This is a genomic window from Bacteroides sp. AM54-2NS, assembly GCF_003602935.1.
GTDB lineage: Bacteria > Bacteroidota > Bacteroidia > Bacteroidales > Bacteroidaceae > Bacteroides > Bacteroides xylanisolvens.
Genome location: NZ_QTMZ01000036.1, coordinates 1 through 57473 on the forward strand (window position 1 = coordinate 1; position 57473 = coordinate 57473).

The 57473-nt window shown below is 41.6% G+C and carries 35 protein-coding genes, 1 tRNA gene and 13 pseudogenes; 21 read left to right on the top strand and 28 right to left on the bottom strand.

Annotated elements, in window-relative coordinates; genetic code table 11:
• Positions 1-997: 997 nt before the first annotated feature.
• On the bottom strand, positions 998-2017 hold the full coding sequence (gene holA / locus DXA05_RS18890; protein WP_117685091.1) for a DNA polymerase III subunit delta: 1020 nt from the start codon (positions 2015-2017) through the stop codon (positions 998-1000).
• Between the two features lie 24 nt (positions 2018-2041).
• Positions 2042-2818 carry an AMP nucleosidase gene (locus tag DXA05_RS18895; protein ID WP_004312914.1) on the bottom strand — a complete coding sequence of 259 codons (777 nt, stop codon included), beginning with the start codon at positions 2816-2818 and terminating at the stop codon, positions 2042-2044.
• A gap of 63 nt (positions 2819-2881) precedes the next feature.
• Here DXA05_RS18895 and DXA05_RS18900 point away from each other — a divergent pair, with 63 nt between their 5' ends.
• Positions 2882-3331: a type I restriction enzyme HsdR N-terminal domain-containing protein gene (locus tag DXA05_RS18900; protein ID WP_009041042.1), complete on the top strand. Its 450-nt coding sequence runs from the start codon at positions 2882-2884 to the stop codon at positions 3329-3331.
• 166 nt (positions 3332-3497) lie between these two features.
• Here DXA05_RS18900 and DXA05_RS18905 read toward each other — a convergent pair.
• The 5 genes and pseudogenes from DXA05_RS18905 to DXA05_RS18925 form a co-directional block, all read right to left on the bottom strand.
• Positions 3498-6652 (bottom strand): annotated as a pseudogene (locus tag DXA05_RS18905) (efflux RND transporter permease subunit).
• Between the two features lie 141 nt (positions 6653-6793).
• A pseudogene (locus DXA05_RS18910) lies at positions 6794-7926 on the bottom strand (efflux RND transporter periplasmic adaptor subunit).
• A gap of 34 nt (positions 7927-7960) precedes the next feature.
• Positions 7961-9358, bottom strand: a complete 1398-nt coding sequence (locus tag DXA05_RS18915; protein WP_117685094.1) for a TolC family protein — start codon at positions 9356-9358, stop codon at positions 7961-7963.
• Between the two features lie 219 nt (positions 9359-9577).
• Complete coding sequence (locus tag DXA05_RS18920; protein WP_004312909.1) at positions 9578-10408, bottom strand: C4-type zinc ribbon domain-containing protein; 831 nt, start codon at positions 10406-10408, stop codon at positions 9578-9580.
• 5 nt (positions 10409-10413) lie between these two features.
• Positions 10414-11508, bottom strand: a complete 1095-nt coding sequence (locus DXA05_RS18925; protein WP_117685096.1) for a Nif3-like dinuclear metal center hexameric protein — start codon at positions 11506-11508, stop codon at positions 10414-10416.
• Positions 11509-11789: 281 nt separating this feature from the next.
• Between DXA05_RS18925 and DXA05_RS18930 the strand changes: the two genes are divergently transcribed.
• Together DXA05_RS18930 and DXA05_RS18935 are read left to right on the top strand one after the other, a co-directional pair.
• Entirely contained in the window at positions 11790-12293 is a 504-nt protein-coding gene (locus DXA05_RS18930; protein ID WP_117685098.1) for an RNA polymerase sigma factor, read from the top strand.
• Positions 12294-12525: 232 nt separating this feature from the next.
• Complete coding sequence (locus DXA05_RS18935) at positions 12526-12939, top strand: DUF4891 domain-containing protein (RefSeq protein ID WP_128859501.1); 414 nt, start codon at positions 12526-12528, stop codon at positions 12937-12939.
• A 53-nt stretch (positions 12940-12992) separates the two neighbouring features.
• Here the strand turns inward: DXA05_RS18935 and DXA05_RS18940 are convergent, their stop codons facing one another.
• The 3 genes and pseudogenes from DXA05_RS18940 to DXA05_RS18950 form a co-directional block, all read right to left on the bottom strand.
• Positions 12993-13271, bottom strand: coding sequence for a hypothetical protein (locus DXA05_RS18940; RefSeq protein WP_074704652.1), 279 nt, complete (start codon positions 13269-13271; stop codon positions 12993-12995).
• Positions 13268-14062: an ABC transporter permease gene (locus tag DXA05_RS18945; protein WP_004312875.1), complete on the bottom strand. Its 795-nt coding sequence runs from the start codon at positions 14060-14062 to the stop codon at positions 13268-13270. The genes DXA05_RS18940 and DXA05_RS18945 overlap by 4 nt, the downstream gene beginning before the upstream one ends.
• A 51-nt stretch (positions 14063-14113) precedes the next feature.
• Positions 14114-14733, bottom strand: a pseudogene (locus tag DXA05_RS18950) (ATP-binding cassette domain-containing protein).
• 86 nt (positions 14734-14819) lie between these two features.
• On the opposite strand from DXA05_RS18950, the gene DXA05_RS18955 reads away from it, so the two are divergent.
• The 3 genes and pseudogenes from DXA05_RS18955 (at position 14820) to DXA05_RS18965 (ending at position 17478) form a co-directional block, all read left to right on the top strand.
• A complete protein-coding gene (locus DXA05_RS18955) occupies positions 14820-15362 on the top strand; it encodes a DUF2148 domain-containing protein (RefSeq protein WP_118407558.1) in 543 nt (180 codons plus the stop codon).
• Between the two features lie 87 nt (positions 15363-15449).
• Positions 15450-16564, top strand: a pseudogene (locus DXA05_RS18960) (agmatine deiminase family protein).
• A gap of 29 nt (positions 16565-16593) precedes the next feature.
• Positions 16594-17478 carry a carbon-nitrogen hydrolase gene (locus tag DXA05_RS18965; RefSeq protein ID WP_015531126.1) on the top strand — a complete coding sequence of 295 codons (885 nt, stop codon included), beginning with the start codon at positions 16594-16596 and terminating at the stop codon, positions 17476-17478.
• A gap of 294 nt (positions 17479-17772) precedes the next feature.
• On the opposite strand, the gene DXA05_RS18970 is transcribed toward DXA05_RS18965, so the two are convergent.
• From DXA05_RS18970 to DXA05_RS18980, 3 genes are all read right to left on the bottom strand, one after another.
• The gene (locus DXA05_RS18970) at positions 17773-18162 is read right to left on the bottom strand and encodes a GtrA family protein (protein ID WP_009041050.1); all 390 of its coding nucleotides are present in this window, start codon (positions 18160-18162) and stop codon (positions 17773-17775) included.
• Positions 18159-19922, bottom strand: coding sequence for an aspartate--tRNA ligase (gene aspS / locus DXA05_RS18975; RefSeq protein WP_008022394.1), 1764 nt, complete (start codon positions 19920-19922; stop codon positions 18159-18161). The genes DXA05_RS18970 and aspS overlap by 4 nt, the downstream gene beginning before the upstream one ends.
• 108 nt (positions 19923-20030) lie before the next feature.
• Positions 20031-21056 (bottom strand): diacylglycerol kinase family protein, encoded by a 1026-nt coding sequence (locus DXA05_RS18980; RefSeq protein ID WP_165861535.1) that lies wholly within the window; start codon positions 21054-21056, stop codon positions 20031-20033.
• 219 nt (positions 21057-21275) lie between these two features.
• Here DXA05_RS18980 and DXA05_RS18985 point away from each other — a divergent pair.
• Positions 21276-22458: pseudogene (locus DXA05_RS18985) on the top strand (aminotransferase class I/II-fold pyridoxal phosphate-dependent enzyme).
• An 81-nt stretch (positions 22459-22539) separates the two neighbouring features.
• On the opposite strand, the pseudogene DXA05_RS18990 reads toward DXA05_RS18985, so the two are convergent.
• The 6 genes and pseudogenes from DXA05_RS18990 to DXA05_RS19015 all read right to left on the bottom strand — a co-directional run bounded on the left by DXA05_RS18990 (position 22540) and on the right by DXA05_RS19015 (position 33156).
• A pseudogene (locus tag DXA05_RS18990) lies at positions 22540-24860 on the bottom strand (FtsX-like permease family protein).
• Positions 24861-24875: 15 nt separating this feature from the next.
• Positions 24876-27220: pseudogene (locus tag DXA05_RS18995) on the bottom strand (FtsX-like permease family protein).
• A gap of 27 nt (positions 27221-27247) precedes the next feature.
• Positions 27248-27921, bottom strand: a pseudogene (locus DXA05_RS19000) (ABC transporter ATP-binding protein).
• 26 nt (positions 27922-27947) lie between these two features.
• On the bottom strand, positions 27948-30344 hold the full coding sequence (locus DXA05_RS19005; protein ID WP_117684188.1) for an ABC transporter permease: 2397 nt from the start codon (positions 30342-30344) through the stop codon (positions 27948-27950).
• A gap of 13 nt (positions 30345-30357) precedes the next feature.
• Positions 30358-31608: an HlyD family efflux transporter periplasmic adaptor subunit gene (locus DXA05_RS19010; protein ID WP_117684189.1), complete on the bottom strand. Its 1251-nt coding sequence runs from the start codon at positions 31606-31608 to the stop codon at positions 30358-30360.
• A 75-nt stretch (positions 31609-31683) separates the two neighbouring features.
• Positions 31684-33156, bottom strand: coding sequence for a TolC family protein (locus tag DXA05_RS19015; RefSeq protein ID WP_128859502.1), 1473 nt, complete (start codon positions 33154-33156; stop codon positions 31684-31686).
• A gap of 191 nt (positions 33157-33347) precedes the next feature.
• Between DXA05_RS19015 and DXA05_RS19020 the strand changes: the two genes are divergently transcribed.
• Together DXA05_RS19020 and DXA05_RS19025 are read left to right on the top strand one after the other, a co-directional pair.
• Complete coding sequence (locus tag DXA05_RS19020; RefSeq protein WP_049702807.1) at positions 33348-34724, top strand: sigma-54 dependent transcriptional regulator; 1377 nt, start codon at positions 33348-33350, stop codon at positions 34722-34724.
• Entirely contained in the window at positions 34721-36010 is a 1290-nt protein-coding gene (locus tag DXA05_RS19025; RefSeq protein WP_049702806.1) for an ATP-binding protein, read from the top strand. Before DXA05_RS19020 ends, DXA05_RS19025 begins: the two co-directional genes overlap by 4 nt.
• A 63-nt stretch (positions 36011-36073) precedes the next feature.
• Here DXA05_RS19025 and DXA05_RS19030 read toward each other — a convergent pair.
• A pseudogene (locus tag DXA05_RS19030) lies at positions 36074-36267 on the bottom strand (hypothetical protein).
• Between the two features lie 889 nt (positions 36268-37156).
• Between DXA05_RS19030 and DXA05_RS19035 the strand changes: the two are divergent.
• From DXA05_RS19035 to DXA05_RS19055, 4 genes and pseudogenes are all read left to right on the top strand, one after another.
• Positions 37157-37908: pseudogene (locus DXA05_RS19035) on the top strand (class I SAM-dependent methyltransferase).
• Positions 37909-38022: 114 nt separating this feature from the next.
• Positions 38023-38097, top strand: a tRNA-Pro gene (locus DXA05_RS19040).
• 130 nt (positions 38098-38227) lie between these two features.
• A complete protein-coding gene (locus DXA05_RS19045) occupies positions 38228-38590 on the top strand; it encodes a membrane lipoprotein lipid attachment site-containing protein (RefSeq protein WP_008022411.1) in 363 nt (120 codons plus the stop codon).
• A gap of 259 nt (positions 38591-38849) precedes the next feature.
• Complete coding sequence (locus tag DXA05_RS19055; protein ID WP_008997447.1) at positions 38850-39218, top strand: hypothetical protein; 369 nt, start codon at positions 38850-38852, stop codon at positions 39216-39218.
• A gap of 66 nt (positions 39219-39284) precedes the next feature.
• Here the strand turns inward: DXA05_RS19055 and DXA05_RS19060 are convergent, their stop codons facing one another.
• Positions 39285-39995, bottom strand: a complete 711-nt coding sequence (locus DXA05_RS19060) for a methyltransferase (protein WP_008640182.1) — start codon at positions 39993-39995, stop codon at positions 39285-39287.
• A 214-nt stretch (positions 39996-40209) separates the two neighbouring features.
• Here DXA05_RS19060 and lon point away from each other — a divergent pair.
• From lon to DXA05_RS19075, 3 genes and pseudogenes are all read left to right on the top strand, one after another.
• A pseudogene (lon, locus tag DXA05_RS19065) lies at positions 40210-42674 on the top strand (endopeptidase La).
• The gene (tgt, locus tag DXA05_RS19070) at positions 42671-43801 is read left to right on the top strand and encodes a tRNA guanosine(34) transglycosylase Tgt (protein ID WP_004315350.1); all 1131 of its coding nucleotides are present in this window, start codon (positions 42671-42673) and stop codon (positions 43799-43801) included. Before lon ends, tgt begins: the two are co-directional and overlap by 4 nt.
• A gap of 3 nt (positions 43802-43804) precedes the next feature.
• On the top strand, positions 43805-44902 hold the full coding sequence (locus DXA05_RS19075) for an LptF/LptG family permease (RefSeq protein ID WP_049702750.1): 1098 nt from the start codon (positions 43805-43807) through the stop codon (positions 44900-44902).
• A gap of 250 nt (positions 44903-45152) precedes the next feature.
• Here the strand turns inward: DXA05_RS19075 and DXA05_RS19080 are convergent, their stop codons facing one another.
• Positions 45153-45656: a thioredoxin family protein gene (locus DXA05_RS19080; protein ID WP_004315348.1), complete on the bottom strand. Its 504-nt coding sequence runs from the start codon at positions 45654-45656 to the stop codon at positions 45153-45155.
• Between the two features lie 266 nt (positions 45657-45922).
• Between DXA05_RS19080 and serB the strand changes: the two genes are divergently transcribed.
• A complete protein-coding gene (gene serB / locus DXA05_RS19090) occupies positions 45923-47152 on the top strand; it encodes a phosphoserine phosphatase SerB (RefSeq protein WP_008017556.1) in 1230 nt (409 codons plus the stop codon).
• A gap of 46 nt (positions 47153-47198) precedes the next feature.
• Positions 47199-48460 (top strand): annotated as a pseudogene (locus tag DXA05_RS19095) (DEAD/DEAH box helicase).
• Positions 48461-48542: 82 nt separating this feature from the next.
• Here DXA05_RS19095 and DXA05_RS19100 read toward each other — a convergent pair.
• The 3 genes from DXA05_RS19100 to rfbC are packed head-to-tail and all read right to left on the bottom strand — an operon-like array spanning position 48543 to position 51264.
• Positions 48543-49340, bottom strand: coding sequence for a DUF4738 domain-containing protein (locus DXA05_RS19100; RefSeq protein WP_004315345.1), 798 nt, complete (start codon positions 49338-49340; stop codon positions 48543-48545).
• A gap of 35 nt (positions 49341-49375) precedes the next feature.
• Positions 49376-50689, bottom strand: a complete 1314-nt coding sequence (locus DXA05_RS19105; protein WP_004315344.1) for a UDP-glucose/GDP-mannose dehydrogenase family protein — start codon at positions 50687-50689, stop codon at positions 49376-49378.
• Positions 50690-50715: 26 nt separating this feature from the next.
• Entirely contained in the window at positions 50716-51264 is a 549-nt protein-coding gene (rfbC, locus tag DXA05_RS19110; RefSeq protein ID WP_049702749.1) for a dTDP-4-dehydrorhamnose 3,5-epimerase, read from the bottom strand.
• A gap of 90 nt (positions 51265-51354) precedes the next feature.
• On the opposite strand from rfbC, the gene DXA05_RS19115 reads away from it, so the two are divergent.
• Both DXA05_RS19115 and DXA05_RS19120 read left to right on the top strand, forming a co-directional pair.
• Positions 51355-52443: an SPOR domain-containing protein gene (locus DXA05_RS19115; RefSeq protein WP_049702748.1), complete on the top strand. Its 1089-nt coding sequence runs from the start codon at positions 51355-51357 to the stop codon at positions 52441-52443.
• An 18-nt stretch (positions 52444-52461) separates the two neighbouring features.
• Positions 52462-52995, top strand: coding sequence for an FHA domain-containing protein (locus DXA05_RS19120; RefSeq protein WP_008640176.1), 534 nt, complete (start codon positions 52462-52464; stop codon positions 52993-52995).
• 69 nt (positions 52996-53064) lie between these two features.
• On the opposite strand, the gene DXA05_RS19125 is transcribed toward DXA05_RS19120, so the two are convergent.
• Positions 53065-54504 carry a tagaturonate reductase gene (locus DXA05_RS19125; protein WP_004316196.1) on the bottom strand — a complete coding sequence of 480 codons (1440 nt, stop codon included), beginning with the start codon at positions 54502-54504 and terminating at the stop codon, positions 53065-53067.
• 26 nt (positions 54505-54530) lie between these two features.
• Positions 54531-55598 (bottom strand): substrate-binding domain-containing protein, encoded by a 1068-nt coding sequence (locus DXA05_RS19130; protein ID WP_004316195.1) that lies wholly within the window; start codon positions 55596-55598, stop codon positions 54531-54533.
• Positions 55599-55796: 198 nt separating this feature from the next.
• Between DXA05_RS19130 and uxaC the strand changes: the two genes are divergently transcribed.
• Entirely contained in the window at positions 55797-57203 is a 1407-nt protein-coding gene (gene uxaC, locus DXA05_RS19135; protein ID WP_128859503.1) for a glucuronate isomerase, read from the top strand.
• Positions 57204-57336: 133 nt separating this feature from the next.
• Here the strand turns inward: uxaC and DXA05_RS19140 are convergent.
• Positions 57337-57473 (bottom strand): annotated as a pseudogene (locus DXA05_RS19140) (transposase); the annotation flags it as partial.

Here is a 57473-nt window from a genome sequence, read left to right on the forward strand (position 1 = left end):
TCACAAATATACACACCACCTAAAAGAAGCTTTTAACTAGTATAAATTGATGTAATAATACATATCATACTGAATTACAACACCACCTAAAAGAAGCTTTTAACTAGTATAAATTGATGTAATAATACATATCATACTGAATTACAACAAAATAAGCGGACATTTCTTATTTGTTAATTGTCATACAACTACATTTGTATATATAATATTAATATTGTAAACGCACAAATACACTATTGTGAATAATCCTTTTGGATTACATTTGTATTGAATTCACATTCCTGTATTACACATTGGTAACATGCTAAATGTACAAAAGTAAATATCGATAGTTGCAAAAGCAATAAAAGGAAGGAATCAACCCATACTTTACCAATGTATATTACTATTTTTGTCTAATCATCCTTTACAATTTTCTCTAAAAAGCAAATCCTTGCGATATTTCTGTACCAATCTCCAGATATTTATTTTTTTTCGATTCTAGAAGGCTTATTTTTCGCATAAATAAATGATATACAAGAATTTAATCCCAATAAAGTGAATCTATATTTCTATTAAACTAGAAAAAAATCATGCTGTAACAATCCAATATAGTCTGAACTATCAAAATGACATTAATGGGCAGCTTTAGAAAAAGAGAAAATCTCCATTCTCACTATAAAATGGTAGCATCAAAATCTAAAATGCTTTTTTGATAAAACTCAAGGATCAGTAAACTTTTCTCGTTAAAAAATTCAAGCTTTAGATTTAATGAAAATGTATTTTCTGAAAAGATAGGGCAATATAAAATTAAAAAAACTGTTTGTGTGATTAGCCAAACAGTAACTCTATAAAACGATGAAATAACTAATTTTATTTGTAAAAATAATCACAGAAAATAGTGAGAGGCCTTTTTGAGATAAGTATAATTGCGGGAATATAAAAAAAGACATATACTCCCCATTTCTATCTATGGTAAAAGTATATGTCTGATGATATATGTAATTCTTAATTCGAGTTAATGCAAAATTTTAAACACCAGCTCGCGAAGAATATCTCCATCTGTCATAGAACTGTTTTGGACTCCTTTAGATTTTGCATCAGCATATCGTATTTCTCCAATAATTTGCATCGTCTTTACTCCACTATATTTTCTCATTGCCGCCATATAATCCCGAGCCTGCCATGGAGTTCTTAATCCTAGCATGTTTGCAATTCCTTGCTCTGATTTATCCGGCGCATAATAAGTCAACATCAAGTTGGAGTAAAAGCTAAATAATAGAGACAGCGTCATTTGGATTGGATTTGTTTTCGGATTTTCCTCAAAATATTTTATTATTTTGTTCGCTTTCAATATATCCTTTTCCACTAAAGCACTGCGCAATTCAAAGTTATTATAGTCTTTGCTTATGCCGATATTCTTTTCTATCTGTTCAGGAGTAACACGTTTTTGTCCGGCAGGTAAAGTGATAATCAGCTTTTCAAGTTCTCCGGTCAGACGACTTAAATCCGAGCCTACAAAATCAGCAAGCATAGAAGTTGCCTTCGGTTCCATATCAACCCCTTTTCGTTTCATATATGAAGCGATAAAACCGGGAAGTTGCGCATCTTTGATTTTTTTAGACTCAAACAATACACCCGTTTTTTCCACCTCGGCAGCTAACTTCTTTCTACGATCCAAAGTTCCATGCTTATGGCATATCACTAAGATAGTGGAAAGTAAAGGCTTTTGAAGATAATATGACAACTCCTCCATATTACGCACGGCCTGTGCTTCCTTAACGACTACTACTTGATGTTCTGACATCATGGGATAACGCTTTGCGGCATTTATAATCGTTGCCACATCCACGTCAGCACCATACACAACAGTCAGGTTGAATTCTTTTTCCGTTTCACTCAACACATTATCCGTTATGTAATCTGCAATCAAGTCGATATAATACGACTCTTCTCCCATCAGGTAATAGACAGGGCGATACTGCTTTGCTCTCAATTCCTTGAGGATGTCATCACAGGTCAATTCTTGTTTTGCCATATATATTTTTTCAGAAAGACCGGATTACCAGTCGAATTTCAAGTGTTTAACAGTTTTCTTTTCATCAATAATCATACGCAGAGAAGCAATGCCAATTTCAACATGCTCTTCTACATAATTTCTGGTCACCAAATTATCGCTTTTATCCGTTTTCACTCCATCGGGAGTCATTGGCTGATCGGATACCAATAATAACGCACCGGTAGGAATATGATTGGCAAAGCCACAACTAAACAGAGTTGCAGTTTCCATATCGACTGCCATAGCCCGTGTCTTTGTCAGATATTCTTTGAACGCATCATCATGTTCCCAAATACGACGGTTAGTGGTATATACAGTACCGGTCCAATAGTCGCGGCCTTTGTCACGAATGGATGAAGAAACGGCACGCTGCAACATAAATGCAGGCAACGCAGGAACCTCGGGAGGAAAATAATCATTGGAAGTTCCCTCCCCACGGATAGCCGCAATAGGAAGAATCAAGTCACCAAGCTGGTTTTTCTTGTCGATACCACCACATTTTCCGAGGAATAAACATGCTTTGGGGCGAATAGCACCCAGCAAGTCCATGATGATAGCAGCGTTGGGACTTCCCATACCGAAGTTAATCATTGTGATACCTTCGGCAGAAGCAGAAATCATATTTGCGTCCCTTCCTAAAATAGGAACATTAAACTGATTTGCGAAAATCTCAACGTACTTGTTGAAGTTAGTCAACAGAATATACTCTCCAAAATCCTCCAGGTTACGTTTTGTGTAACGCGGCAGCCAATTAGCTACGATTTCTTCTTTTGTTTTCATAATTATCTATTAAATTTGTGCTCCCAATAATGGGAACCATTATTTAACTTACAAAAATAATAAATGTTATCGTTAAACCTACCAGTATTCGACACTAAAATAAACGTACGAAACGGAAAAAATGTAATTTTCGACGTTATTCGTAAACGATATGTCGCCCTTACCCCTGAAGAATGGGTACGGCAACACTTTGTTCACTTTCTTATTGCACACAAAGGATATCCGACTACCCTTCTTGCCAATGAAGTAATGGTGAAGTTGAACGGTACTACCAAACGATGCGATACAGTACTTTACCGGAGGGATTTATCAGCCCGGATGATTGTAGAATATAAAGCACCACACATTGAAATAACACAGGCCGTTTTCGACCAGATCACCCGGTATAATATGGTACTGAAAGTAGATTACCTGATTGTCAGCAACGGAATGCAACATTATTGCTGCTGCATGGATTATGAACATCAGAGTTATACGTTCCTTCAGGATATTCCTGATTACCATTCTTTATAAAATAATCTGCTGTATTCGCCTTTAAAAAACAGCCTTGCCGACAAGAATAAAATAGCGTCACTATCCTGAGGGGATAGTGACGCTATTTGCCTACTATGGTGACGCTATCCCGAACAGATAGCGTCACTATACCAACTACCCTTTCAGACAGTCTTCAAACAGCTTTTTACTTCTGCGTTACAGCATCTCTTCCGTCACCATCATCTGCTTTCTTTTTACTGAACCGCTCTTGCAATTTCTGCATCAATTCGTAAAAATTAGGAATATAAATGGTAGCCAATAAAGTATTCATAGCCATACCGAACACAACAGCGGCCCCCAATGCTATACGACTTTGTGCACCTGCACCGGTGGCGAACAACAACGGCATCACTCCTAGTACAAAAGCAAAAGATGTCATCAGGATCGGACGCAAGCGGACATGTCCCGCTTCAAAAGCAGCTTCCCGAATCGAATTACCTTCGGCACGGAAATCACGGGCAAATTCCACAATCAAAATACCATTCTTTGCCGAAAGCGCAATGAGCAGAATGATACCGATTTGCGTATAAATACTGACCGGAGTTCCCATAATCAGACAGCCAATCATAGCACCCAATAATGCGACCGGCAATCCGATAACGGCTGCCACCGGGCTGGTCCAACTCTCATACTGTGCAGCAAGTACCAGGAAAGCAACAATTAGAGCCATCACGAGTACAATGGTAGTTGTATTTCCTGCCTGTGTTTCCTGATAAGCCACAGAAGTCCATTCATATCCAAACTCATCTCCCAGCTGTTCCTTAAATAATGCTTCCACTTCCTGTATGGCCTGCCCGGTGCTACTTCCCGGAGCAACATTACAAGTCAGAGAAGCAGTCGAGTACATATTATAACGGTTTATTTGATCCTGTCCTAACTGTTCCTCCACTTTGGTGAAAGAAGAAAAAGGTACCATCTCTCCTGCCGCATTCGGCACACTTAGTTTCAAGACATCATCAATCACGCGCTGTGCCTGATCCCGTGCCTCAATCTTTACCTGATAGATACGGCCGAATTCAACAAAGTCATTCACATAAGCCGCTCCCATATAATAGCCCAATGTAGAGAAAACATCATTCAAGGCAATCCCCATAAACTGCACTTTATCACGATCAATATTCAAGAAATACTGCGGAACATTTGCCTGATACTGACTGGACACAGATCCTAAAGCTGGCTTAGAATGATAAGAAGCAAGCAACGCATTGATAGCTTGTTGCATTTCCGTCGGTCCCAGGTTACGCCGGTCTTCCAACTGAAGTTGCAAACCGCCGGAAGCACCCAGTCCCGGAATAGCCGGAGGAACCATCGCAAATACTTCCGCAGCCTGAATAGTCATATACGCTTCACCATTAAAACGGTTGACTACGGCAGCAGCCGTATGCTCCTTCCCTTTCCTTTCATCCCAGTTTTTCAGTACCACAAAATAAGTTGCCGAGTTGCTCTGCTCGCCGCCACCCATTATCGAGAAGCCGGAAATGCCAATATAATTCTTCACTTCAGGATAAGAATCCAGAATTGCATTAACCTTATCTCCCACTGCCTGCGTACGTTCAAGGCTGGCTGCAGGCGGAAGTTGAACAACAGCAATAAAATATCCGTCATCCTCGTCCGGAATGAAAGTAGACGGCCAATGCATAAAGAGCAATACAGCAATAACAGTCAAGGCACCGTAGGAAACAAGAGCCATTCCGGGACGTTGAAGTAACCATTTGACAATCTTGTCATACACTCCTTGTGTCTTGTCATAAGCCTTATTGAAACCTTTGTATATAAAGAAGTTAGAAGGTTTGCTCTTTTCAAGAAACAACGCACAGAGCGCAGGAGTCAATGTCAACGAATTAAAACCGCTCAACACAGTAGAAGCAGCAATAGTCAATGCAAACTGCTTATACAACTGCCCCGAAATTCCACTAATCATCATCGTTGGAATAAACACAGCCAGCAATACAAGCACTACCCCGACAATCGGACCTGTAATCTCTCCCATCGCTTTCGTCACCGCTTCGCGGGGGGAGTACTGCCCGGTTTCCAGTAACCTCGAAGCATTCTCCACCACCACTATCGCGTCATCCACCACAATGGCAACTGCCAGAATCAGCCCGAACAACGTCAGTGTGTTGATAGAGAAACCAAATGCCGCCATCACAGCAAATGTACCAATCAACGATACCGGATGGTAATACAAGGAATAATCACAGCCCTCCAATTCTGCAAGAACAGGAAAATAACGAGAATCACCAGCAAAGTCGTTTCAAAGAATGTGACCATCACTTCATCAATAGAAGCATGGATCACATCGGTCGTATCCAAAGTGACATTATACGAAACTCCTTTCGGAAAACTTGCCGCCAATTCCTCCATTTTAGCCTTCACTCCTTTGGAGACATCCAGCGAATTGGAACCCGGTTGCTGGTAAATAGCAATGGCAGCCGTAGGTTTTCCATTCAATCGTGACACTACGCTATATGACGCAGAACCCAAATCGATGCGTGCAATATCCTTCAGGCGAAGCATCGCTCCGTTCTGTTCGCGGCGGATAATAATATCGCCGAACTGTTCTGGAGATTTCAATCGTCCCTGGACATTCAATGTATACTGAAAAGCATTATTATTATCCTGCCCGATAGGTTGACCGATATATCCGGCAGATACTTCCACATTCTGCGACTGGATAGACTGATAAACCTGTTGCGGTGAAATATTCCGTATACGCATAGCCTCCGGATCGAGCCAGATGCGCATCGAATAGTCCCCCGCTCCCATAACATTCACAGCACCCACTCCGGGCACACGTGTCAGCTGGTCTACTAAATTCAGTTTGGCATAATTAGTCAGATACAGGCTATTGTATACAGAATCCTGCGAAGTCATTGTCAGGAACATCACAATGTTTGAAGACTGTTTCTGCACAGTGACTCCTTGCACAACTACCGGTTCCGGCAGTGATGACTGCGCGATACTTACCCTGTTTTGTACCTGCACAGTTGCCATATCGATGTCCGTACCGACAGCGAATGTAATGGTCAGAGAATACGCTCCCGAAGAGGAAGAATTGGAAGACATATAAAGCATACCATCTACACCATTCACCTGCTGTTCGATAGGAATACCCACTGTTTGGGCAACAGTTTCAGCATTTGCCCCGGGATAAACGGCAGAGACCTGCACTGTTGGCGGCGTGATCTCCGGAAATTGCGCCACAGGCAATATATTGAGTGTGACCAGACCGGCTACTACAATAAGCAGGGCAAGGACAGTAGCAAATATCGGTCGGTTGATAAAAAACTTAGAAAACATAATATATAGGTTTAAAAGCAGCCTCTCCACAGCCTTCTCCCAAAGAGAAGGAGCAAGAAAGTTACTTTTGTTAATTAATCGGTTTTAAGTACATCACCTTTATTGATTTCAGTTGTTAGTCAATCAGTTAGCAAAGAGACTTTACTTTTCTCTCTTAGGAAGAGAATCAGGAAGAGGCTTTATCTTCATTCCGTCTCTGACTTTCATCAAAGCCTCTGTGACATACTGTTCTTGCGGAGAAAGTCCTCCCACTATCTGCCGTAAAGTGCCGTCGACCAACTGCCCTATTTCAATATGCCGGTAATGAACTATATTCGAATCATTTACAACATATAAATATTTGCCCAACTGATCGGTCCCGATAGAACCTTCTTTCACCAGCACCGCATTTTTAGCTTCTCCATAAGGTAAAGTAATGCTTACATACAACCCACTCTTCAATATCCCTTTCGGATTATCAAAATTGGCACGAACCGTCAGCGTTCCTGTATTCAAATCTACATTGGGTGAAAGATAGTCGAGGGCAGCCGGATAAGTTTCAGTTCCCTCCTTTCCCAGTTGAACCATTATTTTCTGCGGAAGATTGGCAGGTAATTGCTGGTTATCCATAGCCATCGTCAACCATTGATTATCAGCTACATTGAAGTAAGCATACATCTGATTATCCTTATAAATAGTAGCCAATGTAACCGGCTGCAACGAGCCGCCGACATAACTTCCTACATCCACCGTCGCCTTACTGATAGTGCCATCAAACGGCGCACGAACATAACAATATCCCAAGTTTGTACGGGCGGTGCTCAAAGCAGCTTCCGCATTGCTGACAGCTGCAACCCCTTCTGCCACAGACGATTCAGCCTGAAGCACCTGTATCTGACTGACAGCATCACTCTTTACAGCCTCTTTCATACGGCTATAATTATTACGGGCATATTCCAGTTGAGCCTGGGCGGTTTTCAGTTCTGCTTCTGCCTGCTCCACCTTGTCTTTATACAAAGTAGGTCAATGACAAACAGCAGTTGTCCCTGTTTCACTCGTCCGCCAGGGACATACGAGGTAGACTGCAAGGTTCCGTTCACTCGGGCCACAAGATTCACCGTTTTTTCAGTTGTCAGATAACCCGGGTAATCTTTCGTCAAAGTAATATCCTCCACTATGGGTTTGGTCACGCTAATTTCCGGAGTGGGCATACCTCCCATCGCTCCTGTACTTTTCTTCTCCTTGCAACCTGTCAATATAGGCAGTGCAAGAAAGATATACATCAGTTTTTTCATATCTGTTAGGTTATATATTTTTTGATTGATTTTTTTATTCTCTCCAACCGCCTCCCAAAGCCTTGTAAAGGGCTATCAGTTGCAAAAGTGAACTCCCTTGTGCCTGTACCAGCTGATTCTCGTAAGATAACAGAGAACGTTGCGCATCGAGTACGTTTTGGAAAGGCGAGAGCCCCTGCTTGTACAGTTCCAGTGAAAGTTTCAATGTCTCAATCCCTTGATTACGCACTTCCCGCAGGGCGACAATCTGTTTGATTGAATTCCGGTAGCCATTCATAGCGTTGTCAGTCTCCTGTACGGCAGTCAAAACCGTCTGGTTAAACTGATTGATCGCTTCATCCAGTTGCGCTTTTGCCAGTTGGGTTGCGTTCACCAACTGTCCTCCGTTGAAAATAGTCCAGCTCAATGACGGAGCGATTTCATAAGTCATACTTTTACTTTTGGTGAGATCCTTCAAATCACGGGCGGCATACCCAAATGATCCTTTCAAGAAAACTTTCGGCAACCAATCCGCTTTTGAGGCTCCCAGCAATGCCGCTTGTGCATTCACGCTCAATTCCGCACCTCGTACATCAGGCCGTCTCAATAACAAATCGACAGGTAGCCCCACTCCGATCGGTTCCATGTAATCGGGCAGTGTTCCGCCGGATTCGAGAACCGGACGAATATCCTGCGGATACATTCCCAATAAAACGGCCAATGTCGTTATATACTGATTGATACCCGCTTCCAGTTGAGGAATGGAGGCTTTCGTATTATACAACACAGACTTAGCCTGTGCCACATCGAGCTTGGCAACAAGTCCGGTATTATAGCGTACTTCCGTGATTTTCAAAACTTCCTCCTGCGAAGCACTGTTTTTCTTCACCACCTCAAGTTCTTGTTGCAATTCCCTTAGATTGATATAGGCCGAGGCTACCTCCGCAGCCAACGAAACCATAACACCTGTGTACTCTTCCTTACTGGCGGCAAAATTCTCTTTCTGTGCTTTTACCCGCTTGCGGATACTGCCAAAGATATCCAGCTCCCAACTCATACTTAGCGAAGCATCATAATAATGATCCGTTGTTTGAGGCAGCGAACTGGTATTTCCACTTGTTTCCTGACGGGTCCACCCTGCATTCAGTCCGATGGAAGGAAAGAAATTACTACGTTCTATCCAAAGATTGGCACGGGCAGCGGCTATACGGTTGATTGCCATCGCAACGGAATAATTACGATCTACTGCCAGAGCTATCAAAGAGTCCAGTTTGGCGTCTTGGAATGACTTCCACCAATGGTCATCCACCGGAAGTATCTGTTGAAACACTTCCCCGCTCTCTTCCCAATCGTTAGGGAGCGGAGCTTTCAAATAACGGTTTGCAGTCTGTCCAACCGCAGTTACAGTTGAAAGAAACATAAGGAGCGATGTGCCCCACACTCGTATACTCATATCAGTTCAGGTTTTTATGAAATGAAAAGATAACAACTAAAGGGTAAGTTTGTTTACCGGAGTAAAATTGGAGTAAAACTCCCACGCGACGCAATATTATTTTGAAGTATTCGATTTCCCTTTATACGGGCACTCACTAAAACAAAAAAGCCCCGCATTGCTGCAGGGCTTACTTTATATCTCAAAATAGTAACTTTACTTACTACTTCACTGCTTTCTTTATTCAGCAGTTTTTCTTCTGATAGCTCTTTTGGTAGTAGTTGCCGGAGCTTCTTCCACCTTGTGTTCGATTTGTACACCAGCCAATTCCGGGTCAATCATAATACGTCCGCAGTATTCGCAAACGATTACTTTCTTACGAGAGCGGATATCCAGCTGTCTCTGGGGCGGAATCTTGTTAAAGCAACCACCACATGCGTCACGTTGTACATACACAATACCCAATCCGTTACGAGAGTTCTTTCGGATACGTTTGAAAGACTGCAACAGACGTGGTTCAATCTTAGTTTCCAAGTCTTTAGCTTTGTCTCTCAATTTCTCTTCTTCCTGTTTGGTTTCAGAGATAATTTCATCCAGTTCGCTCTTTTTCTGCTCCAGGTCTTTCATTCTTTCGTTAAGAATCTGATCGTTCTTGGTCACTTCAGCCTCTTTTTCTTCTTTATCAGCAGAATATTCTTTGATTCTCTTTTCGCAAAGTTCGATCTCCAATGTCTGGAATTCGATTTCCTTCGTCAAGAAGTCATATTCACGGTTGTTGCGAACATTGTCTTGTTGTGACTTATATTTTTCTACTGAAGCCTTTGCTGTTTCAATTTCTACTCTCTTGCCGGCAATAGCAGATTTCAGTTCATCCACTTCAGCTTTGATCTTGTCGATACGGGTACTCAAACCGGCAATTTCATCTTCAAGGTCTTGCACTTCCAACGGAAGTTCACCTCTCAATGTCTTGATTTCATCAATCTTAGACAACATCGTTTGCAGTTGGAACAGTGTCTTCAGTTTCTGTTCTACCGTCAACTCATTCGGATCTTTTTTTGCTTCTCTAGCCATTTTACTTATAAATATTTTATGGGATTCGTATTTATTTTACTCAATTGGAGTGCAAAATTAGGAAATAAATCCCGGATTATGGAATAAAAAATTTCTTTTGTATATTGTTCGCTTTCGTAATGACCAATCTCTGCCATCAGAATATCTTCTTCATGACCGAAATAATCATGATATTTAATTTCGCCGGTAATAAAAACATCCGCTCCCGACCGGATTGCCTGTGGAAGCAAAAATGCACCTGCACCGCCGCACAATGCCACTCTCTGTATCTCTCTTCCCTTCAGCTTGTTGTGACGCAAACATCCCACTTCGAATGTCTTTTTGATGCGTTTCAAAAATTCGAGCTCTGTCTCCGATTCATCCAATTCACCGACAATTCCCGATCCCGCCTGCAGCCAGTCGTTCAATAACGGATAAATGTCGAATGCCGGTTCCTCATATGGATGGGCAGCCAATAAAGCCTTGATGGTTTCCGCCTTTTTAAAGGAAGGAAGAATCGTTTCAATCCTCACCTCCTCTTCGTGGTGCAGTTCTCCAATTATTCCACAGAAAGGATGCGTTCCCTCTTTTGCCCGGAAAGTTCCCTCTCCTTTCAGATTATAACTGCATGAATCATAGTCGCCTATATTTCCGCATCCGGCAGCAAACAGTGCTTCGCGTACCGCGTCAGCTTGTGCGTAAGGGACAAACGTCACCAACTTAACCAAGTTATTCTCTTTCGGCTCAAGCACTTTCAAATTCTTCAATCCGATTTTTTCGGCTATCTTATAATTGACTCCACCTTGTGCATTATCCAGATTGGTATGCGCCGAATAGATCACAATATCATTCTTTATTGCTTTCAATATACAGCGTTCCACATAATCCTTGCCCGTAATGGATTTAGACCCTTTAAAAATCAGCGGATGATGAGATATAATGAGATTGTAACCCAACGCGATCGCTTCATCCAACACGGCTTCAGTAACGTCAAGACACAACAAAGCCCCTGTTGCTTCCGCTTCTGTCAATCCGATTTGCAGGCCGGCATTATCAAAGCCGTCTTGCAATGGCAGAGGCGCGAATCGTTCAAGGGCGCTTACTATTTGCTTAATTTTCATTATTTGGTAGAAAATTTGGTTGCAAATATAATAAATAAAAAAGGAATAATCATACTAAACGGTCGTTTTTTAGAGAATTTATCGTTATCCGTTTTCTTGAGACCACCGTAAAAAGATATCAAATACCACCCGAAAACTATCAAATAAGACCTAAAAACTATCCGATGATAGAAATTCCCCTAAATTCCGTCGGATTCTCCCCCAGCGGGATCGACAAAATACCTTAAACTTGCAACATCAAAATTTTAACAACGAATACTCACATTTTAAAAACAACACATATGAAAAGTTTAAGCTTCAGAAAAGACTTGGTAGGCGTTCAGGAAGAACTACTACGTTTCGCATACAAACTGACAACAGACCGCGAAGAAGCGAACGATTTGCTGCAGGAAACCTCATTAAAAGCATTAGATAACGAAGAAAAATATACACCTGATACAAATTTCAAAGGATGGATGTATACCATCATGCGCAATATCTTTATCAATAACTATCGCAAGGTAGTTCGTGACCAGACATTTATTGACCATACAGACAATCTCTACCATCTTAATTTACCGCAAGACGCAGGGTTTGAAAGTACGGAAAAGACATACGACCTGAAAGAGATGCACCGCGTAGTCAATGCTCTTCCGAAAGAATACAGAATTCCGTTCGCCATGCACGTTTCCGGATTCAAATACCGCGAAATTGCAGAAAAACTGAATCTTCCGTTGGGCACTGTAAAGAGCCGTATCTTCTTCACGCGCCAGAAATTACAGGAAGAACTGAAAGACTTCCGCTAAACCCTAACTATATCTACATCAGTTTCAGATTAAACAATTGATTTCATTTTTCAGTTTTATCAATAGGCAAAAGGCAAAGAGAGTGTATATTCTTTTTGCCTTTTGCCTGTTTTCATCGGACAAATATGGATAAAAATCAATGCCGGAATAAAAACTAATTATAAAATTCTGCGTAAAACTTCCGTTATTTATTGAAAATCTGTATTTTTACTTCCACTAAATAATAAATACGATGAAAACAATTCTGACTCTACTGTTGCTGATAGTTGTGACGACCTTCTGTCAACTCAAAAAGAGTGATAATACGGAAACGGCTGTAACCGAGTCTACAGAAATTGACAATGCCGAAGATTGCACGGCAGATACGGTCAAAGCTACTGCTATCTTCTGGATTGATAAAGCAGAAACCAAACACTGCAAAGAGTACGGCTTTCGTACCATCAAAGCCCATGTTCTCATTCGTGAAGATGGAAAGGTCGATTTGATGTCATTCGTCAAAAAACAATCCCCGGCTGTAGAGACGTACATACGCCATCATCTTTCCAAATTTAAAGTGTCGGAAAAGATGTTTGAAGGCGGGTATGTGCAACCCGGAGAACAATTCGTGCAGCTTCGCTGCTTATGGGGAATGTTGAAAGGCAAGTAATCAATGTGCTCACAACCGGAGCTAAAAGCAAAGATAACCCGTTGTCTTAGCGTCTATCTTTCGCTTTTCATCTGTACTTTGTTTTTCAGCGCATACCGCTCGTCTACCACCCTGTCGGTAGGAAAGAAAGTGAAAATAAGCCGCCACTCTCCTTCTTTATAGATAAATTTACGCCCGCTGGCTCCACGAAGAATTGCTTTGTGCTTTTCCCGCAGGAACGATTCGATATGTTCCGGCATTTCAGTGCCGGATGCCGAAAACTCCACTGTTATAAAAAAATGCGGAATAGAAGTTTCAGCCACTTTACGGAATATCTGATCGGTAATTGTCATTTTCGGGGTTCTTTGGTTACCTCTAATAATTTCCCATATGCGTCAAAAGATCGGCGTGAAGCCAATGAAATAGTAATCATCAGCGACAGCATAGATGCCGTAAAAGTAATCACCATAATCATCATCTGATACTTGATGGCAACATTCGGACTGCTTCCTCCCAGAATTTGTCCGATCATTGTGCCGGGAAGAGCAACCAATCCCATCACGGAAATGTTCGCAATCAGCGGACTGAAGGATTTAATAATGGCCTGTCGGATAAATGGAGCCTGCGCTTCCTGCCTTGTTGCTCCGTTCCCCAGTAAATAACGGTACAACTGTTGCTCACGTTTTAATCCGCTATAATACGTATTCAAAGCTATCACATTGCTCGAAAGCATATTACCCATCAGGATACCGAATATCGGAATAAAGTATTGGGCGCTAAATATATTGTCCAATTGAAGAACAATACCGATAAAGTACAAGCCTACCAGTACAACACTACAAAGAAATCCTACCGTAATAGGGATTAATAAGATACGATGTTTCAACTGGGTACGCACCAGTGCTGTCTGTCCGGCTACGAATATCATAATTATCACCCAAAGGAAGTTAATCCAGGGATTGTTCCATAAAAAGAGATATTTCAGATACATGCCGATAAAGAACAGTTGGATAATCATCCGTACTGTACCAATCAGGGCAGGTTTCAGTAGTCCCGTTTTAAACTTCCAAAGATAAAAGAACGGGATGGCAAGCAGAAGCAAGCCTATAAAAAGATTATAATATGATATATCAATCGTTCCCACAGTGTATTCTTAACAATTCTATCCGATTCGTGTTAGCGTTCTCTCCAATCGTTACAATTCTATTAAATAATGACAACCCGAAGCAAAATCCTTATCATGCGATACGGCCAGCACTGCTGTTCCCCTTTCCGCCTGTCGCCGGAAGAAAGACAAGACCCTACCGGTCGAATCGGCATCCAAAGCAGAAGTAGGTTCGTCTATAATAATCAGAGGTTTATTGAGCATAGCGGCTACAGCAAGCATGATGCGTTGACGCTGACCGCCCGACACTTCATTCACTCTCTTGGTATATAATTCATGTTCCAGTCCCAATTCATCAAAACAGGCAAAAAGCCTTTCTTCCGAAAAAGGGACAGAACGGTTCACTTTCAGTCCGAACGGGAGAGCTACCATCTCTTTCACCCATTCGAAAGGCAATGCCAATTCCTGGGGAATCCATGCAATCTGCCTACGGACACTATCGATGGTTGATCTATCAAGCAATGTTTCCCCTACCCGCACAGATCCTTCTTTCAAAGGTACAAACCCCATCACCGCATTCAGCAACGAAGTTTTCCACAACCGGATTGCCCTACGATACAGGCTGTCTCTCCCCTTTCCAGTTTCATATTAAAACCGGAGAAAAGCACTTCCGTACCAAAAGCAATACAGGCGTTATTAATATGTAGCATAGCGTTTTTAATTCTTTCTCTCCGGCAAAGGTACTATTTTCTTGAAAAACGTTATCTTTGCCTCACTAATTAATTCAAGAAAAGTTATGATACTGAACGAAAGAGATGCCCGTCATGAGCATGTATTACAAGTAGCCCGCCAGATGATGACGGCTGCGCGTACTGCTCCGAAAGGAAAAGGAATCGATATTATCGAAGTGGCCCTAATCACGGATGAAGAGATTAAACAACTATCGGACACTATGATAGCTATGGTAGAAGAACACGGAATGAAATTTTTCCTTCGTGATGCCGACAACATCTTAAGTGCCGAATGTGTTGTATTGATAGGAACACGCGAGCAGACACAAGGCTTAAACTGCGGTCATTGCGGCTTCACCACCTGCGACGGACGTACCGGAGGAGTTCCCTGCGCATTGAACAGCATAGACGTAGGTATCGCCATAGGTTCCGCCTGTGCTATGGCAGCCGATTTGCGTGTAGACACACGTGTGATGTTCTCCGCCGGGCTGGCAGCACAACGCCTGAACTGGCTGAAAGACTGCAAGATGGTAATGGCCATTCCTGTAAGTGCATCTTCTAAGAATCCGTTCTTTGACCGGAAGCCAAAGCAAGAAACGAATTCATAATAATACGTAATGATGCGTAACAGGCACACTGACGACTGACGCAGACAATAAACTGATTTTATAAATAACCAAATAGATAATAGTCTAATGGGAATCATGGTTGGACTTCCCAGCCCAAGTGGCTCGGAGAAAGATTTGCAATTGAATTTCGGCAAAAACATGACCGTGCAGGTAGAAATGAGAGCCCCTCATTTGCCCGCCGAATGGCATACGCAGAGTGGTATACAGTTGACATGGCCACACGCCGGTACAGACTGGGCATACATGCTGGCAGAAGTGCAAGAGTGTTTTATAAACATAGCCAGGGAAATAGCGAAGCGAGAGTTACTATTGATTGTCACCCCCGAACCGGAAGAAGTGAAAAAACAGATAGCCGCTACCGTCAACATGAACAACGTCCGCTTTCTGGAATGTGCCACCAATGACACATGGGCACGCGACCACGGAGCCATCACCATGATAGACACCGGCACCCCTTCCCTGCTCGACTTTACATTCAACGGCTGGGGACTGAAATTTGCTTCCGAACTGGATAATCAAATCACCAAACAAGCGGTAGAAGCCGGAGCCTTGAAAGGCCAGTATATAGACCGCCTCGATTTCGTTCTCGAAGGAGGCTCCATCGAAAGCGACGGAATGGGCACACTGCTCACTACCTCCGAATGTCTGCTGTCTCCCCAGCGGAACGGGCGACTGAACCAGGTAGAGATAGAAGAATACCTGAAATCAACCTTCCACCTGCAAAAGGTTCTTTGGTTAGACCACGGCTATCTTGCCGGCGACGACACTGACAGCCACATCGACACTTTGGTACGTTTCTGTTCTACCGACACCATTGCTTACGTAAAATGCGACGACAAAGAAGACGAACACTACGAAGCATTACTCGCAATGGAGGAACAACTGAAAACATTCTGCACCTTAGCAGGAGAACCCTATCGCCTGTTAGCCTTACCGATGGCGGACAAGATCGAAGAAGACGGCGAACGCCTGCCCGCAACTTACGCCAACTTCCTGATTATGAACGAAGTTATTCTCTACCCGACATACCATCAGCCGGCAAATGACCAAAAAGCAAGAGAAGTGTTACAACAAGCATTCCCAGACTATCAAATAATCGGAATAGACTGCCGTGCCTGATTAAGCAACACGGTTCCCTGCATTGTGTCACCATGCAATACCCATTGGGAGTTATAAAATAACGAATGAATCAACCAAGTAATTATTCATCATGAAAAAGATAAAAGTCGGAATCATCCAACAATCCAATACCGCAGATATTCGGGTCAACCTGATGAACCTCGCAAAGAGTATCGAGGCTTGCGCTGCTCACGGTGCGCAACTGATTGTGCTTCAAGAGTTACACAATTCACTTTATTTCTGCCAAACAGAAAACACCAACCTGTTTGATCTGGCTGAACCCATTCCCGGACCATCCACAGGCTTTTATTCCGAGTTGGCAGCCGCCAATAAAGTAGTCCTTGTCACCTCTCTTTTTGAGAAACGTGCCCCCGGACTATATCATAACACCGCTGTTGTGTTCGACCGCGACGGAAGCATTGCGGGTAAATACCGGAAAATGCATATTCCCGATGATCCGGCTTACTACGAAAAATTCTATTTCACTCCCGGAGACATCGGTTTTGAACCCATTCAAACCTCTTTAGGAAAGCTGGGCGTACTGGTATGCTGGGATCAATGGTATCCGGAAGCTGCCCGCCTGATGGCACTGAAAGGTGCGGAACTTTTAATTTATCCTACTGCCATTGGCTGGGAAAGCAGTGACACGGACGACGAAAAAGCCCGCCAACTCAACGCCTGGATTATTTCGCAGCGTGCCCATGCCGTTGCCAATGGTCTTCCTGTTATCTCCGTCAACCGTGTAGGACACGAGCCCGATCCTTCCGGACAGACAAACGGCATCCTATTTTGGGGAAACAGTTTCGTAGCAGGACCGCAAGGAGAATTCCTGGCACAAGCCGGAAACGATCATCCGGAAAACATGGTAGTGGAAATAGATATGGAACGCTCGGAAAACGTCCGCCGCTGGTGGCCTTTCCTCCGTGATCGCCGGATTGACGAATACGAAGGACTTACCAAACGCTTTCTCGATTAAAGTTCAATGCAGAAGTTCCCCAATAAAGTTCACTCCCAAAGACATAAGAGAGGATATTTATAAATATCACAACAAAAAAGGAGCTGTCTAACGAATTCTAAATATTGAAAATCACCCACGCTACAGATAGTTATAGCGTGGGTGAAATTATTAATAGGGACTTGTCAGACAGTCCCTATTATATTTATTATGTGGGAAATGTCTCTGCTACAATAAGGAAATAAGAAGGGCACAGAGTCAAAATCTAAATTTAAAACTCTGTGCCCTTTCTATATATTATATTTAATAACTATTTCATTGAAAAGTTATTTTCTTGTTGGCTAGGAAATTAGCTCCTCCATAAATAAACAATCCCAGAAATTGAGCCAGATATTCATTCATGTCCAGTCCTTCTACCAATAAGATAAGAAATAAAAACTGTGCGGTGTAAGCCACGGCAAAAGCAGAACAAAAGAGCAGTATCTGTTTCCAGATACTATTCTTTTTATTTTCTACAGGGAATATCCAGTATTTGCACCAGATAAAGTTATGGATTTGAGCTATCAGATACGCTGTTATATTAGCCACCATATAGTCGCCGTCAAATGACATTTCTTTCATCATTAACCATACAACCAACGCCATAATCAAAGCGTTCATTGTACCGATGACTATAAAACGGAATATGCGTACAGATTCTTTCACTCGCCCTCTTTCAAATCTACGATCAAATTCAGTTCATCAAGCTGGCTCTGGTCGATTGCAGAGGGTGCGTCCAGCATTACATCACGTCCGGAATTATTTTTCGGGAACGCAATACAGTCGCGTATAGAATCCAATCCTGCAAACAAAGACACCCAACGGTCGAGTCCGTATGCCAAACCACCGTGAGGAGGCGCACCATACTTAAAGGCATTCATCAGGAAGCCAAACTGTGCCTCTGCCTTCTCCGGAGTGAATCCAAGAATCTCGAACATCTTCGCCTGCAATTTCGCATCGTGGATACGGATAGATCCGCCGCCAACTTCCACACCGTTGATTACCATATCGTATGCATCTGCACGTACAGCTGCCGGGTCAGTGTCCAACATCGGAATATCTTCCTCTTTCGGATGAGTAAACGGATGATGCATAGCCATCAGGCGTCCTTCCTCTTCGCTCCATTCGAACATCGGGAAGTCAATCACCCAAAGGCAAACAAACTTATTCTTATCACGCAATCCCAGTTGAGCACCCATTTCCAGACGAAGCTCGCAAAGTTGTTTACGTGTTTTCATTACATCGTCGCCAGACAGAATCAGAATCAAATCACCCGGTTTAGCTCCGAATGCTTCTTTCATTTGCTGGAGCACCTCCTGCGCATAGAATTTATCTACACTCGATTTCACCGTTCCGTCGGCTTCCACACGGGCATAAACCATTCCTTTCGCACCAATCTGCGGTTTCTTTACAAATTCGGTCAATGCATCCAGCTGCTTGCGGGTATAAGTCGCAGCACCTTCGGCACAGATACCACCCACATAAGCCGCATTATCGAATACAGAGAATCCGTGACCTTTCATGATATCCATCAGTTCCACGAATTTCATGCCGAAACGCAAATCCGGTTTATCGCTACCATAATATTTCATGGCGTCCGCCCAAGACATACGTTGGAATGGTTCATTCAGTTCCACACCACGAAGAGTCTTAAACAAATGTTTAGCCATTCCTTCGAAAGTAGTGATAATATCTTCTTGCTCAACGAAGCTCATTTCACAGTCGATCTGTGTAAATTCCGGCTGACGATCGGCACGTAAGTCCTCGTCGCGGAAACATTTCGCAATCTGGAAATAACGGTCGAAACCGGAAACCATCAACAACTGTTTTAAGGTCTGCGGAGACTGCGGAAGTGCGTAGAACTGTCCCGGATTCATACGTGACGGCACCACGAAGTCGCGTGCGCCTTCAGGAGTAGAACCGATCAAAACGGGCGTTTCCACTTCGATGAAACCCAGACTATCCAGATATTTGCGAACTTCAATTGTCATTTTATGACGCAGTTCCAAATTGGAACGTACAGCGTTACGGCGTAAATCCAGATAACGGTATTTCATGCGGATATCATCCCCCCCATCCGTGTTATCTTCGATAGTGAACGGAGGAGTCATGGCAGTATTTAGTACGTTCAGTTCGGAAACAATGATTTCAATGTCTCCGGTAGGAATGTTTGCATTCTTGCTGAAACGTTCATTAACCGTTCCTGTCACTTGAATGACGAACTCACGTCCCAATTTATTAGCACGTTCACAGAGTTCAGCATTAATTTCTTCATTAAAAACCAATTGGGTAATTCCGTAACGGTCGCGAAGGTCAATGAAAGTCATCCCTCCCATCTTACGGCTGCGCTGTACCCATCCGGACAGCGTGACTTGCTTGTTTACATCAGAGATTCTAAGTTCTCCACATGTGTGCGTTCTAAACATATATTTTTTATTTAAACGATTATCACTCGCGTTTTTATTTTGATCGAACCAAAACTGCGCAAAAGTACGCAATAATTTGTAATTCGGTGTCAGTAATCCGTTATTTTATCAGACTTTCTTTGTCAGCTTTTTCAATATTTTCTTGTTTCTATCTGTTATATTGTCGACGATGGCTTCATTCATCAATTTGATACCATTCATATATTCCTGCGCTCTTTGGAGCACATTGGCTGCGTCCTTTTCCGATGCTCGTGGCACTACCACGCGCAATCCTCTTTGAATCAGTTGAATATTTACATTGGCATCCGTTTCCATGGGGTCACCATCAAAATGCACGACGCCCGGAGTAGTCCGGCGGATGCACAACTGTTTGCAGCGGAAAGTCTTGATACGGCTATTCTGATCGATTGTTTTATTGAATAATTGAAAGGCCAATGAAGGAACGTCCAATACGGTGAACGGTTCGAGAATGGTCACATCCAGCAAACCATCTGTCAGAGTGGCTTGTGGTGCGATATAAGCATTGTTTCCATATTGCGACGCGTTTCCGCAGGCAATCAGGAAGGCTTTATACTTGGAGACTCCGTTTTCCGTTTCCAGTTCGTACGTTTCCGGCTCATATTTAAGACTTTCCTGCAAGGTTTTCTCCAGATAAGTCAATAGCCCCCGTTTACCGGCATGCGCAAACTTCAGACTGACAAACGCGTCGAATCCCACTCCGCAAGTACAGAAAAAATCTGTACCGTTGATCTTACCATAATCTATCACGTCCATGCAACCTTCGTTCAGCACTTCCAATGCTCTCTTCGGTTCCATCGGTATATGCAGATGCCTCGCCAGTCCATTGCCCGATCCGCAGGGAATAATTCCCATTGCGGTATCAGTATGCACCAACGAACGAGCTATTTCATTGATCGTTCCATCCCCACCGATAGCCACTACTATATCTGTTTTCTCTTCGGCAGCTTTGGCAGCTATTTCTACTGCATGACCGGCTCTTTCCGTATACACTACTTCCCAAGAGTATCTCGCCTTGTCTATTTTTTCGTCCAGCAAGTTAAGAATCAATTCTTTACTTTGTGTTCCCGAAATAGGATTGACGACGAATTTTATTTTTTTCATTCTTTCGTTCATGCTATTCTTGTCGATTGTAGACGACAAAAGTAATATAAATATCTTAAATTTTAATCTATTAGAGGTTTCTAATCATACGAGAGCAACTTTTTTCTCTTAAAAAGAACAGATAAAAGCAAATTTTGTTATCTTTGCCCCCTGTTTTTAAACACTTGTTAAGATAAAAGGATGTAAGATCGTCAGCGAACGATCTGAGTATGAGTATAAAAATTATAATTCATGGGATTATTACAAGAGAAGTTAGCTAAGTACGACCTGCCACAAAAGTTTATGGCACAGGGCGTTTACCCATATTTCCGTGAGATAGAAGGAAAGCAGGGTACAGAGGTAGAAATGGGCGGACACGAAGTGTTGATGTTCGGTTCCAATGCATACACTGGCCTTACGGGAGATGAAAGAGTGATTGAGCTGGTATCAACGCCATGCATAAATATGGTTCCGGTTGCGCAGGCTCGCGCTTCTTGAATGGTACGCTTGACCTGCACGTTCAGTTGGAAAAAGAACTGGCTGCCTTTGTAGGCAAAGATGAAGCGCTCTGCTTCTCAACCGGTTTTACGGTGAATTCCGGAGTTATTCCTGCTTTGACAGACCGCAATGATTATATCATTTGCGATGACCGCGACCACGCATCTATCGTAGATGGCCGTCGTCTCTCCTTCTCTCAACAATTAAAATATAAACATAACGATATGGCGGATCTGGAAAAGCAACTTCAAAAGTGCAATCCGGATTCAGTGAAACTAATCATAGTGGACGGTGTGTTCTCTATGGAAGGTGACTTGGCAAACTTGCCCGAAATCGTACGCTTGAAACATAAATACAACGCTACTATCATGGTAGACGAAGCTCACGGCTTGGGCGTATTCGGAAAACAAGGACGTGGCGTCTGCGACCATTTCGGTCTGACTCACGAGGTTGATTTGATTATGGGTACTTTCAGCAAGTCACTGGCTTCTATCGGCGGATTTATCGCTGCTGATTCTTCTATCATCAACTGGTTACGTCACAACGCACGTACTTATATTTTCAGTGCATCCAACACTCCGGCTGCTACTGCATCTGCTCTCGAAGCTCTCCACATCATCCAAAATGAACCGGAAAGACTTGAAGCATTGTGGGAAGCTACCAACTATGCATTGAAACGTTTCCGTGAAGCTGGCTTTGAAATCGGTGCAACAGAATCACCTATCATCCTCTTTACGTACGTGACACGGAAAAAACGTTTATGGTTACCAAATTAGCTTTTGATGAAGGTGTATTCATCAATCCGGTTATTCCGCCGGCATGTGCACCGCAAGATACTTTGGTGCGCGTAGCATTAATGGCTACTCATACAAAAGATCAAATAGACCGTGCTGTAGAAAAGCTAGTTAAAGCATTTAAAGCATTGGATCTTTTATAATCTACGAAAAATATATCACTCATTATTGGGTGAATAAAATGAAGTCTGACACAAATCAATGTGCCAGACTTTTATTTTATCTTATTCACTCTTGAGTACTTCTGCTGGATTTTGCTGGGCGGCTTTCCACACGCGCCAGATGATGCTTAAGAAAATGACAAGGCCCATTCCTATAAATATAACTGCATATAACCACCATTCCATCGGTGTTTGCTTTATATAATTTTCAAGCCAATGCTTCATCATAGCATATCCTAGCGGAAAAGCAAAGAACGATGAAAGTACAAGTAAAAATAAATATTCTTTAAAGATAGATTCAAGATTATTCCTATATTTGCTCCATTTACCTTGCGTATAGCTATTTCTTTACGACGTTGCTGACAGGATAAAGTCACTAACGAGAATATACCAAATACCGCAATTAATATACAAATAGCAGAAACCACACTCAACAGTTTGCACAATGTTCTCTCTGATTTCATGTAAGCGTCGTAAACTTCTTCAATATTAGACAACATCAATTCTGCATTTGGATTAACTTTATTCACTTCCGCTTTTATCTTTTCAGAAACAATATTCCAAGTTCCCTCTTTCACTTTGAATATAATACCTCCTCTGTCTCTACTATCTGGTAAATGAAACATAGCAGGAGCTACCGGATGTATTGGAGCATTATATGAAATATTTTTAATAACACCTTTCACTATACATTGCTTTCCTAATTTTCCCATTTTCTTTCCAATCGGTTGTGTCCATCCGAAAGCTTTCATAGCAGCTTCATTTATAACAACCATATCTTTTCCATCCTTTTCATCCAGCATACTTCCATTCAACACCTCTACTCCAAAGAAATCGGCATAGTCCTGATTAATCGTTTCATCTTCCAATTCAATATATTGTTCACTATCAGCGACCTTTCCATCCCATTCCTTTACCCTATATATTGAATAAAACATCTTAGGAATAGGTGTATGAAAACCATTCAAACATTCTGATACCTCTGGTATCTGACTTACAATTTCTTTGAAAGGGATATTTTCAGAGCAATAAACAACTGCTCCTACATTATGCCGTTCTATTCCAAGTTCTCTAGTATTTAGTAAAAAATGAAGTTGCATCATCATTACCAGAGTACAAAAAACAAAGCCTATACCGATAAACAGCTGAAATAAAATGCTACTCTTATAAAACCAGCCGGAGAGATGAAGATTGGATTTCTTGTTTATATTACTAAGTAGAGTTCGCCTGCTGATGTATCGTATAAGCAGAGATGCAAAACCAACTGTCACGGCAATCAATGATAGTATATAAACAAATACTTCAATATAAAAAAATGAAGTACCCTCATCAATTTGTGACAAACGTTTAAAAGTGGGTAGGATAAGCTCTATCAATACCAACCCTATTCCTGAAGATAAAATTAGTAATAAGACAAGTTCTGTAAGAAGTAAAGTGAGTAACCCACCATTTGATGAACCATTGACTTTCCTCAACGCTAACTCACGTTTACGCATCCGGATACGAGTTATCAACATTGTTAAATAATTACATATTCCACAAATTATAACCAAACCGCTAATACATACAAAAAGACAAATATGATTCAACTTCACATTCACATCTTCCCTCGGATGACTACTCCGCAGTGTGGATAATGGAGCAATAAGCGTAGAATTTGGATATTTATGGCCATCTTGTTGTACTTCATATTCTGACAACCTCTGTTTCAATGCTTCTATATCACAGTTGGGATAAATACGAAAAAGCGTTTGGCATCGTTGGTTCCCCCAATTGGGGTTTGTATCATGAAATGGCAATAATATATCAAATGAAAACAAAGAGTGTCCTTCCCATGACTTTACAACTGCAACGATTATTTTTTCTTCGTTACTTTCCTCTAAAATCAAGTGTTTACCTATCGGAGATTCTTTCCCAAATATTCGCTTTGCCATATTTTCTGTTATAGCAATTTCATCCTTTTTTAGCTGTAGATGGTTATCTCCATCCAATACTTTAATATTGAACATTGAAATAAAGTTTGAATCTACCTCTATACGTCGTACCACAAACTCGGCATCCTCATTCTTAATTTTTTTTTCATCCCAATCATAATAAATGCGACATACTTTCTCTATCTCCGGACAATTCTTTGCCAAATAATCAGCTAAAAAACTAGATGAATTATAGGTAAATCCGTCTCCATAAAGATGAAAGCTACTGCCTGCCAAATAAATGCGATCAGCTCCTTCATGAAAATTATCATAAGTCATTTCATAATGAATCCATAATACCGATAGCGCAAAACAAGTAAAGCCAACTGCTAATCCGATAATACTAACAAAACTTTGTGGCTTATACTTCATCAGATTGCGAAAGGCTACTTTTAGATAGTGTTTTATCATGATATTGTTATTTTATTATTCGTTTTTGATTACTTCTGCCGGATTCTGTCGCGCCGCTTTCCACACTCGTCCAATGATACAAAGTAAAATGATGACTGCTACGACAACAAAAATACTTATATATATCCAACCATCCATTGTTGTCCGTCTTACATAACTCTCGATCCAATGACTCATCACCACATATCCTATCGGAAATGCAACAACGGCAGATATGGTCATCAACAACAAATACTCTTGGAAAAACATACGCAGGATATGACAGACCTGTGCTCCGTTCACTTTACGTATAGCAATTTCCTTTTGACGTTGTTCACACGATAAAGTAACCAATGAAAAGACTCCGAATATGGAGATGATAACACATGTCAATGATACGATACTCAATAATTTCATCAATGCATCTTCGGAGCGGAGATACTTATCATATTCCTTTTCTTCATTAAACAATCGCATATAAGCATTTGGAAATTCGTCTTTATACAGTTTCTCTATTGCTTCACGGCATTCATTCCAGGCACCTTCTCTAAATTTAAAAAGGATACTGGCTCGATTCAGCAGATACTCCTGTGCCTTGGGATGTTGAAATGCAATAAGCCCCGGTTTACTTGTAGGAGAGCGATAACTAAAGTTCTTTACCACTCCGACAACTTTATAGGCACTACGCTGACCGTTCCACTCATAATAGAAACTTTTTCCCAAGGCCTGTTTCCAACCAAATCTCCGGCATGTATTTTCATCTATCACGACATCATTCCCTTGATTCTTATCTGATATAAACTCACCTTCCAATAACTTCAAGCCGTAAAATTCAAAAAAATCTTCTTTGGCAGGCATCATACCGATAGTGAGAGATTCCTCCGATATTTTGAGAAGATCATCCAATTATTTATTTCGATATACATCATCGGACCTGTAGGAATAATCGGGAAATATGAGGGAGGCAACGTTTCTGTTACCATGGGTAAAGCTTTTATTTTCTCTTCCCATTGTTTGATGTCTCCATTCCATAAGGCAACGTTACCTATATTATGACGCTCCATACCTAAATCAGTATTCTTCAGGAAGTAAAGTTGCTTCATAATCATTACTGTGCAAAAGATAAAAACAAGGCTGACTATTAACTGTATCACAATGCCTGTCTTACGAAACAAGTAAGGTCTCGCAGATCCCCCCTTTCCTTTTATTGCTTCCTGCAATGTCCGGCGACGAAAGTAAGACAATGGTATTTGTGCAAACAGGAAAGACAGAATGATTACAATCAGAAGATATAGAATGATTTCCCCATAATACGAATCAGCTTCTATTTGAGTGAAATTCAAGAAATAAGGCATGCTTATCTCTATCATCAATAATCCACCCGCCAAAGCTATGCACAAAATCATCAACAGTTCAATGGCAAATTGAACGGACAAAGCGTTATTACTGGCACCATTCACTTTACGAAGTGCCATTTCATGACTGCGCATATAAAGCCGGCTGATATAAAGAGTCAGGTAATTGAATAGTGAACAGATGATAACTAATCCACCAGCTAAGGAAAAATAGAAAATATAGCTGAAGGAAATGACAACATCGATTTTGGAAACATAATCAGAATAACGCAAAGCTGAAATCCGGGTTATCAGAAGATCCGAAAGTTCACTCTCTTTTTGAATATCTGAAAGATCCATGGTACTTATTTTTTTCCAGAATGTATCCATATCCATCCCTGCACGAACACGAATAAATAATTGTTCAGGACCACTTTTCCATCGAGGACTGTGCCTGGCTGCGACTAATACACTATACGGAATATTGGAATGGCGGGACCATCCACTCACAATTGCCCCTATTTGACGGGAACGTCCGTTTACCTCCATTTCTTTTCCCAAAGCATCATCCTCACTACCAAAAAGCTTTTTAGCAAACTCTTCCGTTACTGCAATTTCAGGATTATTTTCTTTCAAGAAGTTGACAGTTCCTTTCAGTAACTGTATATGAAAGAAGTTCATAAAAGCAGAATCTGCCGCAGCCATTACTACTTCATACTCATCATTTTCCATGCGGATTTTCACATTCTGATGTATAGAAGTAGTAGCCTTTGCTTCTATTTCCGGCATTTTTTCCTGAAGATAGGCTGCCAAAGGGTAAGGAGTTGAATTGGATATATGTTCCGGAATATCAGTATAATGTGCACGTACCATATAAATACGTTCAGCCCCTTTATGGAAAGTATCATAAGTCATCTCATAACGAATCCATAATACCGATAGCGCAAAACAGGTGAAGCCGACTGCCAGTCCAATGATACTGACAAGGCTTTGTGTCTTGTATTTCATCAGATTGCGAAAGGCTACTTTCAGATAGTGTTTTATCATGATATATTCTTTATTGATAGCTTGTGTTTACATACTAACTTCAGTCACCACCTGTCCGTCAAACAGGTTTATGATACGGTCGGCATAACCGGCATCATGTTGTGAATGGGTCACCATGACGATGGTGGTTCCCTCATTATTCAGTTCGCTCAACAGTCCCATCACTTCTTTACCGTTTTTGGAGTCCAGATTACCGGTCGGTTCATCAGCCAGAATCAGTTTAGGGTTTGCCACGACGGCACGGGCAATAGCGACGCGTTGCTGCTGACCACCGGAGAGTTGTTGCGGAAAATGCTTGCTACGATGGGTGATAGCCATTCTCTCCATAGCTGCCTCTACCCTCCTTTTCCGTTCGGAAGCGGAAATACCCATATAGAGTAAAGGTAGTTCGATGTTTTCGTATACATTCAACTCGTCTATCAGATTAAAGCTCTGAAACACAAACCCTATCACACCTTTGCGAAGACTGGTACGTTGCGATTCGGTATACCGAGAGACTTCCGTTCCATTCAGGTAATACTCCCCTCCTGTCGGGTTATCGAGCAGCCCCAAAATGTTGAGCAATGTTGACTTACCACAGCCGGAGGGCCCCATGATGCTACAAATTCGCCTTGTTTCACTTCGATACTGACGTTATTCAACGCCCAAGTTTCTACTTCTTCCGTTTTGAAAATCTTCTGTAAGTTAATGGTCTTAATCATAACTGTATTGTTTTAGAATTATATTTTTATTCGTTTTTGATTACTTCTGCGGGATTGATACGTGCAATCTTCAGTATTTTAAAAATAATGGTGATTACTGTTAATAAGGTTACTCCCCCAAATATGCTTCCCCAGTATAATATTCCATCATTAAAGAATACGGTGTACATTTGTTTCCACAGTTGCAATACCACGTAAATGAGCGGAAAAGCGATGGCGGCAGTCGCTACCAGCAAAATCAGGTACAAACGTGCAAATAACCAGATGATAGAACATATTCCAGCTCCGTTCACTTTGCGAATGGCAACTTCTTTCTGGCGCCATTCTGTATCAAGCGTAATACTGGAATACACTCCCAACAGGGTAATGATAATACTTACAATTGCAAAAAATGAAATGATGTCTTTCAGGATATATTCCAGTGCCTGCACTTCGTACAAATCATCCTGAAATGTACGTACCTGGGAGGGAATATTCTCCGGCAGCACTTCACGACGGATAGTCTCAATCCATTTAATTACTTCTTTTTGCTGTTCGGGATAACATTTCACATAGCAGTGCCCTACGTATTCGGAAGAATCATAAAGCGTGAAAGCAAATCCGCCATTATGATTATGTACATCTGTCTGAAAGGGGGCGCATACTCCACAAACGGTAAAATCATTGGTCCAGTCGTAGAAGTTCATTCCGATGATATCTCTCTTTTGTCTTTTCTGCCAAACTTCATCCATTACGAGATCCTTTTTTGTCCGGATCGTCCTACCCTCCGTCATCGGAATGTTCATGAAGGTGAAGAAATTCAATGGTACACACATTACATTGATATCAATCCAAGAGTTATCATTTCCCTTCTCCGTCATTAATAAGTTTCCGGATACTCCGTGAGTATAGGATATGTCAGATAACAAAATATCTTTCACACCGGCATGCTGCCTGAAACGTTCCACCATTTCTAGTTTCTCTTTATTCTCTAGGAATGAATAGTCCAGCGATATACTAAGAATCGCTTCTTTATCTTCCTGACTTAACGTATGGAATAAGGTTTCAGTCATCTTTCCCGATTGTAGGAACAGGCTGGCGGTCAGCGCTACGAATACCCAACAAATTAAAAATTGGATGCCAAGCATAAAGTTACGTCCCCATTGTTTCCCACGACGCTTTTGGCCTCCATATATACCTGTTTGTATGGAAAATCTGCGAATACGGACAGAGACGAGCAAGCAGACTGCCACACAAAGTAACACAAGCAAAACAATGTATTGCAGAATATGCTTTAGAAGTGTTTCAGAAGGGAAATTCATTGTGAGACCTGGTAAAGAAAAATCCATTCTATCACCAATCAGCTCCACACCCCATACAACCAGAAACGAGGATGCAAATACGACAATCAAAGATTGTATTAATAACAGGCAGAACAGCCGTTTCCAGTCAGCGCCAAGCATTTTCATTATAGCGTATTCCTTAGTGCGATTCAGGAAAGAGCCGATGAGAAAATGAAAGAAATTAATCAATCCGACCAGCAATATCAATGTGCCGACGATTCCGGTGACCCATCCCAGAATATAAGCACCTTTCTCCTGCGATAGGTCTCCTATATAGCGGGCAACAACGGTATAAGTCTGGTTATATAAGGTATAAGTATAGTCGCGCTTGGAAAATTGTTTTTCCAAACCGGTAATGCCAGCCTGCGGAGATAACAAAACGTATGTCCGGGCCCCCGTTATATCATTACGTTTCGGACTCTGAAAAAGTCCTTCACTGTCGTTGATAACCAATGCATCGATATGACACATAAAACTAAAACCATTGTTCAGCGGAATATCTTCCATCACAGCTTGCACTGTGTACACAATACCTCCTACCTTCGGGGTACTGTCCGGAGAAGTATAAAGCCGTTCTGTTAGAGTCAGGTGTTTGCCAATGGCAGTCTCCACCTGACCAAATATCTTTATGGCAGTGGACCGGCTTATAATAACAGCATTCGGCATCCGACTTGCTGTCTGCCAGCTACCAACTACTATTTGTGGAGTAAAGACTTTATCGTATAGAATATCTACTTCCATGATTTCAAGATCGTATGGCAATGATTTATCCGAAGATAGTTCAACCAGAAAAGAACGCTCACGGGAATATGCCATACAGGAAATCGCTTCCACTTCGCCCATAGCCCAAGTACGAAGTTCTTCGGATAACGCTACTTGTGTACCGGAAAAATAATCCCCAGTCTGTTCATTATAAAAATTTAGTTCTGCTATGCGGGAATAATTATCAAAACAATGATTGGTGAATTCTACAAAACGGCTGCAATACATACATACGCTGAAACACAGTAGTCCTACTGCCAATCCGATGACAGAGATTATATTCTGCGCCTTGTACTTCCACAAGTTTCTAAATGCTACTTTTATATAATGTAAAATCATAAATTATATGTGTTTATTTCAAAATCAACTCTTCTGCATCCCCAAAGGTATCATATCCGGTTGTAATTACCCAATCTCCCGGCTGTAAACCTTCTACTATTTCATATTGCTGCGGATTTTGGCGACCAATACTCAATGGTACACGGACTGCTTTTGTCTTTGATGTATTTACTTTGTAAATCCATTGTCCGCCTGTAGACTGGTAGAAGTTGCCTCGCGGAATAATGAGTGCTTGCTCCGGCTGTCCCAATTCAATCTGCACACGGAAGCTCTTGCCAACTCGTACATTATCGGGCATATCTCCTGTAAAGACAAGATCGACATCAAACATACGGTCTTTCACTTCGGGGACCACTTTTGTTATTTTCAGCGGATATTTGTTTCCCTGATAATTCACTGTAGCCGGTAATCCGGTGGTGATCCTGTCAATGTAATATTCACTAAGTGAAGTGTGGATTTTGTATTGGTCTAATACTTTTATTTCAGCAATACTTTCACCAGAGGAAACCTGTTGCCCCGGAGTGACCTTTACAAAACTAAGCTGGCCTTTCAAGGGAGCTGTAATCACCAAACTATTCAACCGTTCGCAAGTACGTTCATACTTCTTCCGTTCCCGCTCCCGGTCGTTACGGATCAGTTCCTTGCGTATCATCGTAACGGCAGAATCATGCCGCAGACTCTCTTGCTGCAGGGCTGCATTTTTCATTTTGTAGCCGTATTCATCTTCTGCTACCTGCAATTGAGCCTTACTCTTCACGCCCATCTGGAATTCTTCGCGGTCGAGAGCGATGCTTTTTTTCAGGCGTTCCAATTCGTAGTTGTTGGTAAGGGCTTGCTGTTTCAGGTTCAGACTTTTTTGTTCCATTTCAATCTCCTGCTCCTGATAGGTAATCATTTGCTTTTCCCACTCGTCGCGCTGGTCTTCAATACTACGAAGCAAATCGGGATTGGAAAGAACAAGAATAGTGTCTCCCTGTTGAAGCAAACTTCCCTCTTCACCGACAATTCTTTCCACACTTCCTGCTTCACGGGTATTGATCTTGATGGTTAGTATAGGCTGAATGAGCCCTTCCACGTCCACATATTCCATGAAATTAGACACTTTTACTTCTGCAATCTGTATATCTTCGGCATCTATCCGCAGTTTTCTGGGACCTAAAGACAAAGTAATCACATAAATCAGGAAGGCGACAAACAATATCCCTCCTATCAGATAGTATCTGTAACGAATGTACCACGGTTTCTTTTCTAATTTTATATCCATGAAATTATCTGGTGTTTTACAAGTTTCTACTAGCTATGGTTCAATTTCTATTCTTTACTGACTTTTCGTTGTTCTCTATTCAATCAGCAGATGATAGTCTTCTGTCAGCATCGTATTTCGCTCAAAATCATATAGTGTCATGCTACGGAGTGTGTAATATAAACTCCAATAATTATATAAAGCCGAAATATAGTTACGGCGAGCACTGTCTTTCTCTGAAATAGAGGCATTCAAATCAAGAATAGTAGATTTACCTAATAGGTAGAGTTTGCGTGCCACTTCGCTTCTTCGTTGGGCTGTTTCATCTGTACGGACAGCGATGCGGACACGTTGCGTTTGCAGATTGAATTGTTTGACGAGTTTACGGACGTTCAGTTCAAAGTCTGTCCGGCTCTGTTCTACTTGTGTGTACACCAAATCACGATTGGAACGGGCTACTCGTACCTGTCCTTTTCCACGCCCCCAGTCTAGGATAGGAAGAGAAATGCCGATGCTCACGTATTGCTGGTCCAACAAATTTCGATAAGCTTCGGGCAGTTTGTCAGCAGTCTGCGTCAATCCGAAACGGAGATAGATATCTGCTTTCAGGCCAGCATTGGCACGGGCTTTCGCAACTGCACTCTCACTTTCCAGTTTGCGTCTTTCCATCGTCTGTATGTCCGGACTGTTTTCGTAAGCTAAAACCAGTGCTTCATTCAGGTTCACACTGAAATCCGGAACTTGGGGACTGACAAGAACACGCAGATCCCGGTCTTCGTGAATACCGAGATAGGAACGGAGTTCCTGCATACAATTATCCATTTCAATACGGGCATTCATGCGATTCGTCTCTTCCGTCAAACGGTTGAGTTCCAGTTGTAGCATTTCATTTTCTGTGATGGTACCTATATTATAACGGCCTTGTGCATAACGGTAAAGTGTATCGGCATTGGCATAATTAAAGGAAGCAATATCGTAATCGCTTTGGGCAGTGGCCAAGGCAAAAAATTTATGAATCGCATTGGCTGATACGAGTTCGAGTGTCTCTACGTAGCTTTTCTTTGCCTCCTGATAGCGTACAGGTTCTATCCGTCTATCCCATTTCAGGCTATTGTAGCCAAAAAGAGACTGTCGATAACCTATCATAATAGGGGAAGTCTGCCATGAGTATTTATGTTCGCTGAATAAATCCATACGTTGAGCAGAGGTTTCAAGAAAGAAAGAACCACCAGTCCAGGATAAATTCTGTGAAAGATTCAAGGTTAAATCCGTATTCAATAAATTTTGTTCGACAAACTTTACCGAACCGTCCCCCATCGTTATCTTATTAATGGCACGGTTCAGATTCGGATCGGATGTCAAACTTAAAGACGGTAGATAATTGGCACGATAATATTTATAGTTCCAATATGCAGAACGGAAACTGTGACGTGCCGTTTGTGCATCGGGAGATTCCATACGGGCCATTTCTATGACTTGCTTCAATGATAACTCTGTAATTTGATTTTGAGCAATCAATAATTCTGTCGACAATAGTCCGAGATATATGAAGATTAATTTCAGATTCATTCGTTGGCTTTATTTGTTATTCATCATTCAAAAGATGTGCCATTTGCATAAATCACTATCATTCAACAATTTATCAATATCCATTCAGTTGATTGTGTGTGCATATACGCACAAAATTAGTGCGCAATCGCACACACAACACATGAGATTTATCCATATCTTTGCTCCCGGAATCTAATAGATTATAAGATATGGAAGAAGTGAACAAATTAGGAAAGATACTTATAGTAGATGATAACGAGGACGTGCTCTTTGCTCTCAACCTGTTACTGGAACCTTATACGGAAAAAATAAAAGTAGCTACTACCCCTGACCGTATCGAGTATTTCATGACCACCTTTCATCCCGATCTTATCTTATTAGACATGAATTTCAGCCGGGATGCCATCAGCGGACAAGAGGGATTTGAAAGTCTAAAGCAGATATTGCAGATTGACCCACAGGCTATTGTTATTTTCATGACTGCCTATGCAGATACAGACAAAGCTGTTCGGGCCATCAAAGCTGGTGCTACTGATTTTATTCCCAAGCCTTGGGAAAAGGATAAATTGCTGGCTACGCTGACTTCAGGAATGCGATTGCGTCAGTCACAACAGGAAGTCAGTATTTTGAAAGAACAAGTGGAAGTTCTTAGCGGTCAGAATACTTCGGAGAATGATATTATTGGAGAATCATCTGTTATGCAGGAAGTGTTTACCACGATAAATAAACTAAGTAATACAGATGCCAATATACTAATTCTCGGAGAAAACGGTACAGGCAAGGACGTGATTGCCCGACTAATATATCGTTGTTCTCCACGATACGGCAAACCTTTTGTCACGATCGACCTGGGAAGTATCCCCGAACAATTGTTTGAAAGTGAGCTGTTCGGCTTCGAAAAAGGCGCTTTCACCGATGCCAAGAAATCGAAAGCGGGACGAATGGAAGTAGCAACCAACGGGACTTTATTTCTGGATGAAATTGGCAATCTATCACTTCCTATGCAATCCAAATTACTGACTGCCATCGAAAAAAGGCAAATCAGTCGTTTGGGAAGTACGCAAACCGTTCCCATTGACGTCCGTTTAATCTGCGCCACTAATGCTGATATCCGTCAGATGGTGGAAGACGGGAATTTCCGTCAGGACTTATTATATCGTATCAACACGATTGAAATACATATACCTCCACTCCGTGAACGTGGCAATGACATCATCTTGCTTGCTGATCACTTTCTGGACCGTTATACCCGTAAATATAAAAAGGAAATACACGGACTGACCCGGGAAGCCAAAAACAAACTGCTGAAATATGCATGGCCCGGAAATGTAAGGGAACTTCAACATACGATAGAACGTGCCGTAATTTTAGGAGACGGCTCCATGCTGAAACCTGAAAACTTTCTTTTTCACACCACGTCCAAACAGAAAAAAGAGGAAGAAGTGATACTGAATCTCGAACAACTAGAACGACAGGCCATTGAGAAAGCACTCCGAATCAGCAACGGAAACATCTCCCGTGCTGCCGAATATTTAGGAATTACCCGTTTTGCATTATATCGCAAACTTGAAAAATTAGGCTTATGAAACGATTTGAGTTTAAAGTAATTCTGCACATCATAGTTATCTTTCTACTTTCCATTAGCAGTTGTCTGCTGTATCAAAGGCAGTTATGGTTCAGTACTACCGTCTGTATTCTCCTTCTAATAGGCGTCGGCATACATCTCTACCGAATACAGTTCAAACAAATCGCCTTATTACGGCAATTAACGGATGGACTCCGATACAACGATATAACGCAGAATCTTCATCCTCCTTTTAAAAATAAAATGATGGATGAGTGGGCACAGGAACTATCTAATGCATTAAAGGACTTTCGCGGAAAGCTATTGGCAGAAGAAATCAAGCATCAATATTACGAGAATTTATTGAATAAAGTAGATACCGCCGTACTCGTAACCGATGTAACCGGGCATATCGAATGGATGAATCAGGCAGCAGTCACTCATCTGGGGCAACTATCACAACTTCCGGAAGTTCTTCAAGAGGCTTCTACCAGTAATGACATATCCATTATTCGCATCGAGCAAAATGGCATCGTTCTGGAAATGGCAATTTCCTGCACCACATTTGTCACACAAGGTGCGTTCGCCACACAAAGCAAAAAGCAACGGCTAATTAGTTTAAAGAATATCCATTCCGTACTGGAACGAAATGAAATGGAAGCCTGGCAAAAGCTGATTCGTGTATTGACACATGAGATCATGAATTCCATCACTCCTATTATCTCTCTTTCGGAAACATTAAGTGAAAGAGGAATCCCCGAATCACTCGGAGAAAAGGAGTATTCTATCATGTTGCAAGCCATGCAGACTATTCACAGAAGAAGTAAAGGATTATTGGGATTTGTGGAGAATTACCGGCGACTGACACGTATTCCGACACCTGTCCGCACCAAAGTATCTGTTGCCGAATTGTTTACGGACTTAAAGAAATTATTTCCGGAAGAGTATATTCATTTCGAAATGCCCGCATCCGATTTATATTTATATGCAGACCGTGCACAGATAGAGCAAGTGCTTATCAACTTATTAAAAAATGCCCGCGAAACGTGCGAGCGGAAAGCAGATAAAGAAATACAAATAAAGTTTTTCTCTAAAGACAACCCGACATTAGCAATATCTGATAATGGTGAGGGAATTCTACCAACTGTTTTGGATAAGATTTTCGTTCCTTTCTTCACTACCAAAACATCCGGTTCGGGTATCGGATTGAGCCTGTGCAAACAGATCATGGCTTTGCATGACGGAAGTATCAACGTAAAATCAGAATTAGGGAAAGGAAGCTGTTTTGTTCTTACTTTCCCTAAATGAGAACCACCGAAAGTCTTCCGGATCCTTTAATACGATGGATTAATCTGGGCAGTAGAGGATAAATCATCCTCTGCTGCCCAGACTATTTGTATCCGGATTTAGCTCCTTTACAGCTTCTTTGACTGCTTTATGAGTCGCTTGCGATATACTTCCGCCTGTTGAACGGGGACAATCTCATTCACCATTTTTTCATATCCTTTTTGCTCTAACAAGTGGACTTCTTTTTCACCTGTTTCTTTTTGTTTTCTTGTTTTCATAAGGCTTTTCATTTTAAAATTCTTATTTATAAAACAGAAAACATCGATAGATAGTTCATACTCACAAATTATTCGTGTACAAAGAAACCACACCCCAATATACCACACTATGGACTTGTTCATGCCGATACAAGATTTAAATTGAATAGCTACATAGTGAAAAAATATCTATCATGCTATCATTCATTTTAATAGAATTCTAATTATCAAAAGAATAAGTATGATAGATCGTTTTTAAAAAAGGTATCTATCATACTTTTATTGCAAAAAACAGCTATCTATCATGCCTATACTTTGTCTATTTTAGTGTAGTATTAGGTGAGATTACCCATTTAAAGGCATAGGGATGCACGTTTTATAGGATGATAACCTGTATTTGACAGCTTAATAATCTATTGGGAACGGTGGTATTTATATAGCCCACGTATGCAGGCTGTACAGCCCACACCTGCAAACCGTACAGCCTACAGATGCGGGCTGCACGGTTTACAGGTGTGGGCTATACTTATCGCCATTAAAGTTGGATTATTAAGCCGTGATCATCGGATTTATACGGATTCATTGCAACAAAAACAAGCTATCTTATGCATATAGGGCCTTTATTCGACTATTCTATTGATGATAGATAACCTGTTTTTGCTGGTAAAAGTATGATAGATACATTTTTTTAAAGCTATCTATCATACTTATTCTTTTGATAATGAGAATACTATTAAAATGAATGATACTTATGATAGATGTTTTTCACTACGTAGCATTTAATTCAAATCTGTGCTCTAATGAAACAAACTTTTGAGACGGTTACCCTGATTTATGTATACCTTTTCTATAAATATATAAATTAAATCATATATTTGTGCTTTCATTCAACTCATCCTCTTATTAAATTATGAAAGAAAACAAATACGACAATAGCGATTTCTTCAGTCAATATTCTCAAATGTCCCGCTCGGTGGAAGGCTTGAAAGGAGCCGGAGAATGGCATGTATTGCAGAAAATGCTCCCCGATTTTGCAGGGAAAAGAGTTTTAGACTTAGGCTGCGGATTCGGTTGGCATTGTGTCTATGCGATAGAACACGGAGCAACACACGTTACCGGAATTGATATTTCGGAGAAAATGCTCGAAGAAGCCCAGAAAAGGAATCCTTCTCCACTCATTGAATACCAATGCATGGCTATCGAAGACTTTGATTTCCAGCCGGATACTTATGATATTGTCATCAGTTCGCTAACCTTCCATTATCTCGAATCTTTTACGGATATATGCAGGAAAATCAATAACTGCCTAACTCCGGGAGGCGCCTTCGTCTTCTCCGTAGAACATCCGGTATTTACAGCCTATGGCAATCAGGAATGGTATTACGACCAAGACGGGAAGCTATCCATTGGCCGGTAGATCGCTATTTTACGGAAGGCAGGCGCACAGCAATCTTTCTGGGCGAAGAAGTTGTCAAATACCACAAAACGCTGACTACGTATATAAACGGACTCCTTCAAACCGGATTTGAGATATGCGAACTTATAGAGCCACAACCGGACGAAAGATTGCTGGATACCATCCCGGGCATGAAAGATGAATTACGGCGTCCGATGATGCTTTTGATCTCTGCCAAGAAAAAAAGTAAAGACGCAAAGCTATGAGATTCAAGGCATTGAAAAATAATAGATAAAAAACATTCGTTTAGCTATTGTTAATTAAAAAATACTCCCTATCTTTGCACCGCTTTTGAAAAGAACAACCCTTCAAAAAAGTAGCGGGGTGTAGCGCAGTCCGGTTAGCGCACCTGCTTTGGGAGCAGGGGGTCGTGGGTTCGAATCCCGCTACCCCGACGAAAAAGAAAACGCTGATAATTAAGTTGCAAACTTGGCTATCAGCGTTTTCTTTTTTACTCAAAAACTCCAAAAGCCATCGAAGAAACAACTAAACAAGCTAAAACAAAACAACTTATAAATTATTATTATGAAAAACATTTTATTTACACTTTTTGCTATTCTGATCTTAACTAGCTGTAGTAAAGATGATGATAACTGGATCGAGCTTAACGAAAACAATATCGTGGGTAATTGGTCGACAGGCATTAAAGGCTCGCATAAGTTTTTAAATTTCGGAGACGATGACAAAGGCTCTTTTGGAATTTATAGCAATGCAGATCCCATTTCTTTCCAAACGTTCAAATACAAAGTCGAAGATAGTAAGATTTACATCTATGATGTATTCCCAAAAGGTAAGTCACCATATTATTTGGACTGTAAAATATCAAATAATAAACTCAAAATTGAAAATGGTGAGGAATCTGGTACTTACGAAAAATTAGAATACTAACAACTTCCAAACTTAAAAATGCTTAGAATTGATCGTATAACAAAAAAATAATATTTATGAAAACAGCTTTTTTATTGGGCAGCATAGGATCAGGACTAATTCTATTATGCCACCTTTATTCGTTTGTCCAAATGATCATCATGAATCGCCCCGATTATTTGTATCCGACATATTACATCCAATCCATTATCATCTTCATAGCATGGACTTTGATTTTCATTTGCTTTATGATCGCTTACCAAAAACAAAATAATAAATCATGGAAGGATTAATACAATTTACAGGTATAGTGATGATTGCATTTGGAATACTGCAAATCATCCTTTTCTTTAAAATTTGGGGAATGACTAATAACGTCAAACGCATTTGGAAGAAAATAGATAATAAAGACTTTCTTTCCGATGCTTGTGTTTCTTATATAAAAGGCAACTTGGAAGAAACTGAAAGGTTGGCAAATGAAGCTTTTCTGCAGGAAGTAGCTTTGCTTTCTAAATCATCTGAATCTTATGAAGATTGGATTGATAATTATATAAAAATAAAAGAAAAATACACCCGTATCTTCAAGAAAATAGATAAGCCAGCTCCTGACTTTAATAAATACGAAGAACCGAAGATGTATCTACTTTAAACAATAGAGAAAAAAATAAGGCTGACATAACAAGTATCAGCCTTATTTTTTTTACATATATCCATATCACATATTCAAATAATACTCCCTCGTCAACGCTATATACTCCTCACTATACTGATGACGCGCCAATTCCGTCAACAACTCTTCTATCACACACTCCCGATTGGAAAAAGAAAAAGCAATCAGCGTACGTTTTGGAATACCGCCGGGCTTAGTAATTACATTGAGCTGACGAATCGCATACAACTTATTCATAGAAGCTATCGCCTTTACCCGATCAACCACATCCGTTGGAATCACGACCGTAAAAAGTCCGTCTGCTGCCAATAACCTATTTACCCCTTCCAGCAATTCTTCGTAGGTTAGAGAATCATTGTGACGGGCAGCAGCCCTCTGCCGATCCGGACACTCCAACGAATCGACAAAATAAGGGGGATTTGAAACAATCACATCAAATTTATCCGAAGACCGGTATTTCTTAAAGTCAGCCTGCACCACTTCTATCCGCTCCTGCCAAGGAGAACGAGCCACATTTTCCCTGGCCTGTCCGGCCGCCGCCTCGTCTATCTCCAATGCCACAATCTTTGCGTCTGGCAAACTGCGTTGAGCCAACATTAAAGCCACCAAGCCCGTCCCCGTACCAATATCCAATATCCGGCGCGCGCGCTCAACCGAAGCCCAAGCTCCCAAAAGCACCCCATCCGTACCAACTTTCATAGCACATTGGTCGTGCCACACTGTAAATTGCTTAAATTGAAAATAAGGATTCGACATTTTATCCGTTTGTCTTAAAGCTGTTTTATTCTACTATTTTATTGCAAATCGCCAAAAATAAATAATAATTATGGAATACTCCCTCTACAAGCCGATATTTTGGCATTGTTTTTGTGTTTTTATTCTGCGCAGTGCTTTATTATTAGAGAGAATCAATTAACTTTGCAAACGATTTATGCATATCAGTATGACATAAACTAAATAAAACGAAAAGATGAAAGAAAGATATTTATTGGAAGATGGAAGCGATAACGGCTTCTCGCTAATCACTGACTATGATGGGAACGATGAACAGGCATTTGATGTAAATGTGAAATCTGGTGAAATTCTTCCGGTACTCCCTCTACGTAACATGGTGTTGTTTCCTGGAGTATTCCTGCCGATCACAGTGGGCCGTAAGTCTTCTCTGAAACTCATACGAGACGCTGACAAGAAGCATAAAGATATTGCCGTAGTATGTCAGAGATCGGCACATACAGAGGACCCGAAGTTGGAAGATTTACACAATATCGGTACCGTAGGACGAATTGTGCGGATATTGGAAATGCCCGATCAGACAACGACTGTCATCCTTCAAGGAATGAAACGTCTGAACCTGATAAACATTATCGAAACCCATCCGTATCTGAAAGGTGAAATAGAACTTTTGGAAGAAGACATTCCAAGCAAAGACGATAAAGAGTTTCAAGCCTTGGTGGAAACCTGCAAGGACTTGACAATGAGATATATCAAATCGTCAGATGTGATGCATCAGGATTCGGCATTTGCTATTAAGAATATCAACAGTCCGATGTTCCTAGTCAATTTCATCTGCTCGAACCTGCCGTTCAAGAAAGACGAGAAGATGGACTTGTTAAGCATCCACTCATTACGTGAACGCACATATCACTTACTGGAAATCCTGAACCGCGAAGTGCAACTGGCAGAAATCAAGGCATCCATCCAAATGCGTGCCCGTGAAGATATCGACCAGCAGCAACGCGAATACTTCCTGCAACAGCAAATCAAGACTATCCAAGATGAACTAGGTGGCGGCGGCCAAGAGCAGGAAATAGAAGAAATGCGCCAAAAGGCAGAAAGAATGCGTTGGAACGCAGAAGTCAGGGAAACATTTATGAAAGAACTGGCTAAACTGGAACGCACCCATCCACAATCTCCGGATTACAGCGTACAGCTTAACTATCTGCAAACCATGCTCAATCTTCCGTGGGGTACGTATACAACTGACAATCTGAACCTTAAAAACGCAGAAAAGACGTTGAACAAAGACCATTACGGACTGGAAAAAGTGAAAGAACGCATTTTGGAGCATTTGGCTGTATTAAAGCTGAAAGGTGATATGAAATCACCGATTATCTGCTTATATGGCCCTCCGGGAGTAGGTAAAACATCTCTTGGAAAATCCATTGCATCTGCGCTCAAACGGAAGTATGTACGTATGTCTTTGGGCGGCGTACATGACGAAGCTGAAATCCGCGGACATCGGAAAACTTATATCGGCGCCATGCCCGGACGAATCATCAAGAGCTTGATTAAAGCCGGTGCATCCAATCCTGTCTTTATCCTGGATGAAATAGACAAGGTCAGCGCGACCGTCAAGGCGACCCCTCTTCCGCATTACTGGAAGTGCTTGATCCGGAACAAAATACTGCTTTCCACGATAACTTCCTGGATGTAGACTACGACCTCTCAAAGGTATTGTTTATAGCAACAGCCAACAACCTGAACACAATCCCCGGCCCATTGCTCGACCGTATGGAATTGATTGAGGTAAGCGGATATATCACGGAAGAGAAAGTAGAGATAGCCCGTAAGCATCTGCTTCCCAAAGAGCTGGAAGCCAACGGACTTAAAAAGACAGCTATCAAGCTTCCCAAAGAAACGTTGGAAGCTATCATCGAGTCATATACCCGTGAGAGCGGCGTTCGTGAGCTGGAAAAGAAGATTGGTAAAATCCTTCGTAAATCAGCCCGTCAATATGCTACGGACGGTTATTTCGCCAAGACAGAAATCAAACCGTCGGATTTGTATGACTTCCTGGGAGCACCGGAATATACACGTGACAAGTATCAGGGAAATGATTACGCAGGCGTAGTCACCGGATTGGCATGGACAGCCGTCGGAGGCGAAATCTTATTTGTAGAAACGAGCTTGAGCCGTGGCAAGGGCGGACGTCTCACACTGACCGGTAACCTGGGAGATGTGATGAAAGAATCTGCCATGCTGGCACTTGAATATATCAAGGCACACGCTTCTATCCTGAATCTGGACGAAGAAATCTTCGACAACTGGAATATCCATATCCACGTTCCCGAAGGCGCAATTCCGAAAGACGGTCCGTCGGCAGGTATCACGATGGCTACTTCTCTGGCTTCTGCCCTGACTCAAAGAAAAGTGAAAGCCAACATTGCCATGACAGGCGAAATTACCCTTCGCGGCAAAGTGCTTCCCGTGGGTGGCATCAAAGAGAAGATATTGGCAGCCAAGCGTGCCGGAATCAAGGAAATCATCATGAGTGCCGAAAACAAAAAGAACATAGATGAGATTCAGGAGATTTATCTGAAAGGACTGACTTTCCACTATGTAAACGATATAAAAGAGGTATTTGCCATTGCGCTGACCAATGAGAAAGTGGCGGATGCTATTGATTTATCTGTTAAGAAACCCAGCCAGGAATGACATTTGAGTTACAATATACAGACACTAAAAGTAATGCCCGTGCGGGTCTGATTACCACAGACCACGGGCAGATACAAACACCGATCTTTATGCCGGTGGGCACACTGGGCACGGTTAAGGGAGTACATCTGACCGAATTGAAAGAGGATATTCAGGCGCAGATTATTCTGGGTAATACCTATCACCTCTATTTGCGTCCGGGACTGGACGTGATCGAGAAAGCAGGCGGACTGCACCGTTTTAACGGTTTCGACCGCCCGATGCTGACTGACAGCGGTGGTTTTCAGGTATTCTCTTTGGCCGGAATCAGAAAGCTGCGGGAAGAAGGAGCCGAATTTCGTTCGCATATCGACGGAAGCAAGCACGTCTTCACTCCGGAAAAGGTGATGGACATAGAACGCACCATCGGCGCAGACATTATGATGGCTTTTGACGAATGTCCTCCCGGTGACTCGGATTATGAGTATGCCAAAAAGTCATTAGGTTTGACGCACAGATGGCTCGACCGTTGTATACAACGTTTTAATGAGACGGAACCTAAATATGGTTACAATCAGGCTCTCTTTCCTATCGTGCAAGGTTGTGTCTATCCCGACCTGCGCAAACAATCAGCAGAGTTTATCGCGTCCAAAGGGGCCGACGGGAACGCTATTGGCGGTTTGGCAGTAGGCGAACCGGTAGACAAGATGTATGAAATGATCGAGATTGTTAATGAAATACTTCCCAAAGACAAACCTCGTTACCTGATGGGCGTCGGAACTCCTGTCAATATTCTTGAAGGAATAGAGCGTGGCGTGGATATGTTTGACTGCGTTATGCCTACACGAAACGGACGAAATGGCATGTTGTTCACCAAAGATGGCATTATCAATATGCGAAACAAGAAATGGGAAACCGACTTCTCTCCCATCGAAGCCGACGGGGCTTCCAGCGTAGATACGTTGTACAGCAAGGCTTATTTGCGCCATCTTTTCCATGCGCAAGAGCTACTGGCCATGCAAATTGCCTCGATACACAACCTGGCATTCTATCTGTGGCTGGCAGGAGAAGCAAGAAAGCATATTATTGCCGGAGATTTCTCGACCTGGAAGCCGATGATGGTCAAAAGAGTATCAACTAGATTATAAGAAATGAAAAGCAATCGATTTATAAAACGGCTGGACTGGTATATCATCAAGAAGTTCTTGGGGACATACGTATTTGCTATTGCATTGATCATTTCTATTGCAGTGGTATTCGATTTCAACGAAAAGATGGACAAATTGATGGAGCATGAAGCTCCCTGGGATAAGATCATCTTTGAATACTACATGAACTTTATCCCCTATTTCTCCAATCTGTTCAGTCCGCTGTTCGTATTCATTGCTGTTATTTTCTTTACCTCCAAGCTGGCAGAGAACTCTGAAATCATCGCTATGTTCTCCACCGGCATGAGCTTTAAGAGAATGATGCGTCCTTATATGATTTCGGCCGCTATCATTGCGCTAACCACCTTCACGCTAAGTTCGTACGTGATTCCTAAAGGAAGCGTGACGCGTCTGAACTTTGAAGACCGGTATATCAAACCCAAGAAACAAAACTCGGTAAGCAATGTACAGTTAGAGGTAGACAGCGGGGTTATAGCCTACATTGACAACTATAACAACGCCATGAAAACCGGTAACCGTTTTTCATTGGATAAATTCGTCGACAAGAAGATGGTTTCCCATCTGACCGCACGACGCATCACGTACGATACCACCACCGTTCATAAATGGACAATTCACGACTATATGATACGCGAGCTCGATGGTTTAAAAGAAAAAATCACCAAGGGTGACCGGATTGACTCTATCATCAACATGGAGCCTTCTGACTTTCTTATCATGAAAAATCAGCAGGAAATGTTGACCAGTCCCCAGTTGAGCGATTATATCGCAAAACAGAAGCGAAGAGGATTTGCCAATATCAAGGAGTTTGAAATTGAATATCACAAACGAATTGCCATGTCGTTCGCTTCTTTCATCCTTACCATCATCGGTGTATCGCTTTCATCCCGGAAAACAAAAGGTGGTATGGGGCTCCACTTGGGTATCGGATTAGGATTAAGTTTTTCTTATATCCTATTCCAAACGATTACTTCCACCTTTGCTGTAAACGGAAATGTGCCTCCTGCCATTGCAGTCTGGATTCCCAATATCCTTTATGCAGGTATCGCATTCTTCCTGTATCAGAAAGCACCCAAATAACCAGAAAGCAACAAATAAAAGGATTGCAAGCCTTCCGCAGTCTTCAGGAACTCGATCCGCAGACTGTCCCAAGGTTTCGGATATACCGCAGAAAGAAAGATATAAAAATAAGAAGTTCCGCCTATTCCTGCTAATGCAAGTGTAGGCGGAACTTTTTTGTTGTATCCATTTCCTCTTTTGTCTATTCTCCATTGTTTTCACCTGACGGTGATCCGGAAAATCCCTCTTTCTCCTTACATTCCTAAAATCGTTAACCGATTTCTTTTACATAAGCAGAAAGATCTGCAGCAGAGATGTTTTTGGCTATAATTACACCATTTCCATCCAATAAATAGTTAGTGAATCCCCGATTTAAACGGTATTTCTTAAATAATCCGGAATCCTCGCCTTCTGTTTCCACGAAACAAGTGGGCGTAACTATTTGATCCTTACGAACGGTTTCCTTAAATATTGACTGATATTCGTCAAATGAAACAGAAACCATTTCCACATTATGAGAAGAACGAAGCGCATTGCTTAAACTTACGTTTTGCATCCGGGACTGCGCGTCATAACTTGCCCAAAAACTTAGCAACACATATTTGCCTTTCAAATTTCCCAACTTAAAGGCGGGTTGCTCATTTGACGTAGATTCGATCTTAAAATCAGGGGCTACGTCGCCCTCACTCAAACCTCCGGTAGGTTTGTCTTTCTCAACGAAAGCGGTCAAGGAACAAATCAGTAATACAACAAAAATCCATTTTACATGCTTCATGTAATTCGGTTTTAGTTAATACTATCCGGGACTGTCCTTAAACAGTGGTTTCTTCCCGAAACGTTGTCTTTTCAGGCATCAGGCGAAGAGGAATCCGCTGATTATCAGAGCCTTTATTTTTGAAACCGGGTGCAAAGGTAAGTAAATATTAAATTAACTTCCAAGCAAATAAGCAAAAATCTCACTTTTTGGGTATAACTTTTTATGTTATTTAGCATAAAAACGAACTTTTTTCTCTACTTTTGCAGAGTTAAAGTCTATTTTTTATGCAACCATCAAATACTGAATTGATTCTGATTCGAGTTACCGGCGAAGATCGTCCGGGACTGACTGCTTCTGTGACTGAAATCCTTGCCAAATATGATGCTACGATCCTTGACATCGGCCAGGCAGATATTCATAATACATTATCGTTGGGAATTCTGTTCAAGAGCGAAGAAAGACACTCCGGATTCATTATGAAGGAACTCCTGTTCAAAGCTTCTTCATTGGGAGTGACCATCCGATTTGAACCTATCACCACCGAACAATATGACAACTGGGTAGGCATGCAAGGAAAAAACCGCTATATCCTGACAGTATTGGGACGCAAACTTTCCGCCCGCCAGATTTCTGCCGCTACAAGCATATTAGCCGAACAGGGCATGAATATCGACGCTATCAAGCGTCTAACAGGTCGTATCCCGTTGGATGAATGTCAGACTGATACACGCACCCGGGCTTGCATCGAATTTTCAGTAAGAGGTACTCCGAAAGACCGCATTGCCATGCAGGAGAAGCTGATGAAGCTGGCCAGCGAACTGGAAATGGACTTTTCTTTCCAACAGGATAATATGTACCGCCGTATGCGCCGCCTGATTTGTTTTGATATGGACTCTACCTTAATCGAGACAGAAGTGATTGACGAACTGGCTATCCGTGCCGGTGTAGGCGACGAAGTGAAAGCCATCACGGAAAGCGCCATGCGTGGAGAAATAGACTTTACAGAGAGCTTTACCCGTCGCGTAGCCTTATTAAAGGGGTTGGACGAATCGGTAATGCAGGAAATAGCCGAGAACTTGCCTATCACAGAGGGTGTAGAGCGACTGATGTATGTATTGAAGAAGTACGGTTACAAGATCGCTATCCTTTCGGGAGGATTCACTTATTTCGGCCAGTACCTGCAAAAGAAATACGGTATAGATTATGTCTATGCCAACGAACTGGAAATCATCGACGGCAAACTGACCGGACGTTATCTGGGGGATGTAGTAGACGGAAAACGAAAAGCCGAACTGCTCCGCCTCATTGCACAAGTGGAAAAGGTGGATATTGCACAGACCATCGCCGTAGGAGACGGAGCCAACGATCTTCCTATGCTGGGAGTTGCCGGACTAGGAATCGCCTTCCACGCCAAGCCCAAAGTGGTGGCCAATGCCAAGCAATCAATCAACACTATCGGACTGGATGGAGTGCTCTATTTCCTCGGATTCAAAGATTCTTACTTGAATATGTAATTAGACCAAAAAATAGATTATCTTTGCTGACAAATAAAATAAAAGAATGAAGTTTTCCGAACTACAATTAAATGCAAATGTGCTTGAGGCGCTTGATGCCATGCGATTTGACGAATGTACGCCTATACAAGAACAAGCAATTCCAATCATACTTGAGGGTAAAGATTTGATCGCAGTAGCACAGACAGGGACAGGTAAAACAGCCGCGTTTCTGCTTCCTGTATTGAACAAATTATCTGAAGGTAAACATCCGGAGGATGCGATTAATTGTGTCATCATGTCTCCTACCCGGGAATTGGCCCAACAGATCGACCAGCAAATGGAAGGATTTTCCTATTTCATGCCGGTATCGAGCGTTGCCGTATATGGCGGAAATGACGGAATATTGTTCGAACAACAGAAAAAGGGACTCACATTGGGAGCTGATGTTGTCATTGCTACTCCCGGACGCCTGATCGCCCATTTAAGCCTTGGATATGTAGATCTTTCCAAGGTTTCTTATTTTATTTTGGATGAAGCAGACCGAATGCTCGACATGGGATCTACGAAGATATCATGCAAATAGCCAAATATCTGCCGAAGGAACGACAGACTATCATGTTTTCAGCAACAATGCCGGCAAAGATACAGCAATTGGCAAATACGATCTTAAACGATCCGTCAGAAATAAAGCTCGCTGTTTCCAAACCTGCGGAAAAGATTATTCAGGCGGCATACGTCTGCTATGAAAATCAAAAGTTGGGCATCATACGCAGTCTTTTTATGGATGAGGTTCCGGAACGTGTGATTGTCTTTGCTTCTTCCAAAATTAAGGTTAAAGAAGTTGCCAAGGCGTTGAAATCAATGAAGCTGAACGTAGGTGAAATGCATTCGGACTTGGAACAGGCTCAACGGGAAACGGTTATGCATGAGTTTAAAGCCGGACGAATCAATATATTGGTAGCTACGGACATCGTTGCACGTGGTATCGACATCGATGATATCCGCCTGGTTATCAACTTCGACGTGCCTCACGACAGCGAGGACTACGTGCACCGCATCGGCCGTACAGCACGTGCCAACAATGACGGGGTGGCACTTACGTTTATTAACGAAAAGGAACAGAGTAACTTCAAAAGCATTGAGAATTTTCTGGAGAAAGAGATTTATAAGATTCCTATCCCTGAAGGATTGGGAGAGGCTCCGGAATACAAACCGCGTTCGTTCAACAAAAACAGGAACGGGAATTTCTCTAAAAGAAAAGATTTCCGGGGAAAAAGAAACAACGGAGGGAAGAAAAGCAACTACCCTGCACCCAGGCAAAAATAAAATCTGTAATTCTTTGTTTGGATAGAATCTGTATTTCTTATTTTGAGAAACCTGATTTCTATTTGAATAGAATGTAGAGTCCTTATTTGGATGAAGTAATCTCCAAATCGCCTTTAAAGCTCACTTCCATATTTACAACGCTATATATGGAAGTTTCCGGAATGGCTAAAACAGCTTGATAATGAAAACCATTCCGGTTTACTTTCACAAACTTTGTATCTGACAGGATTGATTGCGCCAGGAAATCCGCAGGAACCACTTTGTCGAACATCTGTTTGGTTATATCGCTGGCAAACAGGCTCTTTTTACCTTCATACACACAGATGTGCATCACATTATCATAGTACACATTATCCATACTAATCCCGTCTTCGGAATAAGTCGTCTTGATGACTCTCATTTTAGATGGATTGATATATACGTATGCACGATAGCGAGTGCCGTTGTAAGTCACTACACTATCGCGTTTGGTTACTTCCGTATAAGTCGGAACCACAAGTTCCTGACGGACAAAATAGATAGAATCATTGAGGTCTTCGGATTTATGCAGTTTTATTACATTATCCGTAATGGAATGAAACCAAAATATATGTTCTCCCTGCTTATCAATCTTGTAATAAGTGGTATCATTTCCATAAGTGTAAAGAATGTCCCGCATTATTTTAAATGCAATGGGAGTACTTTGTGCGTCTGCATAGTAGATGGTATCTCCTTCCACACGCATCAACGGGCTCTCCGTTTCATCGTCCAGCCAAATTCCCTGCAGTAACTCTTTTGCGCTAAGATCCTCTTTCTCCTGTTGAAGAGAATGGGGACTCTTATTGCCGCTACATGCCGCGAAAAGGATTGCCATTAACGATACAGCCACATTTTTCATCATCTATCTTAGTTTTGTATAAAGATACTCCTATTTTTTTATTTACCAATACAATGGTAAACAAATCCGAGCTCTTCCATCTCTTTTTTATCATATATATTACGTCCGTCCAACACAATCTGCTGGGCCATCGTCTTCTTGATAACGGCCCATGAGGGCAGACGGAATTCTTTCCATTCGGTAACCAGCATCAATACATCAGCATCCAGCACTGCATCGTACATATCACAAGCATAATAGATTTTTTCTCCAATTCTACGCTTGCACTCTTGCACAGCAGCCGGATCGTATGCACGCACCCGACAACCAGCTTCCAGCAATTTATCGATCAGGACTAATGCCGGAGCCTCACGCATGTCATCCGTTTCCGGTTTAAATGCCAGCCCCCACAAAGCAACAGTCTTACCTTGCAAATCACCATTAAACTGTTTCTTTAGCTTCTCAAACAGGACGCTTTTCTGTTGTTCGTTCACTTCTTCCACAGCACTAAGCACCCGCATACTATAACCGTTCTGTTCCGCAGTCTTAATCAATGCTTTCACGTCTTTAGGAAAACAGGAACCACCATATCCGATGCCCGGATACAGGAACTTACGTCCAATACGGGTGTCCGAACCTATTCCGCTACGTACCATGTTCACATCCGCGCCAACGATTTCGCATAAGTTTGCGATATCATTCATAAAACTGATACGGGTTGCCAACATCGAGTTTGCCGCATATTTAGTCATTTCTGCAGATGGAATATCCATGAAAATCACACGGAAATTATTCAATAAGAATGGCTTGTATAGTTTGGACATCAATTTTTCCGCACGTGCCGACTCCACTCCCACTACCACACGGTCCGGACTCATAAAGTCACTGATCGCATTTCCTTCTTTCAGGAATTCCGGATTAGAAGCCACGTCAAAATCAACTTTCACGCCTCTCTTATCCAATTCTTCCTGAATAACCGCGCGGACTTTACTGGCAGTACCCACCGGAACGGTACTTTTGGTAACTACCAGTTTATATTGTTTCATATTGCGACCAATGGTACGGGCCACCTCCAACACGTATTTCAAATCAGCGCTTCCGTCTTCATCCGGAGGGGTGCCAACCGCACTGAATATAACTTCCACGTCGTCCAGACAGCTTTCTAATGAGGTTGTAAACTTCAATCGCTTTGCTTTCATATTACGGAGCACCATCTCTTCCAATCCATTCTCATAAATCGGAATATTCCCCTTTTGCAAAGATTCGATTTTCTCTTTATTCGTGTCTACGCACGTTACATTCACGCCAATTTCGGCAAAGCATGTACCTGATACCAGCCCCACATACCCTGTTCCCACGATTGCAATTTTCATACTTAATCTATTGTTTGTTTAGAAATTCATTCAAAATAAGCGGCATCTTTAAAGGCAGTTCCCTCTCTGTCTTTCGCCGATAATACCATTTGCGAATCTGCCAACGGCCAGTCTATCCCCAACGTTTCATCATTATACAAAATAAAAGCTTCCGCCTGCGGAGCATACTTGTTATCTACCTTATACGTAAAAACGGCTTCTTCGCTCAAGACTGCAAAGCCATGAGCAAAACCACGGGGAATGAAAAATTGTCTCTTGTTTTCCTCACTAAGCAACACGCAGACGTGCTTTCCAAACGTAGGCGATGATTTACGCAAATCAACGGCAACGTCCAGCACTTTTCCTTTAAGAACACGAACCAGTTTCGCCTGACTGTATTCTCCTTTCTGATAGTGCAATCCGCGTAACACGCCAAAAGATGATTTCGACTCGTTGTCCTGTATAAAATCTACGGGACCAATATTGGCATCAAACTCTTCTTTCTTATAGGCTTCCATAAAATAGCCCCGTTCATCGGAGAAAACTTTAGGCTCTATCAGCCATACTCCGTCTATTTCCGTCTGTATATAGTTCATTATTGATAGTGATAAATAAAACGATGCAAAAGTAGTGAATTTTTCGAAGTTTTCTGGGATATATTCAATTTATCTCGTAATTTTGCAGACATGATCGAATTGGCACAACATATAGAGACTTTACTACTGGAAAACGATTGCGTCATTGTTCCGGGGTTTGGCGGTTTTGTAGCGCATTACTCGCCTGCAACCCGCGTAAAGGAAGAAAATATATTTTTACCTCCTACCCGCACAATCGGCTTTAATCCTCAATTAAAACTGAATGACGGCGTATTGGTGCAATCTTATATGTCAGCGTATGACACGAGTTTTGCTGACGCTAGCCGCATAGTAGAAAAGGAAGTAAACGAATTCATCGGTCTCCTTCATGAAGAAGGAAAAGCCCATTTGGATAATATAGGCGAGATTCACTATAACATTTATGGTAACTATGAGTTTGTTCCTTATGACTATAAGATAACGACTCCTTCATTATACGGTCTCGACTCCTTCGAAATGCATGAACTTTCCGTTCTGCAACAGAAAGAAAAAGTATGGATACCGGCTCATCCGGAGAAGGAAAAGAAGACTTTTGAAATTAGTATCAATCGTGCGTATCTTCGCAATGCTGCAGCAATGATTGCTGCCATCGTATTGTTCTTTGCCTTTTCAACTCCGGTAGAGAATACAGACGTTCAAAAAAACAATTATGCACAATTATTACCCAGTGAGCTTTTTGAGCAAATAGAAAAGCAATCGGTTGTAGTAACTCCTGTGTATGTTAAGAGTGAGGCAATGCAACAAGCTAAGAAGCTTTCCGCTACTGCTTCAACTTCTTCTTCAACGAAGACTTCATCCACTAAAAAGAATACAGCGGATAAGACTTCCAAGCCAATCGCAGTTAGAGAAGTGAAAGTGGCCAAACAGGAAACGGCAGCTACTGCCCCTGCGGTTAAATCTCCAGAAAGTGCCAATCATCCTTTCCATATCATAGTGGCAGGAGGAATCAGCCTGAAAGATGCAGAAGCCATAGCAACTCAATTAAAATCAAAAGGGTTTGCTAATGCAAAAGCGCTGAACATGGATGGAAAAGTACGTGTCAGCATCAGTTCATTCGACAACCGTAATGAAGCGACCAAGCAATTACTTGAGCTAAGAAAAAACGAAACTTATAAGAATGCCTGGTTACTGGCTAAATAAAAATCCCTTTTTAAAAGCATGAAACGAGTTCTTTGTCCTAAATGTGAGAATTACCTTTTTTTTGATGAAACCAAGTATAGCGAAGGCCAATCACTGGTATTTGAATGTGAGCATTGCGGCAAACAATTCAGCATCCGGCTTGGAAAGAGCAAAGTAAAGGCTCTTAGAAAGGAAGAAAACCTGGAAGAAGAAGCTGAATCCCATAAAGAAGAATTCGGATATATCACTGTTATCGAAAATGTATTCGGTTATAAACAGATATTGCCCTTACAAGAAGGTGACAATGTCATAGGCCGCCGTTGTGTGGGAACTTCTATCAATACGCCCATTGAAAGTGGCGATATGAGCATGGATCGACGCCATTGTATCATCAATATCAAACGCAATAAGCAAGGAAAACTTGTTTATACATTACGGGATGCTCCCAGCCTGACAGGTACTTTCCTCATGAATGAAATCCTAGGGGATAAAGATCGTGTACGCATTGAGGATGGCGCTATTGTGACTATCGGAGCTACTACATTTATCTTGCATGCGGCTGAACAAGAATAATCACCTGACAATATAAAAAATGCCACTGTTCTCTGAACAAGTGGCGTTTTTTTATATCCGGTCTTCTAATTACAGAATACCTTTCACAGTTTCAAGCATTCCCTTTTCCTGGATAGAATCCAAGTTTGCTTTTACAGCTTCTGCCAATCCCGGGATCTTATTCAAATCTTCTCCCCAGATAAAGTCAGCAGCCAGTACACCTTCGGTTACTTTCTTTGTACAACCGGTTGCCCAAAGTTCTTTCAGCAGGTTCATGATTTCAGGAGCATCATTTGGTACAATTTCAGCGCCGTCAGCACGTACACCACCTTTATAATAAGTAATGATAGCGGCCAAACCAAGTACCAGGCCTTTAGGAAGTTCGCCCTTACGTTCGAGATAAGTCTTCAATCCCGGTAAATCACGAGTTTCATATTTTGGGAAAGAATTCAGCATAATGCTTGTCACTGCATGATCTACGAATGGATTGTTGAAACGTTCCAATACATCATTGGCAAATTTCTCCAACTCATCTTTCGGTAAATTCAATGTTTCCATCAATTCATCAAACATTACTTTGTGGATATATTTACCAATAACCTCATGTTCACAAGCTTCACGCACAATATTCACACCAGAAAGATAAGCAACCGGAGAAAGAACTGTGTGCGGACCATTCAACAGAGTTACCTTACGTTCGTGGTAAGGAGCTTCCGAAGGAACAAACAACACATTCAGTCCTGCCTTATCAGCCGGGAACTCTTTGGCAACTTCCTGCGGAGCTTCAATCACCCACAGATGGAAGATTTCAGCCTGAACAACCAAGTTATCATCGTATTGCAGTTTTTCTTTGATAGCAGCAATATCTTTGCGCGGGAATCCCGGAACAATACGGTCTACCAATGTCGCATATACGCCACAAGCTTCTTCAAACCAAGTTTTAAACTCATTACCCAGGTTCCATAATTCAATATATTGATAAATAGTTTCTTTCAACTTATGTCCATTCAGGAAAATAAGTTCGCAAGGGAAAATAATCAAACCTTTTGTCTTATCACCATTGAATGTTTTGAAACGATGATACAGCAATTGAGTCAGTTTACCCGGATAAGATGAAGCAGGAGCATCTTCAAGTTTGCAAGACGGATCAAAAGCGATACCAGCCTCTGTAGTGTTTGAAATAACAAAACGCATTTCAGGTTGCTCTGCCAATTTCATGAACTCGTCATTTTGAGAATATGGATTCAGTGCACGACTGATTACATCGATCATTGTCAAGCTGTTAACAACTTCGCCTTTATCCAATCCTTGAAGATTAACATGATAAAGATCGTCTTGTGCATTCAGCATATCGACCATACCTTTATCAATGGGTTGAACCACTACTACGCTGCTGTTGAAGTCGGTTTTCTGGTTCATGTTGTAAATAATCCAATCAACAAATGCACGCAAGAAGTTACCTTCGCCAAATTGGATAATACGCTCCGGACGTTGTGTTTTAGGAGCAGTTTCTTTGTTTAATGCTTTCATGTTAGTTGTAATTTATAAAGTTGATATTATACAAATTCAAAATAAAAATCAATATTCTCCTTAATCAGGATGTCGATAGGCATATACTTTACAGGTTCAACAGACTTCTTAAACACAACATGGTCGCACAAAGCCTTCACCCCGCAATACCCTTGCAATCCCGGACGTTGCCCGATTAAATAATGCACATCACCTGATTTTAGCAACTCTACATTTGCTTTCAGAAGGTCATATCCTATCAGCCCTTTCATGCTACGTCCCGCATGACGGAGATACTCTCCCAACTGATACACCCTGGAATTAAATACAACTCCCAGCGCAGCCTTCGGATGTGCCCGGAAAAACTCATCTAATGTCTGTTGATTACTTTCCTGATCGGATTTATTGAGTATAACCTCATGGATTACCAGGTTGTTATATTCCTCGGCTATGTAACTCATAAAACCGTCCAAACGACGTTGCATCTGTATTTCAGCCGGATTATCTTTATTATTACTTAAAAACAAGACTAACTCCTGACCTTCTCCCGCCGAATAGTTGCGCATCAATATTTTTGCTGCAATATATCCGCTCTTATAGGAATCCTGCCCAATATACGTCAAGGCTCTCGCTTCTTCCATATTGAAATCAACAAAAGCATAAGCTATCTTATTTTCCTGCAGATAAGCTGTCAGCGCCAGCGTCTCTTCCCGGAAATTCGGAGAAATCAACACTGCGTCTACATTCTTTTCTTTTATAGCAAGGCAGGCTTCCTGATAACTTTTCTCATCTCCATGATGGTAACACAGATAATCTATACCCACATTAAAAGGACGCAACTCTTGCCGGGCACGCTCAATCCCCCCGACTACCGAATGCCAATAGTCATGTTCTATATAATAAGGTATCAGGCAGAGGAAAGAATATTTCTTTTTAGCAGCCAAACCGATAGCAAACACATTGGGTTGATAATGAATCTCATCCAGTACCTTTTGTACTTTAGCTTTGCTTTTGGGAGACACGTCGCCACGATTGTGCAACACCCTATCCACCGTTCCGGCGGAAACACCGGCCATACGGGCTATGTCTTTAATGGTATAGTTCTGGTCCTCCATAGTGCTAAAACTTAAATATTATAAATAATCGCTGCAAATATACGAATTATTTTGTTACTCCAAGTAAATTTTCTATTTTTGTGTTCGATAACGGTTAATAAAACTAAAACGAGATTTACGCCTATTAGCTTTAAAATCAATACGATATAGGTATAAATACAGAAAGTAATAATTTTATATACTTAAAACACAGTAATAATGAAGAACTTCATGGACGAAAACTTCTTGCTGCAAACAGAAACCGCGCAAAAGTTGTATCACGAGCATGCGGCTAAAATGCCGATCATCGACTATCACTGTCATCTCATTCCTCAAATGGTAGCTGACGACTACAAGTTTAAATCACTGACTGAAATCTGGTTGGGCGGTGACCACTACAAATGGCGTGCAATGCGTACAAACGGCGTAGATGAACGTTTCTGCACAGGAAAAGATACCACAGACTGGGAAAAATTCGAAAAATGGGCGGAAACAGTTCCTTATACTTTCCGTAATCCACTGTACCACTGGACTCACCTCGAATTGAAAACTGCATTTGGTATCAATAAAATATTGAATCCGCAAACAGCACGCGAAATTTACGATGAATGTAACGAAAAGCTGTCTCAACCTGAATATTCAGCTCGTGGAATGATGCGTCGCTATCACGTAGAGGTAGTTTGTACTACGGATGATCCTATCGATTCACTGGAATATCACATCAAAACACGTGAAAGCGGATTTGAAATCAAGATGTTGCCAACTTGGCGTCCTGATAAGGCTATGGCTGTAGAAGTCCCTGCTGATTTCCGTAGTTATGTAGAAAAGCTGGCAGAAGTTAGCGGTGTTACTATCTCCAATTTTGATGATATGATCGCTGCTTTACGCAAACGTCACAACTTCTTCGCAGAACAAGGTTGCCGTTTGTCTGACCACGGTATTGAAGAATTCTACGCAGAAGATTATACCGATGCTGAAATCAAGGCTATATTTAATAAGGTATATGGCGGTACAGAATTGACCAAAGAAGAAATTCTGAAATTCAAATCAGCCATGCTTGTTATCTTCGGTGAAATGGACTGGGAAAAAGGATGGACTCAACAGTTCCACTACGGCGCTATCCGCAATAACAACACCAAGATGTTCAAATTACTGGGCGCTGACACCGGTTTCGACTCTATCGGTGAATTCACCACAGCCAAAGCAATGGCTAAATTCCTTGACCGTCTGAATACCAATGGCAAATTGACTAAAACAATCCTTTATAACCTGAACCCATGCGCAAATGAAGTGATTGCAACTATGTTGGGCAACTTCCAAGATGGTTCTATCCCGGGAAAAATTCAGTTTGGTTCGGGATGGTGGTTCCTCGATCAAAAGGATGGTATGGAAAAACAAATGAACGCCTTGTCTGTGCTTGGTCTCCTAAGCCGCTTTGTAGGTATGTTGACAGACTCTCGTTCTTTCCTATCCTACCCGCGTCATGAATATTTCCGCCGTACATTATGTAACTTGGTAGGACGCGATGTAGAGAACGGAGAAATCCCTACATCTGAAATGGAACGCGTAAACCAAATGATTGAAGATATCAGCTACAACAATGCTAAGAACTTCTTCAAGTTCTAACGGATTAGCAGTTACACTATAAAAAAAATACCGCTACCAAAGTCGAATATGCTTTGAGTAGCGGTATTTTTATGTTCTGTTCATATTATGGCTCAGTTGTAATTCTTGGGGGATTAAGTTTAGTCAATTCCCTTCATGCATATACCTTTGCTAGCCTAAAAAGGAAGAAGCTCATATCCACTACTCCTCTAAATGATGCCCTAAATGCTTTGATTTTAGCATTAAATGCTTCCGCTGCTGCATTTGTACTCCTGTTCACAAAGAAGTTCA

What these genes read in the sequence shown, in the direction of transcription:
- holA (WP_117685091.1), bottom strand. Translation starts at nt 2,017, where the DNA reads ATGGCAAAACAAGAATTGACCTGTGATGACATCCTCAAGGAATTGAGA.
- DXA05_RS18895 (WP_004312914.1), bottom strand. Translation starts at nt 2,818, where the DNA reads ATGAAAACAAAAGAAGAAATCGTAGCTAATTGGCTGCCGCGTTACACA.
- DXA05_RS18900 (WP_009041042.1), top strand. Translation starts at nt 2,882, where the DNA reads ATGTTATCGTTAAACCTACCAGTATTCGACACTAAAATAAACGTACGA.
- DXA05_RS18915 (WP_117685094.1), bottom strand. Translation starts at nt 9,358, where the DNA reads ATGAGTATACGAGTGTGGGGCACATCGCTCCTTATGTTTCTTTCAACT.
- DXA05_RS18920 (WP_004312909.1), bottom strand. Translation starts at nt 10,408, where the DNA reads ATGGCTAGAGAAGCAAAAAAAGATCCGAATGAGTTGACGGTAGAACAG.
- DXA05_RS18925 (WP_117685096.1), bottom strand. Translation starts at nt 11,508, where the DNA reads ATGAAAATTAAGCAAATAGTAAGCGCCCTTGAACGATTCGCGCCTCTG.
- DXA05_RS18930 (WP_117685098.1), top strand. Translation starts at nt 11,790, where the DNA reads ATGAAAAGTTTAAGCTTCAGAAAAGACTTGGTAGGCGTTCAGGAAGAA.
- DXA05_RS18935 (WP_128859501.1), top strand. Translation starts at nt 12,526, where the DNA reads ATGAAAACAATTCTGACTCTACTGTTGCTGATAGTTGTGACGACCTTC.
- DXA05_RS18940 (WP_074704652.1), bottom strand. Translation starts at nt 13,271, where the DNA reads ATGACAATTACCGATCAGATATTCCGTAAAGTGGCTGAAACTTCTATT.
- DXA05_RS18955 (WP_118407558.1), top strand. Translation starts at nt 14,820, where the DNA reads ATGATACTGAACGAAAGAGATGCCCGTCATGAGCATGTATTACAAGTA.
- DXA05_RS18965 (WP_015531126.1), top strand. Translation starts at nt 16,594, where the DNA reads ATGAAAAAGATAAAAGTCGGAATCATCCAACAATCCAATACCGCAGAT.
- aspS (WP_008022394.1), bottom strand. Translation starts at nt 19,922, where the DNA reads ATGTTTAGAACGCACACATGTGGAGAACTTAGAATCTCTGATGTAAAC.
- DXA05_RS18980 (WP_165861535.1), bottom strand. Translation starts at nt 21,056, where the DNA reads ATGAACGAAAGAATGAAAAAAATAAAATTCGTCGTCAATCCTATTTCG.
- DXA05_RS19005 (WP_117684188.1), bottom strand. Translation starts at nt 30,344, where the DNA reads ATGATTTTACATTATATAAAAGTAGCATTTAGAAACTTGTGGAAGTAC.
- DXA05_RS19010 (WP_117684189.1), bottom strand. Translation starts at nt 31,608, where the DNA reads ATGGATATAAAATTAGAAAAGAAACCGTGGTACATTCGTTACAGATAC.
- DXA05_RS19015 (WP_128859502.1), bottom strand. Translation starts at nt 33,156, where the DNA reads ATGAATCTGAAATTAATCTTCATATATCTCGGACTATTGTCGACAGAA.
- DXA05_RS19020 (WP_049702807.1), top strand. Translation starts at nt 33,348, where the DNA reads ATGGAAGAAGTGAACAAATTAGGAAAGATACTTATAGTAGATGATAAC.
- DXA05_RS19025 (WP_049702806.1), top strand. Translation starts at nt 34,721, where the DNA reads ATGAAACGATTTGAGTTTAAAGTAATTCTGCACATCATAGTTATCTTT.
- DXA05_RS19045 (WP_008022411.1), top strand. Translation starts at nt 38,228, where the DNA reads ATGAAAAACATTTTATTTACACTTTTTGCTATTCTGATCTTAACTAGC.
- DXA05_RS19055 (WP_008997447.1), top strand. Translation starts at nt 38,850, where the DNA reads ATGGAAGGATTAATACAATTTACAGGTATAGTGATGATTGCATTTGGA.
- DXA05_RS19060 (WP_008640182.1), bottom strand. Translation starts at nt 39,995, where the DNA reads ATGTCGAATCCTTATTTTCAATTTAAGCAATTTACAGTGTGGCACGAC.
- tgt (WP_004315350.1), top strand. Translation starts at nt 42,671, where the DNA reads ATGACATTTGAGTTACAATATACAGACACTAAAAGTAATGCCCGTGCG.
- DXA05_RS19075 (WP_049702750.1), top strand. Translation starts at nt 43,805, where the DNA reads ATGAAAAGCAATCGATTTATAAAACGGCTGGACTGGTATATCATCAAG.
- DXA05_RS19080 (WP_004315348.1), bottom strand. Translation starts at nt 45,656, where the DNA reads ATGAAGCATGTAAAATGGATTTTTGTTGTATTACTGATTTGTTCCTTG.
- serB (WP_008017556.1), top strand. Translation starts at nt 45,923, where the DNA reads ATGCAACCATCAAATACTGAATTGATTCTGATTCGAGTTACCGGCGAA.
- DXA05_RS19100 (WP_004315345.1), bottom strand. Translation starts at nt 49,340, where the DNA reads ATGATGAAAAATGTGGCTGTATCGTTAATGGCAATCCTTTTCGCGGCA.
- DXA05_RS19105 (WP_004315344.1), bottom strand. Translation starts at nt 50,689, where the DNA reads ATGAAAATTGCAATCGTGGGAACAGGGTATGTGGGGCTGGTATCAGGT.
- rfbC (WP_049702749.1), bottom strand. Translation starts at nt 51,264, where the DNA reads ATGAACTATATACAGACGGAAATAGACGGAGTATGGCTGATAGAGCCT.
- DXA05_RS19115 (WP_049702748.1), top strand. Translation starts at nt 51,355, where the DNA reads ATGATCGAATTGGCACAACATATAGAGACTTTACTACTGGAAAACGAT.
- DXA05_RS19120 (WP_008640176.1), top strand. Translation starts at nt 52,462, where the DNA reads ATGAAACGAGTTCTTTGTCCTAAATGTGAGAATTACCTTTTTTTTGAT.
- DXA05_RS19125 (WP_004316196.1), bottom strand. Translation starts at nt 54,504, where the DNA reads ATGAAAGCATTAAACAAAGAAACTGCTCCTAAAACACAACGTCCGGAG.
- DXA05_RS19130 (WP_004316195.1), bottom strand. Translation starts at nt 55,598, where the DNA reads ATGGAGGACCAGAACTATACCATTAAAGACATAGCCCGTATGGCCGGT.
- uxaC (WP_128859503.1), top strand. Translation starts at nt 55,797, where the DNA reads ATGAAGAACTTCATGGACGAAAACTTCTTGCTGCAAACAGAAACCGCG.